This window comes from Streptomyces geranii (assembly GCF_002954775.1).
Taxonomy (GTDB): Bacteria; Actinomycetota; Actinomycetes; order Streptomycetales; family Streptomycetaceae; genus Streptomyces; species Streptomyces geranii.
This window is the reverse complement of sequence record NZ_PJME01000026.1, coordinates 1-56,448: the sequence shown is the minus strand read 5'-3', so window position 1 is coordinate 56,448 and position 56,448 is coordinate 1. Positions and strand designations below refer to the sequence as shown.

Here is a 56,448-nt window from a genome sequence, read left to right as displayed (position 1 = left end):
TTGCGCCTGGAGCCGTACCGCGACGAACCGGTGGTCCGGGAGTTCGGGGCGCGGATGGACCTGCGGGCGGCGGCGTGACCGGGAGCGTGACGGGAGACACAGCGAACGGCTGAGGTGCTGGTGGGGGAGTGGTCTGGTCCTGTGCTGCGTGAAAGGGGATTCCGGGGACCCGGTAGCGTTAACCGACGATTCCGAAGGTCCCCCATCAGTAGGAGTCCCGGTGACGCAGAGTGGACAGGGCGAGGAGCCCTCGCAGCGCGTGGCGCGCGAAGGCATCGTGCTGCCCTCCGACGGCGGCGAACCGCTGCTGCCGGGCATGACGGGGAGCAGCGTCGGCCGCCCCGTCCCCGCCCAGACCCCGCCACCTCCACCCCCGAACCCGGCCGGCGGCCAGTCCTGGGGACAGCCGTGGGGCCCGGACACGAACCAGCCCCAGGGCCAGGAGCAGTACCAGGGCCAGCCCCAGGGCCAGTACGAAGGTCACCAGGGCCAGTACGAGGGCCACCCGCAGGGTCAGTACCAGCACCAGGCGCCGCCGCAGGCCCCGGCGGCCGACGACTGGCCCGCGGCCCCCGACACCCCGCAGCACCAGCAGCACCAGCAACAGTGGGGCGACCAGGGCCAGTTCCAGCCCCAGCCCCCGTCGCAGCCTCAGCCGCAGCAACAGCCCGAGCAGCAGGCGCAGTCGGCACCGGCGTGGCACAACGACCCCAGGGCAACGGGCGGTTGGCCCGAGCAGCCCGGCTACGGCGCCCAGCCGACCCCGGGCGCCCAACTCCCCGTACCGCCGCAGGCCCCGCAAGGCGCCGCGCCGCTGCCGCCCGCGACCGGCGGCACCCCCATGCCCCAGCACCAGCAGCAGCCGTACGGCCACGAGCCGCACGCCGGTGCGTACGGGCCGTACGCCGCCGCGCCCGGTGCCCCGCTGCCGGCGCCCGTCGACGAGGGCGTCACCCAGTACATACCGCCCGTGCCCGGCAACCCCGGCCCGGTCGTCGACCCGGCCACCCAGTACCTCCCGCCGGTCGCCCCGCACGTGAACGAGGCGGCGACGCAGTTCCTGCCGCCCGTCGGGCCCGGCGCGCTGCCGCCCGAGGCGAACGCCGAGTCGACCACCTACCTGGGGCGCGTCCCGCAGGCGGCCCCCGCCCACCCCGACGCCCAGGCCACGCAGTACATCCCGCCGGTGCCCGCGGGGCCGTACGGCGGCCCCGACGACCGGCAGCCGCCGTCCGACTTCGACAACCTCTTCCGCAGCGGTCCCGGCAGCCGGAGCGCCCCGGCCCCGGCCACCCAGCACCTGCCCCGCATCCAGGCCCAGCAGCATCAGCAGCACCAGCAGTCCGCGCCGTACGCCCCCCAGCAGTCGTCGTACGGCTTCCAGGGCGCCGCGCCCCACGACCTGGACGACCGGGACGGTGGGCGCCGGCGTTCGCGGGTGCCCGTCATCGCGGCCGTCGGGGTCGGTATCGCCGTGCTCGGGATCGGCGCCGGCGCACTGCTGAGCGGCGGCGGGGACAGCGACGACGACGCGGCCAACAAGACGGTCGCGGCGACGTCCTCGGCCTCGCCGGAGGAGTCCGCGGCCCCGGCCGCCGACCCGGCGAAGGCGCAGGCCGTCGAGCTGGACAAGCTGCTCGCCACCAGCAACAACAGCCGCGACGCGGTGATCAGCGCCGTGGCGGACGTCAAGTCCTGCGACAACCTCGGCCAGGCGGCCACCGACCTGCGCTCGGCCGGACAGCAGCGCGGCGAACTGGTCACCCGGCTGTCGTCGCTGGCCGTCGACAAGCTGCCGAACCACGCCGAGCTGACCACCGCCCTCACCAAGGCGTGGCAGGCGTCCCAGTCGGCCGACAACCACTACGCGGCCTGGGCCGACCAGGCGGCAGGCAAGAACGGCTGCCGGAAGGGCCAGGCCCGCAGCACGGGCCAGACCCAGAAGGGCAACCAGCAGAGCGGCATCGCGACCACGCAGAAGGCCAGGGCGGCCGAGCTGTGGAACGCGATCGCGAAGACGTACGGCCTGACCGAACGCCAGTCCACCCAGCTCTGACCTGCCCTGACCTGAACTGACCTGCCTTGAACCGACCGGCCCCGCCCGGGGCTCAGTCCCGGGCGCTCTCCAGCAGCTTCGACGTGTTGACGAAGCCGTCGCGGGCGGCGACGAGCCGGCCGTCGCGGACGATCTGGAGGATCACCCGCGCGTTGACCAGGCGCTGGAAGCCGACCACCGCGAGCGGGTCCTGGAAGCGCCAGCGCAGGGTCGGGGTGAGGCCACCGGTGGTGATCTCCAGGCCGTCGTCGAGGGCCCGCCGGACGGTGGTCGAGGACACCTCGCGGCCGTCCAGCGACTCGACGACCGCCTTCAGGACGGTGTACGCGATCCAGGTCGTCTGCACGCCCGCGTCCTGCGGGTCGATGCGGTTGTCGCCGAAGGCCTCTTCGCTGATGACCTTCTTCATCTGCGCCCAGCGGGCGTCGCTGGCCACCGGGTACCAGCCGGTGATGTACGAGCCCTCGTACGCGCCCGACTTGCCGCCGTTCGCGTTGATCACGGTCTGGTCGACGCTGCCGAGGACGGTGGCGGTGCTGACGGCGGGGTAGTTCTCGCGGTCGCGCCGGAAGGAGTCCATGAAGGTGTTGACCCGGTCCCCCAGGGCCGGCACCACACAGCCCTTCTTCCCGTCCGTGGTCTCGCCCTCGCCCTCGTCCTCGCCGTCGGTCGTCCGTTCGAGGGCGAGCTTCGCCTGTGCCGAGTACTCGGTGGCGTCCTCGGCGGCCAGCTGGTCCAGCGCCGGGGCGTGCCCGCCCGCCTTCAGACCGGCGTCGAGCAGTTCGGGCAGCTGGTCGCCGGCGATGGAGTCGGGGCGGATCAGGGCGACCGGGCCGCAGACGGCGGCGAGTTCCTGGCCGAGGCCGGCGAGGAGGGCGGGGGAGCCGCCGTTGACCGGGTAGGACATCGGGTTGGTGAACTCGTCGTTGGTGACGCCGTACCCGCCTATGTACGGGATTCCGGCGGAGGCCAGCGGGCCGAGGAAGTCGTCGCCGAACTGGCTGTAGGAGCCGACGACCGCGACGACGTCCTCGTCGGCCGCGCGCCGGGCGCACTTCGCGGCGGTCACCCGGTCGTTGCGGTCGTTGCAGGTCAGGACCTTGAGCTTACGTCCGTTCAGCCCGCCCTGGGCGTTGATCCAGCGGGCGTACGCCTGTGCCATGGCCGGCATGCCGGGTTTGTTGGTCGCGTCGGTGTCCTCGGGGGCCCAGGTCATCACGGTGATGTCACCGCTCCCCGAGCCGTCCGAGGAGCCGGGGATGGCCCCGCAGCCCGCGGTGAGCGCGGCGCACAGGGCGAGCGCGCTCATTCTGGAGGTGCCTGCTCTGAAGGCGCTTGTGCCGAAGGTGCTTGTGCGGGAGGAGGTGCGGAAGGTGCTGCGGGTGCGTCGCCTGCCGGTCATGGACAAGCACGATTCCGTCACACAGCCAACCCGGGTGTCACCCTTGGTCAATATCCGGTGACGCGGAGGTGAATTACGGGGGCTGTTGTTCTCGTTTTCACAGGGAACGTACGATCGATGACCGTGCAAGGTTCGGAAGACTCTTCCCGTCGCGGCCGTCGCTCCCCCACCATGGGCGGCATGCCACTCAACGACATGCCGTGGTGGCGCTGGCGCAGCAATGTGCGCTCCGCGCTGCACATGCTCTCCGACCCGGTGTTCCAGCGAGACGTCTGGCTGGCCGGCGTCGACGGATACGGGGACGTCACCGACGCCGTGTACCGCCTGGTCGAGGACACCTGGCTGGACAGCTGGTCCGCCGAGAAATACGTCGGCACGATCTTCCGGGACTCCCAGGAGGCCGCGCTCGTCGACACCGCCGTACTCCGTGTCCTGCGGATCATGCACCAGGTCGGCCCGGACGCGCCCGTCTCGGCCTACCTCGACCACGCGGGCTGGCCCGAGGCGGTCCGCGCGGCCCGGGACGCCCACGTACGCCTGGCGGCGAGCGACGGCGAGGAGCCGGACACACCGCCGCGCACGCTGGAGGTACTGCGGATCCTGACGCGCTCGGCGTAGGGGCTGAGGGCTCCGTCGGGTTGTTCCGGGTGGCGGACGGAAGTCGGCCGTTCGGGACGGATATGGGACCCTGTCCGGCATGAACGAGCAGTCCAGCCAGGCAACGGCCCCCGCGGAGACGTACTCCGAGCAGTACGTCCTCACCCTCTCCTGCCCCGACAAGCAGGGCATCGTGCACGCCGTGTCGAGCTATCTCTTCATGACCGGCTGCAACATCGAGGACAGCCAGCAGTTCGGCGACCACGACACGGGACTGTTCTTCATGCGCGTCCACTTCTCGGCGGAGGCGCCGGTGACGGTGGAGAAGCTGCGGGCGAGCTTCGCGGCGATCGGTGACGCGTTCCACATGGAGTGGCAGATCCACCGGGCCGAGGACCGGATGCGGGTCGTCCTGATGGTCAGCAAGTTCGGCCACTGCCTGAACGACCTGCTCTTCCGCGCCCGTATCGGCGCGCTGCCGGTCGACATCGCGGCGGTCGTCTCCAACCACACGGACTTCGCCGAGCTGGTCGCCTCGTACGACGTGCCGTTCGTCCACATCCCGGTGACGAAGGACACGAAGGCGGAGGCGGAGGCACGCCTGCTGGAGCTGGTCCGGGCGGAGAACGTGGAGCTGGTGGTCCTGGCCCGCTACATGCAGGTGCTGTCGGACGACCTGTGCAAGGCGCTGAGCGGCCGGATCATCAACATCCACCACTCCTTCCTGCCGAGCTTCAAGGGCGCGAAGCCGTACCACCAGGCGCACGCGCGGGGCGTGAAACTGATCGGCGCGACGGCGCACTACGTCACGGCCGACCTCGACGAGGGCCCGATCATCGAGCAGGAGGTCGAGCGCGTCGCCCACGACGTCACGCCCGACCAACTGGTGGCCATCGGCCGCGATGTGGAGTGCCAGGCGCTGGCGCGGGCGGTGAAGTGGCACGCGGAGCGGAGGATCCTGCTGAACGGCCGGCGAACGGTGGTGTTCGCGTAGCGGTGGTGGTGCGGCGGTCGCGCCGGGGACAGGACGCGAAGGGCAGGACGCGGTGGACCCGCGGACGCGTCCTGGCGTCGTCGGCCGCCCTGACCGCGGCAGTACTGGCCTTCCCCCGTGCGGTGCCGAACACGTTCGGCAACCTGGGCAGCTTGCTGGAGGCGTTCCTCCCGTGGCTGGGACTGGCGGTCCCCGCACTCCTGCTCGCGGCCGTCCTGCGCCGCTCGGCCACGGCGCTGGTGGCCCTGCTGCTCCCGGTGACGGTCTGGACGTACCTCTTCGGCGGCAGGCTCCTCCCCGGGGACGCCGAGCGGGCGGACATCACGGTGGCGCAGCACAACGTCAGCGACGAGAACGGCGACCCGGAGGGCACGGCGAAGGCGCTGCTGGACGCGGCCCCGGACCTGATCGCCCTGGAGGAGCTGACCCCCTCCGAACTACCGCGCTACGAGCGGACGCTGGCCGCCGCCTACCCCCACCACGCGGTCGAGGGCACGGTCGGCCTGTGGTCGAGGTACCCGCTGACGGACGTACGACTGCTGGACATCAGGCCCAGGGGGATCGGCGAGGGCTGGGACCGGGGGCTGAGAGCCGGGGCACGCACGCCGTGGGGCGAGATCGCCGTGTACGTGGCCCACCTGCCGTCGGTGCGGATGGGCCCGGCGGGCTTCGCGTCCGAGAACCGGGACGAGAGCGCGGGGCTGCTGGGCGAGGCCGTCGAGGGGGAGCGGGCGGAGAGGGTGCTCCTGCTGGGCGACCTCAACGGCACGCTGGACGACCGGGGACTGTCCCCGGTGACCTCGCGACTGGAGTCGTCGACAGGGCGCTTCGCCTTCAGCTGGCCGACGGGCTTTCCGGTTTCGCGGATCGACCACGTGCTGGCGCGCGGGGCGGACGTGACCGGCCTGCGCACTCTGCCCGCCACGGGCAGCGATCATCTTCCGGTGGTCGCGGGGATCAGGTTCGGGGACGGGTGAACACCGCCGGGGGACGGCCGCCTCACTCCTGCGCGGGCCGCTGTGCCAGCCATCCCACGGCGTACGTCACCGCCTGGCCCAGGTCGAACAGCCGGCAGTCGGCGCGGCCGATCCGGCCGGAGCGTACCGTCCCGGTGCTCTCGTACCCGGCCCCCAATTCCGGGAACGGGGAGGAGTCCAGGAGCACATCGGTGTACTCGTGCCAGCGACGGCCCTCCGGGAGCGGCGCGGCCACGGCGCAGGAGTAGGTGCGCCGGGAGCGGCCCGGGATGCGGTACTCCGCCAGGTGGAAGGCGGTGCACGAGCCGAAGCCGACGCCGAGCAGCAGCACCCGGGCGCCGAGCTTCTCCAGCCTGGCCAGCGGCGAGTCCTCACCCAGATGGCAGTCGAGGGCGTGGTCGGAGGTGATGTATCCGGCCTGTGCGCCGAGTGCCGCGAAGGAGCTCTGCGGATGCGCGCTGCGCAGGGCGCCGGGACGGGTGCGCACCGCCTCGGAGAGAACGCCGACGCCGAAGCTCGGGGTGGTGAGCGGATCGAACGCGGGCATCCGGTCCCGCTCCTCCTCCCACCGCTCCTCGGGCACCGAGTAACCCCGGGTGAGACCCCAGCGGGACGGGTGGGAGTTGTCGGGTGTCTGGGTGTACGTCACGAGGGTCCCGCCGGGCCCGAGCACGTCGAGGAGCGCGTTCACCATGGTGTCGGCGCCGCCCGAGACGGGCCCGACGGCGTGCAGGGCGGAGTGCACGAGGACGGTGTCCCCGGCACGGAGCCCCAGCCCGCGCAGCTCGGCGGCCAGGTCCGCCCGGCCGCGGAGCGATCCGGTGACCACGGGTCCGCGGCGTACGGCGTCGCGTACCCCGCGCACGAACCGTTCGCCCGCGGGCAGGAGTTCACCGCTGTCGAGCAGGGTGCCCGCGGCGGTGTCGGTGTGCCCGCGCCAGGTGTCGTACTCGCGCCGGGCCCGCGCGCCTCCCGTGCCGGCGGCGAACTCGGTGCGCCAGAAGTCCGTCACGCCCAGGTGCGCGTACGTCCCCTGCAGCAGCGCTCCGGCGGGCCGTGGATCGGGGCGCCACGGGGCGTGGTAGCGGGCGTCCGTCCGAGGTCCGTGCAGGGGCAACAGGTCGAGCAGAGCGCCGAGTTGGACGTGCAGGAACTCGTGGACGAGGGTCAGTGCGAGGAGCACCGGATCGTCCGGGAGCGAGGCGCCGACGGCCCCGAAGGCTCTCCTGGCCGCCGAACTCACCTCCGTGCCGTCGGAGTTGGGCAACAGGGGGACAACCGCGGTCAGTCCGGCGGCGATCGCCTCCGCGTGCCAGGGGTGCCGTCGCACCAGCACCGGCCACGCGGCGCGCAGTGCCCGTGTCCAGTCCTCCGCCTGGCCGGCGGTGAGCGGTCCGGCGAGCGTGTGACCGTGGACCTCGCGGAAGGGACCGCTGTCGGCGAGCCGCAGTTCGAGAACCCGCCCGTCACAGACGGCGCGAACGCGGCGCCAGGGCTCGTGCCCGGGGTCCGACGCCGACCGCTCCAGCCAGCCCAGCTCGACGGGCTCACCGTGTTCCAGCGCCGTGACCGCCCGGGCCAGCCCCTCGTCCACATACGGCCGCAGCATGATCCCGCGCAGGGCGGCGCGATCCCGCCGCGACAACTCCACCAGCTCGCGGTACAGCCCCTCGACGGTGCTTTCCTCCGGCCGCCCCTGTGCCGCGAGCCGCAGCGCCCGCAGCATCAGCAGCCGTTTGCTGAACTGTCCGCGCCGGAGCAGTTCCACGGCGCCGGCTCCGCCCCGGGCCCGGGACAGGGCGGTGAAGTCGGTGACGGAGACGGTGTGCCGGCCGGGCGGCCGGGCGGTGGCGGGAGCCCCCGCTCTCATAGGGCCACCTTCCGTCGGGGCGCGGTCAGTTCGGCCACGTCCTGACGCAGCCGGGCGCCGATGTGGTCGACGAGGACCGCCAGGTCGTCGCAGTACACCGAGGGCGCCGAGAAGAGGTCGCCCGCCGGGGCGTAGCGGTGGGCGTACAGGCCGCCGCCGCAGACGTGGGAGCGGACGCAGGAGCGGCAGACCGGGCCGAGCCCGGCGAACCCGCGCTGTCTGGCGCGGAAGGCGGGATGCGCGGCGGCTTCGGCGAAGGAGTTCCGGGACACGTGCAACCCGGTCCCGGGCGCCCCGGGGTAGCTCACCTTGAGCGAGTCGGCCTGCTCGATCGCCCCGTCGGTCTCCACGACGACCAGGTCGACGGGCGTCAGCCCGACCGACTCGCTGCGGGCGCCGCCGCCGAGCAGCAACGCCATGATCTCCTCGAACAGCCGGACCCCGGTCTCCCGCCGGGGGGCGCCGTACCAGCGGTCGAAGACCGTGCGCAGCCAGGCGGCGTACGGGGCGGGACCGGCTTGCGCGCCCGGTGGGGGAGGTGCGGCGGGCGGCGAGGTGCGGGCGGCGAGCCCGGGCGGCGGGGCCTGCCAGGTGGCGTGCGGGAGCAGCAGGTCCAGCCGGGGCGGCGCGAACCGCAGGAGCGCCTCGTACGTCTCCAGCGGATCGGCGGCGGTGTCGATCACGCACAACAGCCCGGCGTACAGGTGCCGGTGGGCCGGATCGTTCAGCAGTTCCAGCGCACGCGCGGTGGCCTCGTGGCTGCCCCGCCCGTCGGGCCGCCGGCGGTGCCGGTCGTGGTCGGCGGGGGTGCCGTCCAGGCTCACCCCGATCCGTACGCCGTAGCGGTCGAGCACGGGAAGCAGCCGGGGGTCCTCGGCGAGCCGGATCCCGTTGGTCTGCATGGTGAACCGGGGTGTCGCGCTCCCGGCCAGAACCTCCGTGACCGTTCCGAGCAGTTCCTCCAGGCGCTCCGCCCCGACCAGCAGGGGCTCACCGCCGTGCAGGACCACGTGCACCTCGGCGAGCCCGTGCTCCCGGGCGTGCTCGGCGATCGATCGCGCCGCCCCGCGCACGATCGCCGGCGCCATGCTCCTGGGCCGCTGCCGCCAGCTCTGGTCGGCCGCCTCGTACATGTAGCAGTACGTGCAGGCGAGGTTGCACCGGCTGTGGATCTTCAGCAGGAACTGCCGGAAGGGCACGCTCTCCGTTTCGCCGGCCGGTGCGGCGGGCGGGGCGCTGGTGGCGGACATCGGCATCGATCGATCGCTCTTGTGGGCAGCTGGGGACGGCCCAGTGTAGGGATCCGGCGGGAGTGATGAGGCCGTGGGGACGGATGAGGTCTTCTGATCAGGTCGTAGGCGGTTCGATGTCGGAATCTATTCGTTTGCCCGACAGCACTGTCCGGGTGGTGGGGTGATCCTCGCCCAGGGCGTCCTGGGCCCGCCGCGCCGCCTCGGCCGCCAGTGGCTCCGCCTCCTCGGTGTGGCCGGTGGCGCGCAGACTGAGCGCCAGGTTGGAGGTGATGCCGATGGTGTCGTAGTGGTCGGGGCCCAGGATGTCGAGGAAGTACCGCTGGGCCCGCCGGTCCAGGTCGGCCGCCTCCTCGGCGAGGCCGGCCAGGGCGAGGTCGTTGGCGTGGTTGACCATGCAGCTGAGGGCGTAGGGGTGGCTCTCCCCGAGGATCCGGGACATCTGGCGCAGCGCCTCGCGGGACAGCTCGCGTGCGGAGTCCGTGTCGCCCGTCAGCCGACGGTAGACCGAGAGGTTGTTGACGCAGGCCAGCGTGACGGGGTGTTCCGCGCCCAGGTAGGCGGCGTAGCGGTCCATCGCCCGCTCGGCCAGTTCGCGTGCCCGCTGCGGTTTGCCGAGCGCGGCCAGATCGCAGGCGAGACCGCAGGCCGCGGCGAGCGTGTCCGCGTGCTCCGGGCCGTGTGCCTCGACGTACCGGGCGTGGATGTCCTCGTCGATCTTGCTGGCCTGCTCGTAGTCCCCGGAACGGCGCAGGGCCACGGCGAGGTTGCGGCGGATCCTGAGCGTCTCCATGTGGCCGTCCCCGAGGGTCTGCTCGTGCCACCGGACGGTGGTCCGCAGCAGTTCCAGCGCCTCCCGCAGGCTTCCCGTCTCGCGCAGGTCACGGGCGTAGTTGCCGGCGAACTGCAGGGAGTAGAAGTTGTCCCGGCCGCGCGCCTCGCTCTGCTGCCGGTAGGCGCGTTCGTGGAAGGCCATGGCGGCCCGGCGATCGCCCGCCAGATACTCCGACACCCCGAGGTTGTTGGTGTACATCAGCGTGCGCGGATGGTCGTCCCCCAGGACCCGCAGCGCCCCGTCGAGGGTCTGCCGGTCCAGCTCCCGGGCCTCCAGGTAGCGGCCGAGGGCGCGCAGGTCGGCGGCGACGTTCCCGGCGGCGGCGAGGGTGTGCGCGTACTCCGGGCCCTTGGTGCGCCGGAACCGCTCGAAGGTGTCCTGGTCGGTCTCGTACGCCTCCGTCAGCCTCCCCTTCGAGCGCAGGACGTTGCCGAGCTGGACCCGCAGCATCAGGGTCTGCGGGTCGTCCGGGTGCCCGATGCCGGACGTCTCCCAGCGGGTCAGCGTGCGTTGCGCGAGGTTCCGTGCGTCGGTGTGCAGGCCGCGCTTCCACAGGTAGCGCACCGAGTCGGTGATCCACTTGCGTACCTCGGGGTCCGGGCTCTCGGCGGCGTGACTCGGGCTCAGATGGGGCAGCAGTTGCGCGTAGCGGTCCCAGTCCCCGGGGATGTCGGGGTCGCCCGGGTTGGCGTCCACCAGCGCGGCGTGCACGACACCGCGGGTCTGCGGCTTGCGCTCGTCGTCGACCTCGTCGCGGATGACGGCCTGCACCAGCCTGTGCACCGTGAGGGTCTCGTTGCTCTGGTCGCTCTTCGCGAGGCCGAACCGGTTGATGGCACGCATCAGTTGGGAGATGGCCATCTCGTCGCGCGGCTCCCCCGGCGGCAGGGTGAGCGCCTTGGTGACGGCCTTGCTGTAGAGCAGCCGCAACGGGATCGGGTCGGGTCCGAAGAAGCAGCAGATCTCCAGCATCTCGGCGGCTGCCAGGTTGACCCGGCGCAGTTCGTCCACCGCGAGGCGCCAGGTCGCCGCGGCCGACTGAGGGTAGTCCCGGGCCGGTAACCGGGTGGTCTGGAGGATGTTGGTGAGGCGGTCCTTGAGCAGGGTCAGGTAGGTGGCCACCGGCATGCTGCTCTCACTGAGCCAGACGGCGGCCTGCGCGACGGCCAGTGGCAGGTCGCCCAGTTCCCTGGCGATCTCCTCGGCGTCGGAGTCCGAGAGCCCCGCGTTGAGGCGGTGCAGCAGGTCGGTGCTCTCCTGCCGCTGGAACACCTCGACCTCGACCAGCCCCGCGTCGTTCACCCACGTCCGGTCGCGCGAGCTGAGCAGGACGTGCCCGCCGGCCGGGCCCGCCGGTATCAACTCGGTCAGCTGTTCGGGGCGCCCGGCGTTGTCGAAGACCAGCAGCCACCTGTCGAAGGGCTCGCCCCGGCGCAGCGCCCTCAGCACCGACTCCGCGGTGCTCGCCACGTCCTCGCCGGTCTCCAGCCCCAGCCGGGGCGCGAGATCGGCGAGGGCCGGGCGGATCAGGCCGGGCTGCGCGGCGGGGACCCACCAGATCACGTCGTACGCCGCCTTGAAGCGGTGCGCGTACTCCTGGGTGATCTGTGTCTTGCCCATTCCGCCCAGGCCGTAGAGGACCTGTGTGGTGCTGCCGGAGGTGAAACCGTTGCGCAGCTTCTCCAGGAGCACGCCCCGGCCGGTGAACGAGACGTTCCGGGACGGCATCCGCTGCACCGTGGGCGCCGTGTCGGGGAACGGCGGTGTGGGCCTGCCGGGGACCGGGACGCCGCTGTCCGGGGCCCGGACCCGGCGGGCCGGGCCGACGACCGAGAGCAGTTGTGCTTCCGCCTCCTCGGCGGTGCAGTGGGTGAGGTCGGCGGCGGGACGTCCGCCGAAGGGGCCCCGGGCCAGGACGTCGAGCTCCTGGACGCGCACCGTCAGCAGCGTCGACCCGTCGGTGCTCTCGTGTTCTCTCAGCTGGTTCCAGATGCCCTGGGCCCGCCGCTGCGCCGTGTACTCGGGGGAGAGCAGGACGAGCAGCCGACCCTGCCCCTTCAGCACCGCGGTGACCTCGGGCAGCAGCCTGGCGTGAGGTTCGGCGGTGCTGTGCAGGGAGACCTGGTATCCGGCGGTCTCCAGCCGGGCCGTGGCCCATTCGGCCCACATGCGGTCGGCCGGGGCGTAGCTGAGATGGATGCGCGGCCACGACGTCCTGGGGTCGAAGTAGGAGGCGCGCATCTCCTGGCGCTCCTCCTCCGGGTGCGGGACGAGGGACCGCACCCGGCCGTCGGTGATCCACGCGGTGAGCCGCTCGAAGGCCGCGAGCAGGTTGCCCGGCTGGGACGGCCGGTCCCGGACGGTGGCCGGGATCTCGGCGTAGGCGTAGTACTTCTTGTACGGGATCTCGACCTCTCCCCAGTACTCGTCGTGCCGGCCCTCCGCCAGCCAGGAGAGGAACGGCGCGAACTCCAGGCGGGCCAGATCCCGGCCCCATTCGAGCAGTTCCTGCTCCCCGTCCTCGACCCGCATGGGCACGGGGAGGATCCGCACGGGGTGCCGCACCTCCGAGGCCACCGACCTCGCCACGTCGAGACCGCCCTCGATGCTCTGGTGGTTCAGCACGAACCCGTCGACGAGGACGTCCGGCATGACGGTCGTACAGATGCCTGAGATGTCGCTGATGCCGGTCCGGCTGTCGATGAGGACGTAGTCGTACGAGGCCTTCATCTCCTCGCGCAGCACCTGGAGGAAGGAGCCACCGCCGAGACGTTCGTAGAAGGCGTGCCAGTTGAAGCTGGTGACATCCGCGGAGTACGAGGGGGAGATGCGGCCCGCGGGCAGGAAGTCGAGCCGGCCACCGGACGGGAGCCGCATGTCCAGGCCGGTCGTGAACGGGCCGAGCCGGGCGTGGGAGCGCAGTTCGGCCTCCCCCATCACGGTGGTCCGCGTGCCGGGATCCGCCGGGTCCCCGGGCCGCATCACCTGTCCGACGAAGGCGTTCATCATGTTGATCAGGCCGTCGGTGTCCCGCAGCTTGGGATCGAGGAGGAACGGACGCAGGTAGCGGTGCAGTCCCGGAGCCTCCAGGTCCCAGTCGACCAGCAGTACCCGCAGGCCGTTGCTGGCCATGATCCAGCCGACGTTGACCAGGGCCATCGTGCGCCCTGTGCCACCTTTGTACGAATAGAAGGTGACGATCCTGCCCGTGCTCCGAGCCTCGGCCTCAGTCGTCATCGTCCTGATCCTTCTGCGAGGGCGGGCGATCCGGCGGCTCGGCCGGGTCGTCGGGCCGTGGCGGAGGGGGCGGGGGCGGTTCCTTCCGTCCCGGCATGGGAGGTGCCGGCGGTCCGGCGGGCAACCGGCGCGGCACCGCGTTCTCCATCAGTCTGTGCTGGGCCACGACGACCATCCGGGCCAGCCGGTCCTCGAAACGGCTCTGCTCGATCTGGACCTGGAACAGCGGATCGTAGGGGTCGTTGCGCCGCATCCAGTTGCGCCGGAAGACCTGCCGGAGGTCGGCCCACAGCTTCTCGTCGCCGGACTCCTCATCCGTCTCGTGAGAGGGCACGAGCACTCCGGTGACCGGGTGGTTCTGCCGGTCGTAGTCGGACAGCGGGGCACTGTACTGCCCTTCCCTGGCGGCCCACGCGTCGACCAGCAGCACACTCGTCTGGTTGTCGTGCCTGGCGGAGTCGAGTTTCTCGGCGAGAGTGCGGTCGACGACTTCGAGGCTGGTCGTGCACCCCTGGTCGATGATCACTCGCTGGGCGAGGTGAGCCACCGTGGGATGGACGGGAGGGTGGTAGGGCGTCCAGTCGAGCGGCGAGGGCCCGTAGTACTCGCGCCGTAACCGGCCCGTCGGCATACGGCCGGTGACGCAGGCGGCGATGAACACCCGGACGTGCCCCGTCGTGCGCGCACCGTGCCCGGTGGGTTCCCACCCCTCGAAGGGGCTGCGCACGGTGCGCAGGTCGAGATCCGGCGCCCGGGGCAGCCGGAAGAGATCGGCGGCGTACCGCACCCGCTTCGCGACGAGCCGCAGGACGGTGCGGTAGACCCGGCCGCCCGGATCGGAGCGCAGCAGGCCCATCATTCCCTGCTCCAGGTACTCCTGGCCCATGGGCTCTTCGAAGTACTGGTACTGGCCCATCTCCGGCGGCATCGCACCGTGCGGGGGCGCCCAGAGGACCGGTATGAGCGCCGGTACGTCGATGTCGGTCTGTTCGCGGTACTTCACCAGGCGGGCTTCGAAGGCCGCCCACTCCTTGCCGCAGTAGAGGCTGTTGGCGTAGGCGGGTGAGCACAGGGCCACCAGGGCGCGGCAGTGCCCGACCTCACGGCTGAGTGTTCTCTCCCAGTCCATGCCCAGGGAGATCCGCTCGACGTCGCGGAACGGCTGCTGCCCGCTGCAGTCCGCGCCCAGCTCGTCCAGCTCCGCGACCAGGTCCTCGTAGAACCGTTTGACGAAGGCGTCACCACGGTCGTCCCGGCGTGCGTAACTGAGGAAGAAGTACGGTTCCCGTTCCAACGCCACCCCTCGCCCACGTATCCGGCGGTCGACGGGCTATCGCACCGGTGAGCCGGGAATACGTGCGTGGCAACGTGATACCCCGACGGGTTCGAGGCTCAACTCGCGGCGGGGGGACGGATTTTAGTTGGCCGAAAGACGGTGAGGGCGAGGGCGGGACCGGTCGGCGTGGTCAGAGGAGAGCGGACGTGAACGCGGCGAGGTGCTCGCCGGAGGGGGACCGCACATCCCGGAGCACCGATGCGAGGACGGTGTCCGGCAGGTCCTCCAGTACATCCATAGGGAGGTCCGTGATGTCCACCAGGTCCGAGATGTACCCAGGACCGTTCATCTCTGTCAGCACCCGCAGTGCCCTTCTACATGGCACGCTTCCGACGGTGGAGCGTGCTGTTGTCCGGTGCCCCTCCGGGGCACCGGAGGCAGAGCCTACCCAGTGCCGGAGTGTCCCTTTCGGTTGGGGCGGTGCCAAGAGATTTTCGTGTCATTCCTCGTCCCGGGACACTGTCCTCCTGCCGGACTTCTGGGCCCGCCCTACATCCGGCTGAGCGAGGCCGCCGCGAACAGCACGTCCCTGATCGCCTCCCGGTCGCCGTCCTGGCCCGCCGCTGCCTCCTCCGGGGAGACATGGCCCGCCGCCAGTTGGCAGAACTCCACGCCGTCCAGGGCCACATGGGCCACCTCGTGGGCCGCCGACGGGAGGGCGGCGGGGGAGTCCAGGGGGATCAGCCATTCGCCGCCGCCCGAGCCCTCGATCTCCAGGCGGAGGCTGCGGCCCGGTTCGCCCGCCGGGACCAGGTGGCGGGTCGTGCGGCTCGGGGCGGCCAGGCCCGCCCTGCGGCGGGCCGCCAAGGCCTCCGGGAGCATGCGGGCCGCCAGGTCGATCATGCCGTACAGGTGGCGTGGGGCCGGCGGGTCGTAGGGGTAGTCGACCGCCTCCGCGATGTCGCCCGCGTGCACCCAGCACTCGAAGGCGCGGTCCAGCATCGCGTCGTGCAACGGCAGTTCGAAGTCGCCGTACGGCACCGGCAGCCTGCCCGAGCCGTCGCCCGCGAAGGAGACCGTGCGGACGATGTTGTGGCTCTGCTCCCGCCAGGGGATCCGGACCGAGCGCGTCGGCGGGAAGTACGACGCCCGCCAGTACGCCTCCGTGCGGCCCGCCGGGGTCGTCGCCTGCGGTGTCCGCTGCTCGCCCGTGACCGGGTCGTCCAGGCCCAGCGCCACCGCGACCATGCCGTCCACGCTCAGCAGATGCGCGATGACACCGGCGACCGTCGTCCGGCGGCTCGTCTGCTCGTCGCCCTCGAACCAGCGCAGCCGCACGGGCGCGTGCCATTCCGCGTCGCCGAAGTCCTGGAGCAGGGCGTCCAGGCGGGCGGTCTCCGCGTCGTACGGAGTCGCCCACTCCGGCACCGGGATGCGCGGCGGGCGGCGCTCCAGGCAGCCCTCCAGGACGCGGGTGCGCAGGGTCGGGTCCAGGTCCAGGGGTTCCGGGCGCTGGAGCAGTTCCACCGCCTCCCGGAGGCGCCGTGCCTCGTCCGCGCACGACCCGCACTCCCCGAGGTGCTCCTCCACCGCCAGCGTCTCCTCCGGCGCGCACGCGGCCAGCGCCCACGCCCCGAGCAGCGACCTCAGCACGTCGTGTTCCAGGACCAGGGGCGCGGGGGGCGCGGGAGGTGCGGAGGCTACGGGGAGTACGTCGGGTGATTCGGGCAGGGGGCCTCCCGTGTCCTCCACCGACGAGCGCGGCATCGGTATGCGGGGCGGGCCCTCGCCGGGGCCCGGTGCCTTGCCGTCCCCGTTGTCCTGCCCGTTCCCGTTCCCGTTCCCGTTGTCGTTGCCGGGGTTCTGGGGGCCGTACCCCTCCCAGTCCCCGTCCTCGTGTCCCGCGCCGCTCACACCGCACCCCCGTATTCGGGAGGTGCTCCTGGCGCGCCGGTGTCGTGGGCCGTGGACAGGAGCTGGAGGCCCAGGCGGAGGCGGCGGCGGGCCTCGGCCTCGGTGACGCCCAGGTCGACGGCGGTCTGGCGGTAGTCGCGGCGGTCGAAGTACGCCAGCTCCAGGGCGGCGCGCAGCGGGGCCGGCATCGACGTGACGATGTAGTCCGCGCGGGCGGCGACCGAGGCACGGCGCACCCGGCGTTCCAGTTCCTCCAGGGCTCTCGGCGAGCCGGTGCCGCCGGTCGCCTCCGGGGCGTCCGCGTCCGTGCCGGCCAGTGCCGCCGTCTCCGTCTGGCGCAGGCGCTGTACCGCGAGGCGGTGGGTCAGGGCGGCCAGCCAGGAGCGCAGGGGGCCCTGCTTGGGGTCGTAGGCGTCGGGGTGCTGCCAGACATGGGCGAAGACCTCGCGGGTGATCCGGTCGGCGGCCTCCTCGTCGTCCAGGACGCGGTGGGCGAGGCCGTGGACCAGCGAGGCGAACCGGTCGTACAGCTCACCGAGCGCCGCCGCCTCCCCGCGCGCGAGCCGCTGCTGCATCTTGCGGTCCCAGCGGGGCGGTGTGTCCCTCTTCGCCATGCGGTCCCTTCACCCCTTCCCGTACAGCCGTCCAGGTCCGGCGGTTGCCCGCCCTCTTCTCGAATGTAGTCGGCCCCTCTGACAGCCCACTCCGCTTTGGGGCATTGTGCGCTCGCCGAGACGCCCTGGATGGTAGAGAAGCAGCGCAGATCGACCGAGTTTGAGCTAATAAGCGTCATCTTCGATCGAACAGGATCACGGGTGACCGAAACAAGTCCCCTGCAAACCGCTTGCAAGTCTCTTGCGATCCAGGGCGAGTAGATGTGCGGTGTTTCATGGCACGGCTACTGGGCAGCCGCGTCGACAGGAAGCGTAGGAGAGGCTTCCGTTTCCGTCGGACGAGTCGGAGTCGGACGAGTCGAACGAGAGGCGTGATGGTGGCGTTCAAGGTGACCGACGGCGAGCGCGGCGGCTGGACCGTGCTTCAGGTGTCCGGCGAGATGGACCTGGTCACCTCACCCGAGCTGCGCCAGCGGGTGCACGGCGCGGTGGCCGAGGGGCGCCACCGCATCGTCCTCGACCTCTCCGAGGTCGTCTTCTGCGACTCCAGCGGCGTCGGCGTCCTCATCGCCACCCGCCGCCTGCTGCGCTCCTGCCAGGGTCGGCTTCGGCTGATCCTGCCCGCGCAGGGCATCGCGGACAACGCCCACGCGCACCACGTCAACCGGGTCCTCGGCGCCCTCGGCGTACGCCGCCTCTTCGACGTCTACGCGGACCTCGCCACCGCCGCCGACGAGGCCGCCGTCCCGCTCACGGCGCCCACCCACGTGTGACCGCGCCCGTCGTCACCCCCTTACCGGCCTCCCCGCGCGCGTGACGCCGTTGTCCCGGAATTTCCCCGGTCTTGGTACAGGCGCCGCCTTCCCGACCCGTTCCCGCCCCGGTTGTCACCCGCGCGTCGTACGCTCCGTGCGAGAAACACCCCGGAACACCCCGACGCAGACGCAAGACGCAGACGCGAGACGCAGACCTAAGGCAGGCCCGAAAGACATGCCCACCTCCGAGTACGGGCGGAAGATCGCAGCCCGGTTCGCCACCTTCGACCAGGACGGCAACGGCTACATCGACCGCGAGGACTTCAACGTCGCGGCGAAGGCGCTGCTCGCCGAGTTCGGCACCCCCGCCCGGTCCGACAAGGGCCAGGCCCTCTACGGCGGCGCCGAGGCCTTCTGGCAGGGCATGGCGGGGATAGCGGACCGGGACGGCGACCAGCGGATCACCCGCGACGAGTTCGTCAACGGCGCCGTCAAGCGGCTGCGCGACAACCCCGCCCGGTTCGCCGAGATCGCCCGTCCCTTCCTGCACGCGGCCCTCGCCGTCGCGGACCCGGACAGCGACGGCGCCGCCACCGTCGGGGACACCGTGCGCGTCCTCAGGGCGCTCGGCGTGCCCGAGGAGATCGCCGCCACGGCCGCCGCGACCCTCGACACCGACGCGGACGGCCGGGTCGGCGAGACGGAGATCGTCGACGCCTTCGCCCGCTACTTCACCGTCCCCGACTCGGAGACGGACACGGGCTCCGCCGCCGAATAGCGCTCGCGCAGCTTGTACTTGAGCACCTTGCGCAGGGTCTCCCCCCGAGGAAGGGCGTCCACCACCTCGAGCCGCTCCGGCAGCTTGTGGACCGACAGCCCTTCCGAGCGCAGGTACGAGGTCAGCGCGCCCAGCGTCAACTCCCCGGCCCCGTCGGGCTGTTCCACCACCGCGCAGACCAACTCCCCGCGCTCCGTGTCCGGCAGCCCGACCACGGCGACGTCCTGGACGCCGGGGTGCGTGTGCAGCAGGTCCTCGATCTCCTTGGCGGAGATGTTCTCGCCCTTGCGGATGATCACGTCCTTCAGCCGCCCGGTGAGGATCAGATGGCCGCTCGCCGTCACCTCACCGAGGTCACCGGTGCGCAGGAACCCGTCCGCGTCGAACGCCTCCGCGCTCTGCGCCGGGTCGAGATAGCCCTGGCAGACCGCCTCGCCGCGCAGCCGCACCTCCCCGTCGACGATCCGGATCTCCATGCCCGCCGGGGGCCTGCCCTCGGTCGTCGCGAGATTGTCGACCGTGTCGTCCGGCGACCCCATGGTGATCATCGGCACCTCGGTCATGCCGTACCCGTGCGTGAGCTGCACCCCCATCTCCCGTACGACGGAGTGGTACACCTCCGGCGGCTTCGGCGCCCCGCCGCCCGCGAGCAGCCGCAGCGACGGGATCACCGGCACGCCCGGCTGCTTGCGCTGCTCGGCGAGGAACATGGAGTAGAAGGCCGTCGACCCGCCCGCCACCGTCACCCCGTGTGCGCGGTACTCCGCCAGCGCGTCCGGCAGCGCGAACTGCTCGAACAGCACCGCGGGGAAGCCGTACAGCAGCAGCATCACCGTGTAGTCGGGGCCCGCGATGTGCGCGTACGGGAAGGCCATCGACCCCACGTCGTCGGCCGTGAGGTGCAGCGCGTGGGCCAGGCAGGAGCCGCCCGCGATCAGCGAACGGTCCGTGTGGAGCACGCCCTTGGGGTCCGAGGTGGTGCCCGAGGTCCAGTAGATCCAGCGTACGGACGTGCCCTCGGCCGGCGGCGCGGGCAGCACCGCCGGGTCTCCCTCGGGCAGTTCCCCGTACGCCTCGAAGACGCCCTTCGCGCCGAGCCGTCCGGCCATCTCCGTGTGGTCGAAGCCGCGCCAGGCGCCCGGGACCGCGAAGTACTCCGCCTTCGACTCCCGCAGGGCGAAGCCGACTTCGCGGTCCCGGTAGAAGGGGATCACCGGCGACTGGACGGCGCCGAGCCGGGCCAGCGCGAAGGAGAACACGGCCGTCTCGATCCGGGTGGGCAGCTGCCAGGCGACGACCGTGCCGGGGCGTACGCCCATGCCGTACAGGCCCGCCGCCACCCGCTCGGCGCTGTCGTGCAGCCCGCCGAAGGTCAGGGTGCGGTCCTCCTGGAGGAACACGGGCCGGTCCGGGGTGAGTTCGGCGCGGCGGGCGACCAGCTCCCAGAGGGTACGGGCCGAACCCAGGGCGTGTGCGGTGTCGACGTCGGTCACGTGGCTGCCCCCTGCTGGCTGACGAAGCGCGTTAGCTGACGAACAGTCAGATCGTGCGGGGAGCGTAGGGCTTGACGCCTTGTCGGTCCATAGGCGCGGGACTAACCTTCTAGGGGCGGCCAGAACTGACGGTCCGTCAGATAATCAAGTCAGTCACCCATCGGCCAGGCGGAGGGGACCCATGACCGAACTGCCCCGCATCATCAGCGTCGACGACCACGTGATCGAACCCGCGCACCTCTTCGAGACCTGGCTCCCGGCCAAGTACCGCGACCGGGGCCCCAAGCCCTTCACCGCCGGAATCGGCGAACTGGCCTACGTGGGCGGCAAGTACCGGATCACGACCGACCCCGAAGGACCGGTCACCGACTGGTGGCAGTACGAGGACCTGCAGTTCCCGTACAAGCGGATCATCGCGGCCGTCGGCTTCTCCCGGGACGAGATGACTCTCGACGGCATCACCCGCGAGCAGATGCGGCGCGGCTGCTGGGACCCCAAGGCCCGCCTCGCCGATATGGACCTCAACCATGTCGAGGGCTCCCTCTGCTTCCCCACCTTCCCGCGCTTCTGCGGGCAGACCTTCGCCGAGGCGCGGGACAAGGAGGTCGCCCTCGCCTGCGTCCGCGCCTACAACGACTGGATGGTCGAGGAGTGGTGCGGCGACAGCGGTGGCCGGCTCATTCCGCTGTGCCTGATCCCGCTGTGGGACGTCGAGTTGGCGGTCGCGGAGATCCGGCGCAACGCCGCACGCGGGGTCCGCGCGGTGACGTTCTCCGAGATCCCGACGCACCTCGGACTGCCCTCGATCCACTCCGGTTACTGGGACCCCTTCTTCGCGGTGTGCGAGGAGACCGGCACGGTCGTCAACATGCACATCGGCAGCAGCAGCCAGATGCCCGCCGCCTCCCCGGACGCCCCGCCCGCCGTCCAGGCCTCGCTGAGCTTCAACAACGCGATGGCGTCGATGATGGACTTCCTTTTCAGCGGGGTGCTGGTGAAGTTCCCGGCGCTCAAACTCGCCTACAGCGAAGGGCAGATGGGCTGGATTCCGTACGCCCTGGAGCGCGCCGACGACGTGTGGGAGGAGCACCGCGCCTGGGGCGGCGTGCGGGACCTCATCCCCGAACCCCCCTCCACGTACTACTACCGGCAGATCTTCTGCTGCTTCTTCCGCGACAAGCACGGCGTCGCCTCGATCGACGTCGTCGGCCGGGACAACGCCACCTTCGAGACCGACTACCCGCACGTCGACTCGACTTTCCCGCACACCAAGGAGGTTGCCCTCGACCATGTGAAGGGCCTCGACGACGAGACCGTCTACAAGCTGATGCGCGGCAACGCCATCCGCATGCTCGGCCTCGACCTGGACAAGTAGTGGACCTCACGGACACGCCCCAAGAGGCGGAATTCCGGGCCAGGTTGCGGGAGTGGCTGGCCAAGGCGCTCCCCTCCCTCCCGGACAGACCTTCTCCGGACGACTGGCCCGGGCGGCGCGCGTACGACCTCGGCTGGCAGCGGACGCTCTACGACGCCGGGTACGGCGAGGTGCACTGGGGCGCCGAACCCGCCGTACGGATGATCTTCCTGGAGGAGACCGAGAAGGCCGGTGCGCCCTATGTGGGCGCCAACTTCGTCGGGTTGCTGCACGCCGGGCCGACCATCGCCGCCGAGGGGACCGAGGAGCAGAAGGCGCGCTGGCTGCCGCCGGTGCTGCGCGGCGAGGAGGTCTGGTGCCAGGGCTTCAGCGAGCCGGACGCCGGTTCGGACCTCGCCGCACTGCGCACCCGCGCCCGGCGCGACGGCGACGACTATGTGGTGAGCGGCTCGAAGATCTGGACCTCGCACGCCGAAGTCGCCGACTGGTGCGAGCTGTTGGTCCGCACCGACCCCGACGCGCCCAAGCACCGGGGGATCACCTGGCTCGCCATGCCGATGGACGCGCCGGGCATCACCGTACGGCCGCTGCGCACGCTCGCCGGGTCCAACGAGTTCGCCGAGGTCTTCCTCGACGAGGTCCGGGTGCCGGTGGCCAACCGGGTCGGCGCGGAGAACGACGGCTGGCGCGTGACCATGGTGACGCTCTCCTTCGAACGCGGCACGGCGTTCGTCGGCGAGGTGGTCGCCTGCCGTCGCGTGCTCGGCGAACTCGCCCTGGCCGCACGGGAGAACGGCCGCTGGGACGACCCCGTGCTCCGCCGCAGGCTCGGACGCCTCAACGCCGAGTTCCGGGCGCTGTGGCGGCTCACGCAGTGGAACGTGAGCGACTCGGTTCCCGGGGTCGGCGGCTCGGTCTTCAAGCTGCGCTACTCGCACGCCCGGCAGGAGCTGTACGAGGCGGCGGCCGAGGTGCTGGGCGACCCGGCGGCGCTCGACCTCGAACAGCCCTGGGTGCTCGACCGGTTGTCCTCCCTCTCCTACACGATCGCCGCCGGCACCTCCCAGATCCAGCACAACATCGTGGCCGAGCGGGTTCTCGGCCTGCCGAAGGGGCGGTGATCTCGCACATGCGCTTCCAACTCACCGAGGACCAGCGGGCGTTGAGGACGGGCGTACGGGAGTTGCTGACCGCCCGCTTCGGGCGCGAGCGGCTGCGGGCGGCCATGGCGGACGCACCCGCCCTCGACCGGGACCTGTGGCGGGAGTTGGGGGACGCCGGGTTCTTCGCGCTGCGGCTGCCGGAGGCGGCGGGCGGGGTCGGACTCGGGCTGCCCGAGGCGGTGTTGGCCTTCGAGGAGGCCGGGCGCGTACTGCTGCCCGGGCCGCTGATCGCCACCCAGCTCGCGGCGGGCACCGTACCGGGCGCGGCGACCGGGGAGACGGTGGTGACCGACGTCGACACGGGCGGGACGGTGGAGTGGCTGGCCGCCGCCGACGTCGTCCGAGGGGACGCCGAAGGGGCCGTATCCGTACGGTCCGTGGACCCGCTCACGCCGCTGCACCGGGTGCCCGTCCAGGACTCCGGCGCCGCAGTCGACGTACCGCTGAAGTCGCTTCTCACCGCCGCCGAGCAGCTCGGGACCGGCGCACGGGTGGTCGAGCTGGCCGTGGAACACGCGCGGACCCGGGAGCAGTTCGGGCGGCCGATCGGGGCGTTCCAGGCGGTGCAGCAGTTGTGTGCCGGGATGCTGGTGCGGGTCGAGGTGGCGCGGGCGGTGGTGTACGCGGCGGCCGTCACCGGTGATCCGGCGGACATCGCGGCGGCCCGGCTGCTCGCCGACGAGGCGGCCGTGCACGGCGCCCGGGACTGCCTCCAGGTGCACGGAGGGATGGGCTTCACCTGGGAGTCGGACGTCCATCTGTATCTGAAACGGGCCTGGGTACGGGCCCGGCGCCCCGGTTCCGTCACGGAGTGTGAGGAGCTGCTCGCCGCCGGGTTACTGGCCGAGGCGGGGTGAGCGGGGGCCGGAGCTGGGCGGGTGGCGGGAGCTGGCCGAGGGTGGCCGGATTCATGTCGCGGATCGTGGCGTGATGGAAGTGTGATCGAGTCGATTCGCGGTCACGGAGAGTCGATACCGGGTTGTGTCCTTCGGACGACTCGTCACGGCCCGGAGTCGCGTGTTCGCTCCGGTACCTTTTGTGGGATGCGAGTGGTTCCGAGGTCGAGCCGTCCCGGTGTTGCCCCTGAGGCGGCCCCGGATCCGGCGGTGCGCGCCGCTCGTGGGGCGGGCCGGAGCTCCTTACCCGCCTGTTCGACTTCGCGCGGCGAGCGTCGCACAGTATCCCGCAGGCGTACTCCTTCGCGTTGGAATATGCCCGAAGCGCTTGTTGGGGTGACTGTACGTCAACCATGCTTTCTCGTAAGGGACTCACGTTCCGTGATCCCTGATCTGGCCGTTGGCCCAGCCGTTGTTCTGGGCATGCAGAAAATGGCTACGATCGTGGCCCTCGTGCGGCGCGAGGCGATGTGTCCGCCGGTTCGGATGGTGTGAGCGGTGCAGGTGCTTCAAGTGCAGCTGGAGATCCGGCCCGACCCCGCGGAGGTGGGGCGGGCCCGGAGATGGGCGCGGTCACGGCTTGCCGGGTCCGGGGTGGCGGACGACGAGCCGCTGTCCGAGACGCTGATCCTCCTGGTCTCCGAGCTGGTCACCAACGCGGTGGTGCACACCGGGTGTCCGGCCGTGCTGCGGCTGTCCTTCCAGGGCCCCCCGGGCCCCCCGGGCGCACCGGCCGCGCCGGGCGGCCCCGGCGCGCAGGAGACGCCCGGTGGGTTCGTCCGCCTTGAGGTCGCCGACCTGAGCCCCTGCGCGCCCGAGCCCCGGCATGCCGACGGCGACGACACCAACGGTCGCGGCCTGGAGCTGGTCGACGGCCTCGCCGACCGGTGGGGCTGGAGCCCCGAGGGCCTCGGCAAGCGCATCTGGTGCGAGCTGGACCGATGTCCGGCGCCGCCCGTGCCGTACGGAGGCGGCGACGGGGCCGGGGCCGCGGCCACCACCACGGCGGCCACCGCTTCCGCGTACGGGGGCATGGCGGCGTACGAAGCCGTGTGAGGCCGCGTGAGGCCGTGTGGGACGAGGGCCTGTTGGCGTCCTGTTGATCCGGCGCTCAGTGGGGCACCGGCGCAGAAACGCCGGTTTTCCGGGCCGGGTGTGGTGCGGTGCGCCGGGGTGTGCCCCTGTGCGCGGCCCCGGCGAAACGGGCTTAAGTGATAAATCTCCGAACGGGTGTTGACGTGACGTGACCAGGTGAACACGCTTGTGTCCAGCGCGATCCGCCGGAGGGGACGGCGAGGGCTTGGTGACGGGAGCCCTCGGCGAGTGCGGATCGTGGTTCGGCGTCGACCGCCTCGGGGCCACCGGGGGGTGGGGCGGGAACGCCGACGGCGGGTGGCGGCGCGCGATGTGCCGTACTTGGGGTGGGCGATGGCGTGCCGCCGGCCGGCCGAGGAGAAGGGCTGGAAGGGCCTGGGGGAGGGCCCGGACGGCCTAGAGGATTGCCACGGGTGCCACGGGACTGCCCGTGGCACCCGTGAACGGTTCCGGGGTCGCCGACAGCAGGAACGCGTACCGCTCCTCTTGTCCACAGGCTGTGGACAACTCTTCGAGATTCCAGTTCTGGCCCTGCGGCATCCCCATCTCCACCAGGTCGAGCGCGTGCACGGGCAGCCAGAGATCCTCCGACTCCGGCGGAAATATCTCGAAGGTCAGCGTGTCGTTCGCGACCGCCGCGACGTCCCGCGCGTGGAACCACTCCGGCGTACGGATCGACAGCCCGGGCGACGGATACATGTACGCCTGCTTGTCCCCGGCCAGATAGGTCTGGATCTGCCCGGTCCGTACGAGCACGATGTCACCGGCACGCACGCGCGTGCCCGCCAGTTCCTCCGCCGCCTCCAGGTCCTCCGGGGTGACCGCGTGCCCCCCGCCGAGCCGGTCGACGCCCCGCGCGCGGGCCACGTCCAGCAGCACCCCGCGCGAGACGACGTGCCGCGCCTTGTCGATCCCGACGAACTCGGCACCGGAGTGCGCGGTGATGCTGCTCGCCGGACGGCCGTTGTAGAGCTTCCCGGAGTGCGAGGCGTGCGCGAGCGCGTCCCAGTGGGTCGCGGCCTGGAGGCCGAGGGTCACCAGGTCGTCGCTGGTCGCGACGGCGTCGCCCGGCGGCCCGAACAGCTCCTGGTTGATCTGCACCATCGCGTGCACGGGGTTCAGCCGGCCCGGGATCGCCCCGGTCTGCACCCCGTCCTGCTGCAGGGGCAGCGCGAGCGGGACCCGGCGGCCGGTACGGACGGTCGCGGCGGCCTCGCGGACGACCTGGTCGGTGATGAGGTTGAGGGTGCCGATCTCGTCGGCGGCCCCCCAACGCCCCCAGTTGTTCACGCGTTTGGCGATGGCCTGGAACTCGGCCGGCAATGACATGAGTCCGGTTCCTTCCTGGAGACCGGTTCCTCCCTGGGGACCGGGCCCTTTCTGGAGTCCGGTCCCTCCCGGGGCTTGCCTCCGGATATCTGACGGGTCATAAAATCTAACGGTCCGTCAGAAACCGCGGGAAGGGGCCGGACATGGGGAACTTCTTGGCAGGCAAGGTGATCGCCGTGACGGGCGCGGGCCGGGGCATCGGCCGGGCGGTCGCGCTGGGCGCGGCGGCGCAGGGAGCGCGGGTCGTCGTCAACGACTACGGGGTGTCGATGGACGGCGCCTCCCCGACCAGCGAGATCGCCGAGGGCGTCGTCAAGGAGATCGAGGCGGCGGGCGGGGACGCGGTCGCGGTGGCCGACGACGTCTCGACCATGGCGGGCGGTCAGCGGGTGGTCGACGTGGCGGTCTCGTCGTACGGACGGCTCGACGGTGTCGTGTGCGTGGCCGGGATTCTGCGTGAGCGGATGCTGTTCAACATGTCCGAGGACGAGTGGGATCCGGTCGTCGCCACGCATCTGAAGGGCACGTTCACCGTGTTCCGGGCGGCTTCGGCGGTGATGCGGAAACAGCGGGCGGGCACGCTGATCGGGTTCACCAGCGGGAACCACCAGGGGTCGGTCTCGCAGGCCAACTACAGCGCGGCAAAGGGCGGGATCATCTCGCTGGTGCGGAGCGCTGCGCTGGGCCTGCACAAGTACGGGGTGAGTGCGAACGCGGTCGCGCCGGTGGCTCGTACGCGGATGTCGGCCAACGTGCCCATGGAGTTGGCGGAGATCGGCGAGCCGGAGGATGTGGCGGCCCTGGTGGTGTACCTGCTGTCCGAGCGGGCTCGGGAGCAGGGGGTCACCGGGCAGGTGTACACGGTTGCCGGGCCGAAGATCGCGGTGTGGGCGCAGCCGAGGGAGTTGCGTGCGATGTACGCGGGTGCCTCCGGCGGTTGGACGCCGGAGGGGATCGCGGAGTTCTTGCCGGGGTCTGTGGGGGTGGATCCGATGCCGATGCTTGTGCGGTTGGAGGAGATGGAGAGGGCTGCGCGGGAGGGGGCTCGGCCCAACGCCCAGTAGGTGGGGGGTGGTTGTGGTTTGTGGCGGGTGCGGGTGCGTTGTGGCTGGTCGCGCCCACGCGGCGGTAGCCGCATATCGATACAGCCCCGCGCCCCTGGGTGGGTGTCGGCATCCGGCGTTTGGAGGGGAGCCCCCTGTGGATTTTGGATTCAGCTCCGGCGATGAGGAGTTCCGTCGGGAAGCGCGGGCCTGGCTTGCCGGGCACGTCGACGGGACGCTCGACCGGCCTACCTGGGAGCGCACCCTCGGGAAAGCGGGGTGGATCGGGCTCTCCTGGGGGGCGGAGGGGTACGGGAATCGTAGGCTCTGTCTGACTCAGCAGGTTGTCTGGGCCGAGGAGTACGCGCGGTCGGGGGCGCCTGCCCGGTCCGGGCACATCGGGGAGAACCTGCTGGCTCCCACGCTGCTCGCGCACGGCACCGAGGAGCAACGGGGGCGGTTTCTGCCGCCCGTTGCCGCCGGTGAGGAGCTGTGGTGCCAGGGGTACAGCGAACCCGGGGCGGGGTCCGATCTCGCCGGGGTGACCACCAGGGCCGAGCGGGACGGTGACGGGACGTACCGGATCACCGGGCAGAAGATCTGGACCTCGCTCGCCCATGAGGCCGACTGGTGCTTCGTGTTGGCCCGTACGGAGGCGGGGTCTCGGCGGCATCACGGGCTGACGTTCCTGCTCGTGCCCATGGACCAGCCGGGGCGGATCGAGGTGCGGCCCATTCGGCAGCTGACCGGGACCAGCGAGTTCAACGAGGTCTTCTTCGACGGGGCTTGTGCGCGGGCCGAGCATGTGGTGGGCGGCGAGGGCGCCGGCTGGGGCGTCGCGATGAGCCTGCTCGGGTTCGAGCGCGGGGTGTCCACGCTCGCCCAACAGATCGGATTCGCCGGGGAGTTGGGGCGGGTCCTACGGGCGGCCGTCGACAGTGGCGCCGTCGAGGATCCCGTCGTACGGGAGCGACTCGTGCGCCAGTGGGCCGAGTTGCGAGTGATGCGCTGGAACGCCCTGCGGACGTTGGGGGGTTCGGCGGAGGCCGGCGGCGCGGCGAACGTGGCCAAGCTGCTGTGGGGCGGATGGCACCAGCGGCTGGGGGAGCTGGCGGTGCTGGTGCGGGGGGCGGCTGCGGGGGTCGGGCCGGTGGACTGGTCGGCCGGGGCGCCGTACGAACTCGACGCGGCGCAGCACCTGTTCATGTTCTCCCGGGCCGACACGATCTACGGCGGCTCCGACCAGATCCAGCGCACGATCATCGCCGAGCGCGTGCTCGGTCTGCCCAGGGAGTCCAAGGGAATCAAGGGGGTTGGCTGATGCGCGGTGTGCTGTTCGACGGGAAGCAGGTCCAGGTCGTCGATGATCTGGAGGTGCGGGGGCCCGGGGCCGGGGAGGTGCTGGTCGCCGTCTCGGCCGCCGGGTTGTGCCACAGCGATCTGTCCGTCGTCGACGGGACCATTCCCTTTCCCGTTCCCGTCGTGCTCGGGCACGAGGGCGCGGGCGTGGTGGAGGCCGTCGGGGACGGGGTCACGCATGTCGTGCCCGGGGACCACGTGGCCCTGTCGACGCTCGCCAACTGCGGGGCGTGCGCGGAGTGCGACCGGGGGCGGCCGACCATGTGCCGGAAGGCGATCGGTCGCCCGGGGCGGCCGTTCACGCGGGACGGGCGGCCGGTGTTCCAGTTCGCGTCCAACTCGGCCTTCGCGGAACGGACGGTGGTGAAGGCCGTCCAGGCGGTACGGATACCGAAGGACATCCCGATGACGTCGGCCGCGCTCATCGGCTGCGGGGTGCTGACCGGGGTGGGGGCCGTGCTCAACCGGGCCAAGGTGGACCGCGGGGACACGGTCGTGGTGATCGGTACCGGCGGGGTCGGGCTGAACGTCCTCCAGGGGGCGCGGATCGCGGGGGCGCTGCGGATCGTCGCCGTGGACGCGAATCCGGCGAAGGAGGAGGTGGCACGGCGGTTCGGCGCCACCCACTTCCTGACGTCCACGGAGGGGGTACGGGACGTGCTGCCACCCGGCGCCGACCACGTGTTCGAGTGTGTGGGGCGCGTGGAACTCGTACGGCAGGCCATCGACCTGCTGGACCGGCACGGGCAGGCGGTGCTGCTGGGCGTGCCGCCCGCGGGCGCCGAGGCGTCCTTCCTCGTCTCCTCGATGTACCTGGACAAGTCGATCCTGGGCTGCCGGTACGGGTCCTCACGACCGCAGCGGGACATCGCGCTGTACGCCGAGCTGTACCGCGAAGGGCGGCTGCTGCTCGACGAGTTGGTGACGGAGACGTATCCGGTCGAGGACTTCGAGAAGGCGGTGGGGGACGCGGAGGCGGGGCGGGTGGCCCGGGGGGTGCTGACGTTCTGAGGCGCCTTTGAGGCGTCCTCCGGGGTCCTTCGGGGTGTTCTCGGTCGCGGTGGCTTCGGCGCGGGCATGCCAGGAGTTGTCCACAGGCGCCGGAAATCGGCTGGGGCATTGTCGGTCCCGGCCTCTACCTTCGGGCCATGAGCTATCGCGACGTCGCCTCGAAGCAGGTCCTGATCTGGGCCTGCACCTCCGTGGGCGCCCGCATGCCCGTGGCCATGGCGCCGCTGGCCCTGGTGTTCCTGGTGCGCGAACGGCCGGGCGGCTATGCGCTGGGGGCCGCGCTCGCCGCCGCGTTCGTGGTCGGGGAGATGATCGGCGCCCCGCTCATCGGGCTGCGGCTGCGTCCCGACCGGGCGCGACCGCAGCTGGCGGCGGCGCTCACGGCCGGGGCCGCCGGATTCGTGGGGCTCGGGGCGCTGCCGGGCGCGCATCCCGTGGTCCTCGCCGCGTTCGCGTTCCTCGCCGGTGGCCCGCCGGCCGCGGTCGCGGGCGGACTGCGCGCGATGCTCACCGCACTGGTGCCCGCACGCGCGGTGACACAGGCGCTGTCCGCCGAGTCCATGCTGACCTCGGGCGTGTGGGCGGTCTCCCCGGCCGCTGTCACGGGCCTGGCGCTGGGCGTGGCACCGAGGGTCCCGCTGCTCCTCGCCGTCGCCCTGATGCTGACGTCGGTCGTCGGCCTGTGGCTGCTCCCGGCGGGCTGGGCGGCCCACGACGAGCCCCGCACGGCGGGAGGACGGAAGGGACCTTCGCTGCTCGGGCTGCTGGCCGTCGCCTGGCCGGTGTACGTCACGGGCGCCGCCGGGCTCACCCTGCTGGGCCTGGCCGAACTCGTCCTGCCGGCCCTGCTGGAACAGCGCGGGATAGGCGTCGGCTGGTCGGGCCCGATCCTGGCGGGCCTGGCGGTGGGCGCGGGCCTGGGCGCCTTCCTCTACGGCGTACGGTCCTGGCCCGGGCGGCTGCGCACCCGCAGCGCGGTGCTGATCGGCGGTATGTCGGTCTGCGTGACCGCCGCCGCGCTGACCCCGAACACGGCAGGGATCGCCGCCGCGCTGGCGGTGGGCGGCATGCTCCAGTCGGGCGCGCTGGTCACCCGCAACCTGTCCCTGCGGGAGACGCTTCCGGCGGACGCTTTGGCCGCGGGTTACTCGGTCATGTACGCGGCGGCCAGCGCCGGTTACGCGGCGGCGGGGTCGCTCGCGGGCGCCCTCCTCCAGGTGGCGGCGCCGTCGACGGCCGTACTGGCGGGCGTGGCTCTGACGCTGGTGCTGACGGGGGTCGGGTGGTGGGGCGAGGTTCGCTTGGGTGGGGGTGCGGGGCGGGGTTCAGGACGGGGCTCAGTGCGGGGTGCCGATCCGGTCGCTCCCGGCCACCTCCAAGTCCCCGGGCTGGAAGGGGCCGTTGGGCCGGAGGGTCTCCCCGGACCGGAAGGCACCCCCGGACCGGAAGGTACGGCGATACGCGGTAGGAGTGACGCCGAGGGTTGCCTGTAGATGCTGGCGCATCGACTGGGCCGTGCCGAAGCCCGCGTCCCGGGCGACCTGGTCGACGGAGAGGTCGGTGGACTCCAGGAGATGCCGGGCCCGTTCCACGCGCTGCCGGGTGAGCCACTGGCCCGGGCTGACGCCGACCTCCTCCCGGAAACGGCGCGTGAAGGTCCGTACCGACATGGACTCCTGCTCGGCCAGGTCGCGTAGCTGGAGGGGTTCGTGGAGGCGGCCGAGTGCCCAGGCGCGGGCAGTGGTCGTGGTCGCCAACTGGGGTTCCGGCACCGGGCGTTGGATGTACTGCGCCTGCCCGCCGTCCCGGTGCGGCGGGACGACCGTACGCCGGGCGACCTCGTTGGCGACGGCGGCGCCGTGGTCGCGGCGGACCATGTGCAGGCACAGGTCGAGCCCGGCGGCGACGCCGGCCGAGGTGAGCACGTCGCCGTCGTCGATGAACAGGACGTCCGCGTCGACCTTGATCTTCGGGAAGGTCCGCTGGAAGTGCTCGGCGTCGGCCCAGTGCGTGGTCGCCGGGCGGCCGTCGAGGAGACCGGCGGCGGCGAGGACGTACACGCCGGTGCAGATGGAGGCGAGGCGGGTGCCGGGCCGGATGTGGGTGAGGGCGGCGGCCAGTTCGTCGGTCAGCACGCCCTGCTCGAAGACCGGGCCGAGTTCGTACGACGCCGGGACGACGACCGTGTCGGCGGTGGCCAGGGCCTCGGGGCCGTGGCCGACCTGGATGGCGAAGTCGGCGTCGGTCTCGACGAGGCCCGGCGGACGGATCGAGCAGGTCACGACCTCGTAAAGGTGCCGGCCCCGGGCGTCCTTGGGGCGGCCGAAGATGCGGTGCGGGATGCCCAGCTCGAAGGGGAGGAGACCGTCGAGGGCGAGGACGACGACGCGGTGCGGGCGGAAGTCCGGGTCGGAGTGGGAGTGGGAGTGGGCCATGGCCCGATCGTAGCGAATGCTGTCCTTCCGGCCACTCGTTCGGGGAGTTCGCAGGTCGGAAGCTTGAGGAGTGACGACGACTTCGAGACAGACACCCGATGCCGCCGGCGATCTCCGGAAGCCCGGCCGGGCGCCGCGACTCCCGCGCGTGCACCGGGCGTGGTTCGTCGCCGCCGTCGCCTTCGTGACGATCATCGGCGCCGCGGCCTTCCGCTCCCTGCCGGGCCTGCTCATCGACCCGCTCCACCAGGAGTTCGACTGGTCGCGCGGCACGATCGGCGCCGCCGTCTCCATCAACCTGGCGCTGTACGGGCTGACCGCGCCCTTCGCCGCCGCGCTGATGGACCGCTTCGGCATCCGGCGGGTCGTCGCGGTCGCCCTCGCGGTCATCGCGCTGGGATCGGGCCTGACGGTCTGGATGACGGCGGCCTGGCAACTGATGCTGTGCTGGGGCCTGTTGGTGGGCCTGGGCACCGGCTCGATGGCGCTGGCCTTCGCGGCGACGGTCACCAACCGCTGGTTCACCGAGCGGCGCGGCCTCGTGACGGGCATCCTGACGGCGGCCTCGGCCTCCGGCCAGCTGATCTTCCTGCCGCTGCTGTCGTGGATCATCGAGACGTACGACTGGCGCCCGGCGGCGGTGACGGTGTCCCTGGCGGCCCTGACGGTCGTCCCCTTCGTCTGGCTCCTCCTGCGCGACCACCCGGCGGACGTGGGCCTGAAGCCGTACGGGGCGCAGGAGTTCGTACCGAAGCCGCCCCCTGTGCAGGGCGCGGCCCGCCGCACGGTGAGCGTGCTGCTGTCGGCGATACGCACGGGCCCGTTCTGGCTCCTCGCCGGCACCTTCGCGATCTGCGGAGCCTCGACGAACGGCCTGATCCAGACCCACTTCGTACCGGCGGCCCACGACCACGGCATGCCCATCACAGCCGCCGCTTCCCTGCTGGCGGTGATCGGGGTCTTCGACGTCGTCGGCACGATAGCCTCCGGCTGGTTCACCGACCGCTACGAGCCGCGCCGCCTCCTGGCGGTGTACTACGCGCTGCGCGGAGTCTCGCTGCTGTTCCTGCCCATGCTGCTGGCGCCGTCGATCCACCCCCCGATGATCTTCTTCATCGTCTTCTACGGCCTCGACTGGGTCGCCACGGTCCCACCGACGATCGCCCTGTGCCGCGAGCACTACGGCGACGACAGCGCGATCGTCTTCGGCTGGGTGCTGGCTTCGCACCAGGTGGGGGCGGCGCTTGTGGCGTTCCTGGGGGGTATGGCTCGGGATGTCTTCGGGTCGTACGACGTGGTCTGGTACGCGTCGGGGGCGTTGTGTGCGGCGGCGGCGCTGATGGCGTTGGTGATTCGACGGCGGCCGGTGGGCGGGGTGGCCGCGGGTACGGCTACGGCCGCGGCCTCGGCCTGAGGGGTGGAGGGGCGGCAACTCGGCGGTCGCTCAGCGCGGCTTGCCGTACGCTCCCGGCATGATTGAACGCGTCGGCTGTGCGGGATGCGGCCCAGGCGCCCCGGACGCCCAGGGGGACCGGATCCATCCGGACCATCGGCTGACCGGAACCGACCGCGACCGTGACCTCGACCGGCCCGGTCTGGCACAGGCACTCGCGGCCGTGTGCGCCGGTGACACCCTCGTCGTCGCGGAGCCCGGCTGGCTTGCCCGCTCACCGTCCGACGCCCGTGACATCGTCGACTCGCTCACCGGCCGTGGTGGCAAGGTCTCACCCGCCGGCGGGCGGTGACGTGCTTCCCTACGTCTACCGGGTCACCAGTACGACCCCGCCGACCGCGATCCGAACGGCCACTACACCGGCGCCGAGCCCGCGACCAGCGACCGCGGGCCGGTCGAGGCCGCCTATCTGCAGGCCGTCGCCGCCTTCGCCGAGGAGACCGGTGTCGGGCAACTGGCCGTCCGTGAGCCGCAGATCGGGGGCTTCGGTCACTTCGGCCCGGAGGCACCGGTCGACGGCTACGGTCTGGTCCCCGCCGACTTCGCCGGGTTCCACGACGGTGCGCCGGTGTCGATCGCGGTCGCCCTGGAACTCGTACGGGCCATGCTCCGCGACAGTGGTGCCTGGTGCCGTCTGGAGGCGGAGGGGTCGTTCGCGGTGCACGTCGGCTGGGACCAGTACCTCTACGTGGGCAGCAGCCGGCCGTGCGAAGCGGCGCTGGCCCGCACGCGCTCGCTCGGGCTGTTCCCGGAACGCCTGGACGCATCGCCCTACGACTTCGCCCCCGACGATCCACAGCACGTACAGCGCCCGGCCGACGCCGACTTCTGGGCTCGCCTGCAGTGGACGGTCAGCGCCCACCGCGCGGTGTTCCTGGAGGAGATCTTCGCCGGCAACGCCTCCCGGTGGCATCGCCTGACCCGCGACAACATCGAGACCGTGCGCTTCCAGCTGGCCCCACGCGCACAGTTGGCGATTTGGCCGGACCTGCTCACCGACGTCGACAAGGCCGTGGCCGCGCTGCCCGACGAAGGCCTGGTGGAGATCGTCCGGGAGGACGAGGACGGGCAGATCACGAGCACGGTCGTGGACGAGACCCAGTTCGAGGCAGTGACCTCCCACCTCGCCGGCGCGCGTGCTGCCGGTGTCGTATCCATGTATGCCGGTGAAGATCTCCCGCTGTTCACCGCTGTGCTGCCCGACAGCGACGGCGTTCTCCGCGCACGCTGGCAGACCGAACCGACGCCCGGCGACCGTGACTGGGCCTTCCTGAAGACCCTGCGGCGCGGCCAGGTCGTCACCGGCACGGTGCAGACCATCGCCGGCTTCGGCGTCACCTTCGTGGACATCGGCGGCTTCACCGCGATGATCAATGTTCCGGAGCTGTCCTGGCGTCCGTTCGGCCACCCGTCCGACGTCGTCAGCGTCGGCCAGGAGATCACGGCCGAGGTCCTCGACGTCGACATGATCCGGGAACGGGTACCGCTGTCGCTCCGAGCGGTGCGGGAAGACCCGTTGCCGGAGGTAGCGCGACGAACAGGGCAGGTGGTCACCGGGCCGGTCACCAAGATCGTGCCGTTCGGCGTCTTCGTGCGCGTCGAAGACCGACCGGACGGCTTCGAGGGGCTGGTGCACACCAGCGAGCTGGGCGATTCACCCGAGGACACCATCGAGGTCGGCGACACCCTCACCGTAAAGATCGCCGAGGTCGATCTCGTACGCCGTCGTATTGTCCTGTCCCTTGTCCAGACCTTTGCCTCCGGTGCGGAGGACCAGGGGCATGCTTGACGACGGCCGGGTTGGGTCGTGGCGCGGTCGCCGCGATGGGGGACGCCAGTAGCCGGTGTCCGAGGCCAAGGTGGTCGTCAAGGAGAGGCTGGGCTGGAAAGCCATGGAGAAGCCGGAGAGGCCGGAGAAGGCCGATGGGCCGGACGGGCGGGAGCGAGGGTTCTCGCTGCCGCGGTTCGCTCTCGTGCTCGTGGCCGTCGCGATCGCCCACTTCACGACGGCCGTCGGCTTCGGCCACTCCGTCCCGAACGCGCTGGGGGCCTTGGCCGAAGACATGGTCGTGCTCGTCGTGGTGATCTCGGCGGCCGTCTACGTCCGGTCGAGGATGCGCCGGAGCGCACCGGGCCGGTGAGGTGACGGGAATGGACACTGTGAAGGACGCGCGGGGCGAGGACGGAGGGCGACCGGAGAAACCTGCCCACCGGGTTCCGCTGGGGCTGGTGTCCCTCGTCCTCTACACGGAAATCCTGCTGCGCTTCGTGGGTGCCGTTCTTTTCGACCCCACGGCCGACGGCCTGGTCGGCGCCCTGATACGCATGGTCGTCGGAGTAGGCATGACCACCGCGTTCGTCAAGTGCGTGCTCCTGTACCGACGCAGGCGGGAGCGGCGGGGCGGGTAGGTTCAAGCTGTCGCCCTTGGTTGTTCCGTCCCGATCGGTTCCTGTGCTGGAGCCGCGTGGCAGACGGCTTCGGTCTGCATCGAGGCGGACCGACTTCGGGGCGGGGTCAGAGGAAACGGCCCCGATGGAAAAGCAGCGGTGGCTCGTCCCCGTCGGCCGCCCCCAGCGCCTCCACCCGCCCCACCACGATCAGATGATCCCCACCCGTGTGCACCGCCTGGATCGTGCAGTCGATCCAGGCGGCGGCGCCCGCCAGGCGCGGGGAGCCGGAGACGGGCGTCGGCTCGTGGTCGACGCCCGCGAACTTGTCCGCCCCGCTCACCGCGAAGGAGCGGCACAACTCGCCCTGGTCGGCGCCCAGTACGTTGACGCAGAAGACGCCCGCGCGGGCGATCAGCGGCCAGGTCCTGGACGTACGGCCGACCATGAAGACGACGAGGGGCGGGTCGAGGGAGAGGGCCGAGAAGGACTGGCAGGCGAAGCCGGCCGGGGTGGCCTCGCCTTCGGCGGGCGGGGCGGTGATGACGGTGACGCCGGTCGCGAAGTTGCCCAGGACACGCCGGAATTCGGCCGGGGGGACCGGCGCCCGCTCGTCGTCGGCGACCGCCCGTAAGTCAGGGCGGGGCAACGCCTCGACGGACTCCGCGACGGTCGGCGAGCCGGCCGATCTGAGATAACGGACGGCAGCCGCCGCCATTCCCGCTTGTCCCAACATGGGTTCCATTGGAGCTGACGGATCGTCAGAAGTGAAGCCCTGTACGGTACATAACCGTCCGATCGGAGCGTACGCACATGGATCACGACCACGACCACGATCGCGATCACGGCAGCAGCACCGGCATCGGCACCGGCATCCACTCGTTCGTCGCGGAATTCCACGCCTGCCACGCGGAGTTCGACGAGTTCACGACGCAACTCCTCATGGACTACGACTTCGGTGAGCGTCCCCGGTCGTTCAGCCAGGCGGTGCTGGCGCGCCGGGGCGATCTGTACGAGCTGCGCTCCACGCACCGGTTCGGCCGAGTCGACGAACCGGGTCTGGACGACCCCGGCGTGGTGGACCTCTACGCGGCGCTCTCGATCGGGCCGCGGCTGTGCGTGGTGGAAGTCGGTGTCGAGGTCGATCTGGATCTGGACCTGGGCGCGGTGCGGGCCGGAACCCGGACGCCGTACCACTGGAAGCGGGAGGGTATTCCCTTCGGCGAGGCGCTCACCGTCCTCCGTGAGCGGACGCGAGCGCTCATGAAGGTGAAGGACCCCTTCGGTGACACGTCCTGACGGGCCGTCAATTCCCGTCGTAGCGCGGGCTTCGCCGCTCCACGAAGCTCGCCACCCCTTCCCTCGCGTCCGCCGTCCCCATGTTGATCTCCTGGGCGGTCGCCTCGGCGGCGAAGGCCGTGGCCCGGTCGGAGTCCAGGGAGGCGTTGATCAGCTGCTTCGTGAGGGCGAGGGTGCGGGTCGGGCCGGTGGCCAGGCGTTCCGCCCATTCCCGGGCCGTCTTGTGGAGGTCCTCGGGCGGTACGACGCGGTTGACCAGGCCCAGGCGTTCCGCCTCCGGGGCCGTCAGCGCGTCGCCGAAGAACATCAGTTCCTTCGCGCGCTGCGGGCCGATCAGACGGGGGAGGAGGTAGGCGCCGCCGCCGTCCGGGACCAGGGCCCGGCGGACGAACACCTCGATGAACCTTGCCTGTTCGGCCGCCAGGACCAGGTCGCAGGCCAGGGCCAGATGCGCGCCGAGGCCGGCCGCCGTGCCGTTCACCGCCGCTATCACCGGCTTCTCGCAGTCGAGGACCGCTGAGATCAGGCGCTGGGCGCCCAGGCGGATGACCCGCGCGACGTCGCCCGCGATCCGTTCGCCGCCCTTCGGCTGCCCGCCGCCTCGCAGGTCCGCGCCCGTGCAGAAGCCCTTGCCCGTCGCGGTGAGGACCACGGCCCGTACGGCCGGGTCCGCCGAGGCCTCCGAGAAAAGTTGGATCAGGCGTTCTCGCTGGTCAGGGGTGATGGCGTTGAGGGTTTCGGGGCGGTTGAGGGTGATCCACGAGACCTGATTGTCAGTGGCGTGCAGTACCAATGACTCAACCGCATCAGCGGATTTTTCGGGCGTAACGGATTCTTCGGGGGAGGAAGTCATGGGGGTGCTGCTCCGTTTCCTGCGGTGGCCGGTGCGGTGGCTAGGGCAGCTGCTGGAGTGGTGGCTGGTCGGTGTCCTCGTCCGGTCCAGGCCCGCACACCGCCAGCGCGTCCAGCGCCACCGCGCCCTGCCCCCTGGGCAGCACCATCAGCGGATTGATGTCCAGCTCCGCCAGCTCGTCCCCGAGTTCCAGCGCCATCCGCTGCACCCGCATCACGACCTCGACGAGCGCGTCCAGGTCGGCCGGGGGGCGCCCCCTGACCCCGTCCAGCAGGGCCCGCCCGCGCAGTTCGGACAGCATGTCCCGCGCCTGGACCTCGCCGAAGGGCGGCACACGTACGGCGGTGTCCTGGAGGACCTCGACCAGTACGCCGCCGAGTCCGACCGTCACCGTCGGCCCGAACAGGTCGTCGTGCGTGACGCCGACGACCATCTCGACGCCCCGCTCGACCATCTGGCACACGAGTACGCCGTCCAGGTCCACGCCCTCGTAGCGGGCGATGTCGGTCAGCTCGCGGTAGGCGTCGCGGACCTGGCTGGCCGAGGTCAGCCCGATCTTCACCAGCCCGAGTTCCGTCTTGTGCGCGATCTGGCCGCCCGACGCCTTCATCACCACCGGGTAGCCCACCAGCCCCGCCGCCCGCACGGCCGCCGCCGCGCTGGTCACCAGCTGCTCACGCGGTACGCGGATGCCGTACGCCCGAAGCAGCAGCTTGGCGGCGTGCTCGCTCAGCGCCTGCCCCGGGCGCATCAGTGCCCGCGCCTTGCGGAAGCTGGGCGAGGGGGTGCGCGGTGCCTCGTCGAAGGGGGAGCGGTAGGCGGCGGTGAAGCGGGCGTGGTCGAGGTGGGCGCGGACCGCGGTCACGCAGTTCGCGAAGGTGCGGAAGGTCGCCACGCGGGAGGAGCCGAGGAGCGTCTCGCGGTACGCCGGCTCCGTGCCGACCGGCGACCCCCAGATCACGCACACCAGTTTGTCGGTCTGCTCGGCCGCGTCCACGAGGTCCTGCGCGAGCTTGTCGCTCATCGGGGGGAAGGGGCCGGTGATGGGGCAGACCAGGACGCCCACCTCGGGGTCGGCGAGGATCGCGTCGATGATCTTCCGGCCGCGCCAGTCGCCGACCGGGTGCCCGCCGCTGTCGATGGGGTTGGCCACGTTCAGGTAGCCGGGTATCCACTCGTGCAGTTCGGCCTGCTTGGCGGTGGACAGCTGCGGCAGCCGCAGTCCAGCCTCCGTCGCCAGGTCCGCGAAGTGCGCGCCCGTGCCGCCCGAGATCGAATAGACGGCGACCCCGTCGGCGAGCGGGCGCCGGGCGCGGGCCAACAGGGCTGAGGTGTCCTGCAGTTGGTCGAGTCCGTCGACGCGGATCACGCCGTACTGCCGCATCGCCGCGTCCACCACCTTGTCGGCGCCGGTCAGTTTGCCGGTGTGGGAGGCGGCGGTGCGGGCGCCGGTCTCGGTGCGGCCGACCTTGACCGCGACGACGGGTACCCCGCGCCGGGCGGCCCGGTCGGCGGCCAGGAGAAAGGAGCGGCCGTCCTTGAGGCCCTCGACGTAGCAGGCGATGGCGCCCACCTCGGGCTGCTCGGAGAAGTAGGAGATGAAGTCGGCGGTCTCCAGATCGGCCTCGTTGCCGGTGGGGGCCCAGTGGGAGAGGCGGATGCCGAGTTCCTGGAGCGCGAAGACCGGGCGGCCCTGGTGGCCGGACTGGGTGATCAGGGCGATCGCCGGGCCGTCGAGGTCGTCGCGGAAGTTCTCGAAGGCGTTGAGGTTGGTGTTGGGGCCGAGGAGACGGATGCCGCCGCGTCGGACGGCGGCCGTCAGCCGGGCCTGGGCCGCCGCGCCCGCCTCACCGGTCTCCGCGAACCCGGAGGCGAAGGCGACGGCGAACTTCACCTTGGCCTCGGCGAGTTGCTCGACCACGGGGAGCGGGTCGGCGACCAGCAGCACAGCCAGATCGACCTGCTCGGGCAGGTCCGCGACAGAGGGGAAGCAGGGTATGCCGAAGACGGCCTCGCGGGTCGGGTGCACCGGGTGCAGCCGGGCACCGACCCGCTCGGCCCACGCCAGCAACTGCCGGGTGATACCGGTGTTCGGCCGCCCCTCGGCGTCCGAGGCACCGACCACCGCCAGGGACTCGGGCCGGAAGAAGCGGTCGAGATCGGGCACGCCGGCGTACAGCGGCCGGCCGCCGACGTCGAGATCGTCGACATCGGCCGGCCTGCCGTGCACGACCGGCGAAGGCTGCTCGCCGCAGGCGATGACCCGGGCCCGGCGGGAGTCGGTGGTGAGGGTGCCGTGGGTTGATCCAAGCATCGGTCCGCCCGCTCCTGTGTGACAGCACAATTAACTGACGCAGTGTCAGGTTACTGAACTGACACTGCGTCAGGAACTGCTGTGCACACAGAAGCTGTGACGTTCTCGGCGTCTCCGGCGGAGTCGGTGCGTGATGGTGGGCGCCGTTGCCGCCCTCGGTCGCCCTCAGTCGCCCCCGGTCGTCCTCCGCCGGTTACCGTCGGGCGGCGGTCTGGCGGGCGATCACCTTCGCGATCTTCGCCGCGTCGATCGCCATCTCACGGAACATCCCGCTGATGGGGTTGGTGTAACCGGTGAAGTAGAGGCCGGGGGCGTTCTTCGGGGAGTGCGGCCCGTGTACGACCGGCTTGCCGCGGGGGTCCAGGACGTCGAGGTGGCCCACCAGGCCCTCCAGGCCGCGGAGGTAGCCCGTCGCGGCGATCACCGCGTCCGGTTCGATGTGGGTGCCGTCGGCGAGGGTGATCTTGCCGTCCTCGAAGGAGTCCACCGCCGCCACGATCTCGACCCGGCCCTTGCGTACGGCGTCGATGAGGCCGACGTCCTGGACGGGGATCGAGCCGGCGGTGACGCGGGAGTACAGGCCCGTGTCGGGGCGGGGCAGGCCGTGGGCGGACAGGTCGGGGACGCTCACCTTGGCCATCGGCCCGGCGAGCTTGTCGACCAGGCGTACCGGCAGGCGGCGTACGAGGATGCCCGTGAACTGGGCCGCCCAGCCGGCCGTGGACCGGCGGACGATGTGCGGGGCGGTGCGGACCGACAGGCGTACGCGCGAGGCGCCGCCCTCCACCAGGTCGACGGCGATCTCGGCGCCGGTGTTGCCGATGCCGACGACGAGGACGTCGCGGCCGGCGTAGGGGGTGGCGTTGCGGTACTGGGCGGCGTGCAGCAGTTCGCCGCGGTAGGCGTCGCGGCCGGGCCAGTCGGGGATACGGGGGGTGTGGTTGGTGCCGGTGGCGACGACGACCGCGCTGCCGGTCAGCTCGCGTCCGCCGGTGGCGTGCAGCAGCCAGCCGGTGCCGTCGGCGGTCCGCTCGACCCGGGACACCTCGACACCGGTGACGACCTCCAGCTCGTGGTGCTCGGCGTACTTGTCGAGGTAGCGGACCACGTCGTCGCGGGCCACCCACCGCCCGAAGGAGCGCGGCATCGCCAGTCCGGGCAGCGAGGAGAGGCGGCGGGTGGTGTGCAGGTGCAGCCGGTCGTAGTGGCGGCGCCAGGAGGTGCCGACCCGCTCGCCCCGCTCCAGCACGACGGCCCGTACGCCCTGGGCCCGCAGCGCGTACGCCACGGCGAGCCCGCCGGGTCCGCCGCCGATGACGTACACGGGAGCCGTCGAGGTCGTGGTCGAGGGCGCTGTCGAGGAGTCGGTCATGTGCCCGAGGGTATGCGCGTCGTTACTTGATAGGTATCGGTCAAGCTCGGAATCGGTTGCGGATTGATCACGACCGTGGGAAGGGTGGGCGGGTCGGGTGGCGCAGGGGGCCTGGTTATGAAGGTCCGGTGAGGCCATACTGAGCTGACGTACCGTCAGATCCAGGTGGTTGTCAGGGGGGCGTGGACATGCGCGAGGACCGGTTCGACCTGCCCGACGTCGACGCCTTCACCCGCCCCTACTGGGATGCGGCGGCCGACGGGCGGCTGCTCGTGCGGCGGTGCGCGGCGTGCGGGCTGGCGCATCACTACCCCCGGGAGTTCTGCCCGCACTGTTGGGGCGAGGACGTGGCGTGGGAGGGGGCGAGCGGGCTGGCCACGCTCTACACCTGGTCCGTCGTCCACCGCAACGACCTGCCGCCCTTCGGGGAGCGGACGCCGTACGTCGCCGCCGTCGTCGATCTCGACGAGGGGCCGCGGATGATGACCGAGGTGGTCGACTGCACGGAAGGCGAGTTGGGGGTCGGGATGGGGCTGGAGGTCGCCTTTCGGGACGGTGTGCCCGTGTTCCGTCCCCGGGGTGGGAGTCGTACAGCCGTACGGGCTTCAATGGGGTGATGGCCCCAATTCATGAGCGGTCCCTCGCCCATCCCGTCCCCGAGTTTCCCGAGCTGCTCGGTAACGGACTCCGGCTGCGGCAGTGGCGCGCGGACTCCGACACCGACGTCGACGCGTGGCTGCGCGGGCTGACCGACCCCGACTTCCGGCGCTGGAACACCCCGATGAAGCCGGTCACCGACCTCGACAGCGCCCGCGACTCCCTCGGCACCCGCTCCGGAACCGCCGCCGACGGCACCCGGGTCTCCTTCTGCGTCACCGACTCCGCCAGCGGCGCGATACTCGGCCACCTCGGCGTCAACGACATCGACCCCTTCATCCGCGTCGCCCGCGTCGGCTACTGGGTCCTCCCCGAGGCCCGCGGCGGACGCGTCGCCACCCGCGCTCTCGCCCTCGGCACCCGCTGGGTCTTCGACGTCCTCGGCCTCAACCGCCTGGAACTCGGCCACGCCGTCGGCCACGGCGCCTCCTGCCGCGTCGCCGAGCACTGCGGATTCCGCTACGAGGGGACCCTGCGGGGCGCGATGTTCGAGGAGGGCCGCCAGGACGTGTTCCGGGACGTGCACCTGCACGGGCGGATCGCCCAGGACAAGGACCCGGAACCCGACTTCCCTACGGCCACAGCAGCTCCCTGAGCCAACCCGTGGTCGTATCCGCGCGGTAGTACCTGAGTCGTACGTGGCGGCGCTGGGCGTCTCCCTGGAAGAACTCGGCCTCCTCCGGGCGCAGTCGGTACAGCGTCCAGGTCGGCGCGGGGGCGTCCGGCTCACGCTGCGCCCGCTCCCAGGCGGCCCGCGACCCGTCCGCCAACTCCTCCAGCGAGCCCAGCACTTCACTCTGCCGGCCGGTCAGCGCGGCGGCCAGCGCACCTGTCGAGCGTGCGTGCAGATCGGCCTGTGCTTCGGAGGAAGGGGCCGACTCCACCGGGCCGCGCAGCCGGATCTGGCGGCCCAGCGCCGGCCAGTAGAAGTGCAGTGCCGCGTACGGCCGTTGCGCCAGCTGCCGTCCCTTCGCGCTGCCGGAGTGCGAGGCGAAGGACCAGCCGTCGTCGTCCGCGCCGTGCAGCATCACCGTGCGTACGTCGGGCAGGCCGGCCGTGTCCGAGGTCGCGAGGGACATGGTGTGCGGCTCGGGCTGGCCTGCCGTCACCGCCTCCGCGAACCAGGCGGTGAAGAGGGGGAGGGGGTCGGCGGGGGCGGACTCCGGGTCGAAGGCGGGCAGTTCCGTGACCTCGGGGGACCAGACCCGCAGGGTTCGCAGCAGGTCGTGCAGGTCGGGTTGCGGTGACATGGGGACGAGTATCTGCCATCCACGAAAAACGTCCGGGCCGACCCGTGAGGGCCGACCCGGACGTCAGTGCTCGGCTGTGCTGTGGATCAGACGAGGTCGAAGCGGTCCGCGTTCGACACCTTGACCCACGCCTTGACGAAGTCCTTGACGAACTTCTCCTTGGCGTCGTCGCTCGCGTAGACCTCGGCGACCGCGCGCAGCTCCGAGTTGGAGCCGAAGACCAGGTCGGCGCGGGTGCCGGTCCACTTGACCTGGCCGGACTCGTCGCGGCCCTCGAAGGTGTTCTTGTCCTCGGAGGTGGCCGTCCACTCCGTGCCCAGCTCCAGCAGGTTGACGAAGAAGTCGTTCGTCAGCACGCCCGGGGTGTCGGTGAAGACGCCGTGCGAGGAGCCCTGGTGGTTCGCGCCGAGGACGCGCAGGCCGCCGACGAGGACGGTCAGCTCGGGGGCGCTCAGGTTGAGCAGGTTGGCCTTGTCGAGCAGCAGGTACTCGGCGGGGAGGCGGTTGCCCTTGCCGAGGTAGTTGCGGAACCCGTCGGCGGTCGGCTCGAGAGCGGCGAAGGACTCGACGTCCGTCTGCTCCTGCGTCGCGTCGGCGCGGCCCGGGGTGAACGGGACCTCGATGTCGTAGCCCGCGTCCTTGGCCGCCTTCTCGACGCCCGCCGCACCGGCGAGGACGATCACGTCGGCGATCGAGATCTGCTTGCCGCCGGACTGCGCGGAGTTGAAGGCATCCTGGACGCCTTCCAGGGTGCGCAGCACCTGGGCCAGCTCGTCGGGCTGGTTGACCTCCCAGCCGGCCTGCGGCTGGAGACGGATCCGGGCGCCGTTGGCACCGCCGCGCTTGTCGCTGCCGCGGAAGGAGGACGTGGCCGCCCAGGTGGTGGAGACCAGCTGGGAGACGGTGAGGCCGGTGCTGAGGATCTGCGCCTTGAGGGCGGAGACGTCGGCGGCGTCGACCAGCTCGTGCGTCACCTCGGGCAGCGGGTCCTGCCAGAGCAGCACCTCGGAGGGGACCTCGGGGCCGAGGTAGCGGACGACCGGGCCCAGGTCACGGTGGGTCAGCTTGTACCAGGCGCGGGCGAAGGCGTCCGCGAACTGGTCCGGGTTCTCGTAGAAGCGGCGCGAGATCTCCGCGTAGGCCGGGTCGAAGCGCAGCGACAGGTCGGTCGTGAGCATCGTCGGGAGCTTCGTCTTCGACGGGTCGTGCGCGTCCGGGATGATCGCCTCGGCGTTCTTCGCCACCCACTGGTTGGCGCCGGCCGGGCTCTGCGTCAGCTCGTACTCGTACTCGAAGAGGTTCGTGAAGAAGCCGTTGCTCCACTGGGCCGGCGTGCTCGTCCAGGTGACCTCAAGGCCACTGGTGATCGCGTCGCCGCCCTTGCCGGAGCCGTACGAGCTCTTCCAGCCGAAGCCCTGCTGCTCGATCGGCGCGGCCTCGGGGTCGGGGCCGACGGCGTCCGCCGGGCCGGCGCCGTGGGTCTTGCCGAAGGTGTGGCCGCCGGCGATGAGGGCGACGGTCTCCTCGTCGTTCATCGCCATACGGCGGAAGGTCTCGCGGATGTCGCGGGCCGCGGCGATCGGGTCCGGGTTGCCGTTGGGGCCCTCCGGGTTGACGTAGATGAGGCCCATCTGGACGGCGCCGAGGGGCTCCTCCAGCTCACGGTCGCCGGTGTAGCGCTCGTCGTCGAGCCAGACCTTCTCGGGACCCCAGTACACGTCCTCGTCGGGCTCCCACACGTCCGCGCGTCCGCCGCCGAAGCCGAAGGTCTCGAAGCCCATCGTCTCCAGCGCGACGTTGCCCGCGAGGATCATCAGGTCGGCCCAGGAGAGGTTCTGGCCGTACTTCTTCTTGACCGGCCACAGCAGACGGCGGGCCTTGTCGAGGTTGCCGTTGTCCGGCCAGCTGTTCAGGGGGGCGAAGCGCTGCTGACCGGCGCCGCCGCCACCGCGGCCGTCGCTGATGCGGTAGGTGCCCGCGCTGTGCCAGGCCATACGGATCATGAACGGGCCGTAGTGCCCGAAGTCGGCCGGCCACCAGTCCTTGGAGTCCGTCAGCACCGCCGCGATGTCCTGCTTGACGGCGGGGAGGTCGAGGGTCTGGAAGGCGGCGGCGTAGTCGAACTCCTCGCCCAGCGGGTTCGACACGGCCGGGTTCTTCGCGAGGATCTTCAGGTTGAGCGACTCGGGCCACCACTGGCGGTTGCCGCCGCCCTGGGTCGGGTGCGGGGCACGCGTGTGCGCGACCGGGCAGCCACCCGTGCCCTCGGTTTTCGCGTCGGTGACGATCGCGTCATGGTTCTCAGACATGGGAAATCCTTACTGCGGGGGTGGGGCGACTACCGTTGAAACCGACCCTACAATAGACAGAGTCCAAGTCAAGAAGTACGTCAATTCCGTACCCTATCGGAACCCGGACACCCACTGGTAAAATCCGTGTATTCCGCCGAACCTGAATAGGTGAACGATATGAGCGACCTGCTGGAGCGACTGCGTGGACGCGGCTGGCGGATGACTTCCCAGCGGCGTGTCGTCGCGGAGGTCCTCGACGGCGAACACGTCCATCTGACGGCTGACGAGGTGCACGCGCGTGCGGCTCAGCGGCTGCCGGAGATCTCTCGGGCGACCGTTTACAACACCCTGGGTGAGCTGGTGTCCCTGGGTGAGGTCATAGAGGTGGCGACGGATGGTCGGGCCAAGCGGTACGACCCGAACGCGCACCATCCCCACCAGCATCTGATCTGCTCCAACTGCGGGACGATCAGGGATGTGCATCCTGCGGGGGACCCGCTGGCGGACCTTCCCGTGGAGGAACGCTTCGGCTTCACTGTGTCCCAGGTCGAGGTGACCTATCGGGGGCTTTGTGGGGTTTGTGCGTAGGGGTTTTGTTTGATTCCGGGTGCGGCGCCGTTGGGGCTGGTCGCGCAGTTCCCCGCGCCCCTATCGGGCGCTTCGCGCCCTCAATCCGTCGCACAGCACCGTCAGTGCCAACCTTGGATCCGCCCCCGCGTTCGCTCTGTGCCGTAGCGCCAGTAGCAGGCCCGACAGCAGGGCCATCAGGTCCGTGATGCCGACATCGGCACGAACCGTGCCCGCCGACTGGGCCCGCGTCAGCAAGTGGCCGATCGTGCGGTGGAGGTCGGCTGAGGTCGCGTCGGCCGTTGCCTGGATCTCGGGGCCCGCGTGGGCGATCGCGTCGATCAGGTCCGCCTTCGTCACTGCGTCCGTCACCAGGCGGTCCAGGATCGTGAACAGGGCCGCGCCCGGGTCCTCCGCGTCGTAGAGCGCGCGCGCCTCGGCGAGGAGCGGGTCGAGTCGCTCGTGGACCACCGCCTCGAACAGGCCCTCCTTGGTCGGGAAGTGGCGGTACAGGGTGCCCGGGCCCACGCCCGCCCTGCGCGCGATCTCGTCCAGGGACACCGACAGCCCCTCCGCCGCGAACGCCTCCCTCGCCACCTCCAGCAGCCGGTCCCGGTTGCGGCGGGCGTCGGCGCGCAGGGGGCGGTTCGGGTTCTCCGGCGGCATCTGTGGGTCTCCCTCGTCGTGAATCTCGTACGCCGATCTCGTACGCCGCTTTAAGCGGGGCGCGGTCTCCGGTACGGTGTGGACAGCTAACCGGGGCGTGCTCTCCGATTTTAGCCCCGTTCCTCCCCGCAGCAAGGAGAACCCCGTGGCCACCCCCACTCCCACCCCCGGCACCGCCTTCCTCGCCCTCGACTACGTCACCTACATTGTCGACAACTTCAGTCACGACCCCTCCGTCGCCGAGCGCGCCGCGCGTGCCCTCGGTGCCGCCCGTACGGCCGGGCTGCCCGTCTTCCACGTCGTCCCGCAGGGCATGAGCGAGCAGATCCACCCCCTCCTCGCCCCCGCCGAGGGCGAGACCGTGCTCACCAAGACCAGCTTCAGCGCCTTCGCCAGCACCGATCTGCGGGAGCGGCTGGAGGCCGCCGGGGTCGGGCGGATCCTCGTCGCGGGAGTTGCCACGTCCGGGACCGTGCTGTCCACCACCCGGTGGGCCGTCGACACCGGCCTCAAGGTCACCGTCGTCGCCGACGCCTGCGACGACCCCGACCCCCAGGTCAACGCCGTGCTTCTCGACGAGTCGGTCGCGCCGAAGAGCTGGATCGGGCTGTGGCGTGTCGCCGATGTCCTGCCTGCGGACGAGATTCCCGAACTGCGCCCGTGAGCACGCCTGTTGCGGGGAGCGGGTGACTGGCCGGAACGTCGCCTGCTGTTGGGGCGGCCGTCACCGGGTGTCCCTACCGTGCGGGCCATGAGAAGACTTCTGATCATGCTGAGCGCCGCCGCGCTGACCGCCGGTTTCGCGGCGCCCGCCTCCGCCGAGGGCGCGGCCCATGGCGGGAGAACGCCCGCGACGTACGGCCGGGCCACCCTCACCGGCTTCGCCGCCCTCCCCGCCGAGACCTTCGTCCCGAACAGCGAGCCCTCCGGGGCCGCCATCGGCACCGGTCCCTTCAACGGCATCGCCGCCCCCTTCGCCGGCCAGCCCGTCCAGGGCTTCAGCGGCATCGTCAACCGGCACGACGGCACGTACGACGTGCTGTCCGACAACGGCTACGGCGGAAAGGCGAACAGCGCCGACTTCCTGCTGCGCGTCCACCACGTCAAGCCGGACACCCGCACCGGGAAGGTCACCGTCCTCGGCGGCTTCAACCTCAGCGACCCGTACCACCGCGTCCCCTTCGCCCTCACCCGCGCCGACCGGGTCCTCACCGGCGCCGACTTCGACGTCGAGTCGATCGTGAAGGCGTACGACGGGACCTACTGGCTCGGCGACGAGTTCGGGCCGTTCCTGCTGCACTTCGACAAGAAGGGGCGGCTCCTCGACGCACCCATCTCGCTCGCGGGCGTCAAGGCTCCCGAGAACCCCTACCTGAACGGCGAGACGCCCACCCTCGGCGGCAGCAAGGGCTTCGAGGGGCTGGTCCGGGGCGTCGACGGACGGCACCTCTACCCGCTCCTCGAAGGCACCGTCACCGGCGACACCCCCGGTGACCTGCGGCTCAACGAGTTCGACCTGCGGAAGCGGAAGTACACCGGCACGCACTGGACCTACCGCCTCGAATCGCCCGCCAACGCGATCGGCGACGCCATCGCCGTCGACCAGCACCGTTTCCTGATCATCGAGCGGGACGGCGGCCAGGGCGCCACCGCCAAGTTCAAGCGGATCTACCTCGCCGACAACCGGGACCGGAACGGCGACGGCCTGATGGACAAGACGCTCGTCGCCGACCTGCTGGACATCGCCAACCCGAAGAAGCTCGGCGGCTTCGGCGAGACCTTCACCTTCCCGTTCCAGACGATCGAGGACGTCGTCCTGCTCGACGACCGCACCCTCGCCGTCCTGAACGACAACAACTTCCCCTTCTCGTCCGGCCGTACGGCGGGCAAGGCGGACAACAACGAGTTCATCACCGTCCGCCTCTCCGACCGACTGCACGCCGACTGGCGCGCGTTCGTCTGACGGACGGCCACCAACTGGCCGGTCCGGTCCGTCTAGTCGGCTCCCAGCACCACCGTCCCGGACGAGCAGAACCATCCGCCTGTCCCCGACGCCACCGCGAGGCGCGGCAACCGCCCGTCCCCCGTACGTACCTGCCGCGCCTCGCCCACGTCCCCACGCAGCTGCCGTACGGCCTCCACCAGCAGGAACAGCCCCCGCATCCCGGGGTGTTGGGCCGACAGGCCGCCCCCGTCCGTGTTGACTGGCAGCTCACCGCCCGCCACCTTCAGCCGTCCCTTCGCCGCCTCCACGAAGGGGCCGCCCTCACCCTTCCCGCAGAAGCCGAGGTCCTCCAGCGTCACCAGCGTCATATAGGTGAATGCGTCGTAGATCTCCGCGAAGTCCATCTCCTCCGGCCGAACTCCCGCCCGCTCGAAGGCGATCCGCCCGCTCACCGCCGCCGGGGACACCGTGAAGTCGGCCCACTCCGACATGCTGACGTGCGAGACGTGCTCCCCGGTCCCGAGGACCCACACCGGCCGCGTACGGCAGTCCCGCACGTACTCCTCGGCCACCAGCAGCACCGCCGCGCCCCCGTCGGAGCGCAGACAGCAGTGCAGCTTGGTGAAGGGGTCCGCGATCATCGGACCGTCGAGCACCTCGTCGACCGTGATCGGCGTACGGAACATCGCCTCCGGGTTCAGCGCCGCGTTGGCCCTCGCCTGGACGGCCACCGACGCCAACTGCTCGATCGTCGTGCCGTATTGGTGCATATGGCGCCGGGCGGCCATCGCGTACTTGGCGATGAGCGTGTGGCCGTACGGGACCTCGAACTGCAGCGGCCCGCGCGCACCGAAGGAGAGATTGCCCGTCCGCCGGCCCGCCTTGACGTCCGCGCGGGCCGTGGAGCCGTAGACGAGGAGCACGGCGTTGGCGTGGCCGGCGGCTATCGCGTCCGCCGCGTGCGCCGCCATGACCTCCCAGGTCGAACCGCCGACGGAGGTGGAATCCACCCAAGTGGGGCGCAGGCCGAGGTATTCGGCGACCTCGGCGGGGGCCAGCGTGCCGAGCCCGGCGGACGCGAAACCGTCCACCACCTCCCGGCCGAGCCCCGAGTCCGCCAGCGCCCGGCGGGCCGCCTGGGCGTGCAGTGCGTAGGGGGTCACGTCGTCCACGCGCCCGCAGTCCGACAGGGCGACTCCGGCGACCGCCACTTTCCGGCTCACCATCGACCTCGCCATCGACGCATCATCGACTCACCATGAATCTGACGGTATATCAGCTCAGGCTCTGTGCGGCAGAGGGCGTCCGCCCTAATATGACGAACCGTCAGATCCCGCTGAGCGGGCGCCGCGGACGCCCAGGAGGGGCAGGTCATGGACACCCGCTTCACCCCTGAACAGGACCACATCCGCCGTACCCTCCGCGAGCTGCTCCGCAAGCGCTGCTCGCCCGGTGACGTACGGGCCGCCGTCGACACCCCGGCCGGGCACGACCCCGCCCTCTGGACGGCCCTCGCCGAACAACTGGGCCTCCCCGCCCTGGCCCTCCCCGAGTCGTACGGCGGTGTCGACGGCGCCACGATCACGGAACTCGCTCTGGCCGCAGAGGAGTTGGGCCGAGCCCTGGCCCCTTCCCCGCTCCTGGCGACAGCCGTCCTCACGGCCCCCCTGATCACCGCCCTCGGCACCGAGGCCCAACGCGCGGACCTCCTCCCACGCATCGCCGACGGCACCCTGACCGCCACCCTCGCGGTCCCCGGCACCGCCCTGGCCACCGTCCTCTCCCTGACCGGCGAACCGAGCCGGGACTGGGCCGGGGGAGGCCGCGCCGGAGGCGTCCAGGCGACCCAACGGGCGGACGGCTGGCGCCTGTTCGGCCAGGTGAGCCAGGTCCTGGACGCCCACAGCGCCCAACTCCTCCTGATCCCGGCCCACACAGGCGGCTACGCCCGCTCCCACACCCGCTTCTACTTGGTCCAGGGCAACCCCACAGGCCTGACCCGCACCCGCCAAACGACCCTGGACCCGACAAGACCCCAAGGCCGCCTGCAACTACGGAACGTAAAAGCGGAGTTGCTGGGAGACGCCGTCAAGGGGCGCGAGGAACTGCGCGACCAGCCCCCACCCACGGAAAGCCAAACCACTGCCCACCTGCCCCGACTAGGAGACACGGCCGCCACATTCCTCGCCGCGGAAGCAGTCGGCGCAGCCACCCGAATCCTGGAACTGACCGTAGAACACGCCATGCAGCGCGAGCAGTTCGGCAGACCGATCGGCTCCTTCCAGGCCGTGAAACACCACCTCGCCGACGTCTACGTACAAGTCCAAGCAGCCCGCTCAGCCGCCTACTACGCGGCCTGGGCAACCGCCCGCGAGGGAGAGCGAGCAGGCGGCCTCGCTCTCGCCCAGGCCCTCGAATCCCTCCGCACCGCCGCCGCCGAGGGCATCCAACTCCACGGCGGCATCGGCTTCACCTGGGAACACGAAGCCCAGCTGTACTTCAAGCGCGCCGCAGGCGACGAGCTGCTGTTCGGGCCCGTGCACCGGCTCCGCGCGCACGCGGCCGACGCCGCGAGGCTCTTCGACGAGTTCGACGCGGGAGAGGTGACCGTCTGATGCCAGTGACTGCGGCCAGAGTCGTGAAGGCGGTGCAGAGGGTCTCCTCGGCCCCCGCCTTCGCCCGGATCGCCCCGCACGTGATCCCCGCCCTCGACCGTGCCGTACACCGACTGACCAGGGGAAAGGTGCTGCTCAGCGCCCAGCTGCTGCCCGGCGTCGTACTCACCGCGCGCGGCGCGAAGAGCGGGCTGCCGCGACGTACCCCGCTCGCCTGCATGCCCGAAGGCGGTGGCGGTGAGAGCTGGCTGCTGATCGGGTCCAACTTCGGCCGTACCGGTCACCCTGCCTGGACCGCCAACCTCCTCGCCCATCCGGACGCCGAGGTCAGCTGGAAAGGGGAGGACATCCCGGTCACCGCCCGGCTGCTGGCCGGTGAGGAACGCGCCGCCGCCTGGAAGGCGCTGCTCGCGTTCTGGCCGCCGTACGCCACCTATCAGGCGCGGATCGAGCGGGAGATACGGATCTTCCGGATCGTACGGCAGTGAATCAGTGAATCAGTGAGTCGGCGAGTCAGCGAGTCAGAGAGTCAGTGAACAGCTGAGCCGCTGAACGCCTTTGTCCGGCAGGGGAGATGCGCGACAGGCGGTGGCCCTCCGGCCGGGACCGGAGTGAACCACCGCCTGCGTGACAGGACTTGAGCCCGACCGGGCTGCCGAACCTGGAGTAAGTGGGCGTGCGCTATTTCGTCGGCTTCTTGCCGGTCACGCCCAGGTGGACCAACAGGGCCAGGTTCGGCTTCAGTTCGGCCTGTTTCACGCCCCAGGTCTGGAAGCCGCGCTGGTGCGAGGCCACCGCCGCGAGCATCGCGACGAGGGAGCCGGCCATGGCGGCGGGGTTGACGTCCTTGTCGACCTTGCCCTTGGCCTGCAGCTCGGTGACCGTGTCCGTAAGGGAGTTGTTCACGGAGTTGAGGATCTTCATGCGGATCTTGTAGAACCGCTTGTCGCCCTCGGCGGCGCCCAGATCGACGACCCTGAGGATCGCGTCGTTCCTGCGCCAGAACTCCAGGAACCCGTCCACGAGTTCCTGGGCGGTCTGCCACCCGGCCTTGCCGACCCATGACCGCCCGGCGAGCAGCTCGGTCAACCCGGCGCCCTCCGTGGCCATTTGCTCGGCGATCTCCAGGACGGCGCCTTCGACGTCCGGGAAGTACTGGTAGAAGGTCGCGGGTGAAGTCCCCGCCTTCCGGGCGACATCGATGACTTTGACGTCCCGGTAAGGGGAGGAGCTGAGCATCTCGCTGAGGCAGTCGAGCAGCTTCTGCCGGGTCGCCTGCCCACGCCGGCCGGCCACACGGCCGTCGACGGTACGCACTTGTCCTGTCATGCCGTCAGCTTACCGAGGGGTGATCGGAGCGCGATTCGGCCGACTGCAAATGGGGTGCAATGGTGATCTGTGAGCGGTGAGAGACCATCTGAGGGGCCCCTGGGAGACGGCTGTGCCTGGTCCGGCCCCTGATCCTCCCGCGGCCCCCGCCGCTGCCCTGCGGGATGCGTGAAGGACCGTTAACTTGACGGTATGGCCGAAAACAGGGCATCCGCCCGCACAGAGGGCGTCCCGTGCTGGCTGGACGCCCAGCTGCCCGACGTAGAGGCGGGCAAGCGCTTCTACGGTGAGCTTTTCGGGTGGACCTTCCAGGAGAAGGAGGGTCTGGTGCGGGCCCTGCGCGACGACGAGCCCGTCGCGTCCCTCGCCCACAAGGCCGACGGCCGCATGCCCACCGTCTGGACGGTGTACTTCGCCACCCCGGACGCCCACGCCCTCGTCGCCCGTATCCACGCGGCCGGCGGACAGGTGATCACCGCGCCGGTTCCCTTGGGGGAGCTGGGCACCACCGCCCTGGCGACCGACCCCGAGGGGGCCGTCTTCGGGCTGTGGCAGGCCGGTACGCACGCCGGTTTCGGGCGCCGGCACGAGCCCGGCACCTTCGCCTGGGCCGAGCTGTACGCCCGGGACACCGCCGTCGCCAACACCTTCTACGGCAACCTCTTCCACGAGGCACTGTTCGGCCCGGACGCGGCCCCCGACTTCGGCCGGGCCGACGTCTCCGAGGTGTTCCCGGCCGAGATGCCGCCGCATTTCCTGGTCCATTTCGCCGTCGAGGACATGGACGAGGCCCTCGGGGCGGTCGCCAGGCTCGGCGGCCGGGTCCAGGCGACGCCCTTCGACACTTCGTACGGGAATGTGGCGGTCGTCACGGACAACCAGGGGGCGTCGTTCGCACTGCTCCGGAAATGAGCCGCTGGGAGCGGGTACGGGCGGTGTACGGGCGGGGTAGGAGCACCTGTGGAAGCCCCCTCGGAAGGGTGTTTTGAGCCGACTTGTGTGGAGACACCCCGTTCCGGACCCGAGTTCGCAACCTGTGCCCCGGCCAGGAAGAATCGGGGTGCGTGCCGCCAAGGCGGTGGCGGTGGTGAGACGCTGCACGGGGTCGCGTACATATGTGTAGGTGACGCGGCTCGTACGGGGAGGTGGCAGGCAAGTGGTGGATCAGCTGACGCAGCACGATCCGCGGCGGATCGGGCCGTTCGAGGTGCTGGGACGGCTGGGTGCCGGCGGCATGGGGCTGGTCTATCTCGCGCGCTCGGCCTCCGGCCGCCGTGTGGCGATCAAGACGGTCCGGACGGAGCTGGCCGAGGACCAGCTGTTCCGGGTGCGCTTCACGCGTGAGGTGGAGGCGGCGCGGGCCGTCTCCGGCTTCTACACGGCCGCCGTCGTCGACGCCGATCCGCGGGCCGCCGTGCCCTGGCTGGCCACCGCGTACGTGCCCGCGCCCTCGCTCGAAGAGATAGTGAACGAGTGCGGGCCGATGCCGGCCCAGGCGGTGCGCTGGCTCGCGGCGGGCGTCGCGGAGGCGCTGCAGTCCATCCACGGCGCCGGGCTCGTCCACCGCGACCTGAAGCCGTCCAACGTGCTCGTCGTCGAGGACGGGCCCCGGGTCATCGACTTCGGTATCGCGTCAGGTGTGTCGAACACGCGTTTGACCATGACGAACGTCGCCGTCGGTACGCCCGCCTACATGTCCCCCGAGCAGGCGAAGGACTCGCGCAGCGTCACCGGCGCCAGTGACGTGTTCTCGCTCGGCTCGATGCTGGTCTTCGCGGCCACCGGGCACGCCCCCTTCCACGGCGCCAACCCGGTCGAGACGGTCTTCATGCTGCTCCGGGAGGGCCCGGACCTCGAAGGCCTGCCCGACGAACTCCGGCCGCTCATCGAATCCTGTATGCAGATGGAGGCGACGGGCCGCCCCAACCCCGCCGACCTCCAGGCCCAGCTGGCCCCTCACCTCTTCGGCTCCGGCTCCGACGACAGCGGTACGGCGTCCGCGTGGCTGCCCGAGCGCGCGGTGACCCTCATCGAGACGCGGCGCGGCGGCCGTCCGGCGCCGAAGCCGCAGGCGTCCGGTGGCCGCAGCGGAGGCGGTGGTGGAGGTGGCGGTGGCAGGTTGGCGATCCCGCCGCCCCCGTCCCACGACCCGCCGCCCTTCGGCGCCGGTCCGGGACAGGGTCTGGGTCCGGGACCGGGGCTCGTACCCGGCCCCATGCCCGCCCCCGTACCCACCGGAGCGCCCGACACCGGCCCCGTACGCCTCGCCGGTGCCCCCGTGCCCATCGGCCCCGGCCCGCGCGTCGCCGACGTGCGCGCCACCGCCGTACAGGCACCGCCGCCGGAGGCGGGCCTGGTGGCCTCCTGGTCGCGCCCGCGACCCGGCGTCAACGGCGCCGACCCGAACCCGCTGCCGGTCGCGCCGCCGCTGCCCCCGGAGTCCCCGGCGGGCTGGCGCCCCTGGCGTTTCCGCATGTCGAACGACGTCTGGGGCACCCCGTCGGTCGCCGGTGACCTCGTCTACGTCACCTCCTTCGAGGTGCACGCCCTCGATGTGATGACGGGCCGCCGGCGCTTCAAGACGAGGGACGTCGCCTGGTCGATGGCGGTCGCGGACGGCCGTATCCACGCCTCCGACGGACCCACCCTGTTCGCGCTCGACGCGCGTGAGGGCATGGACCTGTGGCGGCTCTCGACGGACGCCTGGGTCTACTCCCTCAAGGCCGACCGGGGCACGGTCGTCACCGGTACGCGCGGTGGCGGCGTCCAGGGCTGGGACGCGGCGACCGGCCAGAAACTGTGGGAGCACGGCGGCGCCCAGACTGACTTCGAGTCCCCGGAGGCCGGACCCCAGGTCCACGAGGGCACGGTCTTCGTCTGGCAGGACGCCAGACTGCGCGCCCTGGAGGCCCGTACGGGTGACGAGCGCTGGTCCTACCCGATCGGCGACGCCACCTCCTGCGGCGGGGTCCCGGTCCGGCTGACCCCGGGACCGGACGGCCAGGTGTACGTCTCCGCAGGCACCCGCGTCCTCGCGATCGACGTCGCCGGCGGCCATGTCCGCTGGCACTTCGAGGCCCCGGCGGTCTTCCTCTCCCCGCCCACCTTCGCCCCGGGCCCGGCGGTCACCGGCGGCGGCGTGTACCTCGCCGACTACCTCGGTACGGTGTACGCCCTCGACGCGGCGGACGGGCGGGACCGGTGGCGGATCGCGACGGAGTCGCGGGCGTCGATCGAGCCGGTGCTGGTCGCGGCGGGGCATGTGCACGTCGGCAGCGGCAAGGGTCTATACACCTTGGACGCGGTCACCGGTACCCCCAAATGGCGCTTCCAGGCGGGCGGCGACATCGTCGGCGCCCCGGCGGTGGCGGAGGGGCGCATCCACTTCGGCTCGACCGACCATCTGCTGTACACCCTGAAGGCGGACGACGGCCGGTTGCGGTGGAAGCTGGCGACCGGTGGTGAGATCACCGGGGCGCCGGTGGTCAAGGACGGTGTCGTGTACGCGTGCAGCAAGGACCGGTGTGTGTACGCGCTGGACGCGGAGAAGGGGACGGGGACGGCTCGTACGGGGTGAGTTTCTTCGCCCCCGCCGCCCCTACCCGTCCCATCCCTGGGGGCTGCCGCCCCCGGACCCCCGCTTTGTCCTCAAGCGCCGGACGGGCTGGAGGGTGGGACGGGCCTGGGGTGGGTGG

The 56,448-nt window shown here is 71.4% G+C and carries 50 protein-coding genes and 1 pseudogene (1 of these 51 only partly in view); 30 read left to right on the top strand and 21 right to left on the bottom strand.

Features of this window, described 5'->3' with window-relative positions; all coding sequences use genetic code 11:
- Both CW359_RS27850 and CW359_RS27845 read left to right on the top strand, forming a co-directional pair.
- Positions 1–78: the final stretch of an NsdA family TPR-like regulatory protein gene (locus tag CW359_RS27850; RefSeq protein ID WP_105972906.1), read on the top strand. 1,308 nt of this gene lie to the left of the window's left edge; 78 of the gene's 1,386 nt are visible here — the last part of the coding sequence; its start codon lies off the left edge, out of view; the stop codon is at positions 76–78.
- Between the two features lie 142 nt (positions 79–220).
- Positions 221–2,056 carry a hypothetical protein gene (locus tag CW359_RS27845; RefSeq protein ID WP_105972905.1) on the top strand — a complete coding sequence of 612 codons (1,836 nt, stop codon included), beginning with the start codon at positions 221–223 and terminating at the stop codon, positions 2,054–2,056.
- Positions 2,057–2,108: 52 nt separating this feature from the next.
- Here the strand turns inward: CW359_RS27845 and CW359_RS27840 are convergent, their stop codons facing one another.
- The gene (locus CW359_RS27840; protein WP_105972904.1) at positions 2,109–3,458 is read right to left on the bottom strand and encodes an ABC transporter substrate-binding protein; all 1,350 of its coding nucleotides are present in this window, start codon (positions 3,456–3,458) and stop codon (positions 2,109–2,111) included.
- Positions 3,459–3,575: 117 nt separating this feature from the next.
- Between CW359_RS27840 and CW359_RS27835 the strand changes: the two genes are divergently transcribed.
- The 3 genes from CW359_RS27835 to CW359_RS27825 all read left to right on the top strand — a co-directional run bounded on the left by CW359_RS27835 (position 3,576) and on the right by CW359_RS27825 (position 6,026).
- On the top strand, positions 3,576–4,076 hold the full coding sequence (locus CW359_RS27835) for an SCO4402 family protein (protein WP_105972903.1): 501 nt from the start codon (positions 3,576–3,578) through the stop codon (positions 4,074–4,076).
- Between the two features lie 79 nt (positions 4,077–4,155).
- Positions 4,156–5,049 (top strand): formyltetrahydrofolate deformylase, encoded by an 894-nt coding sequence (gene purU / locus CW359_RS27830; RefSeq protein ID WP_105972902.1) that lies wholly within the window; start codon positions 4,156–4,158, stop codon positions 5,047–5,049.
- 2 nt (positions 5,050–5,051) lie between these two features.
- Positions 5,052–6,026 carry an endonuclease/exonuclease/phosphatase family protein gene (locus CW359_RS27825; RefSeq protein WP_105972901.1) on the top strand — a complete coding sequence of 325 codons (975 nt, stop codon included), beginning with the start codon at positions 5,052–5,054 and terminating at the stop codon, positions 6,024–6,026.
- Positions 6,027–6,048: 22 nt separating this feature from the next.
- Here CW359_RS27825 and CW359_RS47410 read toward each other — a convergent pair whose 3' ends face one another.
- From CW359_RS47410 to CW359_RS27790, 7 genes are all read right to left on the bottom strand, one after another.
- The gene (locus CW359_RS47410) at positions 6,049–7,896 is read right to left on the bottom strand and encodes an AAC(3) family N-acetyltransferase (protein WP_105972900.1); all 1,848 of its coding nucleotides are present in this window, start codon (positions 7,894–7,896) and stop codon (positions 6,049–6,051) included.
- Positions 7,893–9,146, bottom strand: a complete 1,254-nt coding sequence (locus CW359_RS27815) for an FxsB family cyclophane-forming radical SAM/SPASM peptide maturase (RefSeq protein WP_232838628.1) — start codon at positions 9,144–9,146, stop codon at positions 7,893–7,895. Before CW359_RS27815 ends, CW359_RS47410 begins: the two co-directional genes overlap by 4 nt.
- 97 nt (positions 9,147–9,243) lie before the next feature.
- Positions 9,244–13,218, bottom strand: coding sequence for an FxSxx-COOH system tetratricopeptide repeat protein (fxsT, locus tag CW359_RS27810; RefSeq protein ID WP_105972898.1), 3,975 nt, complete (start codon positions 13,216–13,218; stop codon positions 9,244–9,246).
- Positions 13,208–14,518 carry a TIR-like protein FxsC gene (locus tag CW359_RS27805; RefSeq protein WP_232838627.1) on the bottom strand — a complete coding sequence of 437 codons (1,311 nt, stop codon included), beginning with the start codon at positions 14,516–14,518 and terminating at the stop codon, positions 13,208–13,210. The genes fxsT and CW359_RS27805 overlap by 11 nt, the downstream gene beginning before the upstream one ends.
- 166 nt (positions 14,519–14,684) lie before the next feature.
- Positions 14,685–14,843, bottom strand: a complete 159-nt coding sequence (gene fxsA / locus CW359_RS27800) for an FxSxx-COOH cyclophane-containing RiPP peptide (protein WP_105972970.1) — start codon at positions 14,841–14,843, stop codon at positions 14,685–14,687.
- A gap of 200 nt (positions 14,844–15,043) precedes the next feature.
- The gene (locus CW359_RS27795; protein WP_408647527.1) at positions 15,044–16,423 is read right to left on the bottom strand and encodes a maleylpyruvate isomerase N-terminal domain-containing protein; all 1,380 of its coding nucleotides are present in this window, start codon (positions 16,421–16,423) and stop codon (positions 15,044–15,046) included.
- Positions 16,405–17,022 carry a sigma-70 family RNA polymerase sigma factor gene (locus CW359_RS27790; protein ID WP_105972896.1) on the bottom strand — a complete coding sequence of 206 codons (618 nt, stop codon included), beginning with the start codon at positions 17,020–17,022 and terminating at the stop codon, positions 16,405–16,407. Before CW359_RS27790 ends, CW359_RS27795 begins: the two co-directional genes overlap by 19 nt.
- A gap of 371 nt (positions 17,023–17,393) precedes the next feature.
- On the opposite strand from CW359_RS27790, the gene CW359_RS27785 reads away from it, so the two are divergent.
- Together CW359_RS27785 and CW359_RS27780 are read left to right on the top strand one after the other, a co-directional pair.
- Complete coding sequence (locus CW359_RS27785; protein ID WP_105972895.1) at positions 17,394–17,795, top strand: STAS domain-containing protein; 402 nt, start codon at positions 17,394–17,396, stop codon at positions 17,793–17,795.
- Positions 17,796–18,012: 217 nt separating this feature from the next.
- Positions 18,013–18,555, top strand: coding sequence for an EF-hand domain-containing protein (locus CW359_RS27780; RefSeq protein WP_105972894.1), 543 nt, complete (start codon positions 18,013–18,015; stop codon positions 18,553–18,555).
- On the opposite strand, the gene CW359_RS27775 is transcribed toward CW359_RS27780, so the two are convergent.
- The gene (locus tag CW359_RS27775; RefSeq protein WP_105972893.1) at positions 18,504–20,048 is read right to left on the bottom strand and encodes a class I adenylate-forming enzyme family protein; all 1,545 of its coding nucleotides are present in this window, start codon (positions 20,046–20,048) and stop codon (positions 18,504–18,506) included. The genes CW359_RS27780 and CW359_RS27775 overlap by 52 nt on opposite strands.
- A 181-nt stretch (positions 20,049–20,229) precedes the next feature.
- On the opposite strand from CW359_RS27775, the gene CW359_RS27770 reads away from it, so the two are divergent.
- From CW359_RS27770 to CW359_RS27750, 4 genes are all read left to right on the top strand, one after another.
- Positions 20,230–21,423, top strand: a complete 1,194-nt coding sequence (locus CW359_RS27770) for an amidohydrolase family protein (RefSeq protein ID WP_105972892.1) — start codon at positions 20,230–20,232, stop codon at positions 21,421–21,423.
- Complete coding sequence (locus tag CW359_RS27765) at positions 21,423–22,544, top strand: acyl-CoA dehydrogenase (RefSeq protein WP_105972891.1); 1,122 nt, start codon at positions 21,423–21,425, stop codon at positions 22,542–22,544. Before CW359_RS27770 ends, CW359_RS27765 begins: the two co-directional genes overlap by 1 nt.
- 8 nt (positions 22,545–22,552) lie before the next feature.
- On the top strand, positions 22,553–23,443 hold the full coding sequence (locus tag CW359_RS27760) for an acyl-CoA dehydrogenase family protein (protein ID WP_105972969.1): 891 nt from the start codon (positions 22,553–22,555) through the stop codon (positions 23,441–23,443).
- Between the two features lie 537 nt (positions 23,444–23,980).
- Positions 23,981–24,538, top strand: a complete 558-nt coding sequence (locus tag CW359_RS27750; RefSeq protein ID WP_105972889.1) for an ATP-binding protein — start codon at positions 23,981–23,983, stop codon at positions 24,536–24,538.
- Positions 24,539–24,973: 435 nt separating this feature from the next.
- Here CW359_RS27750 and CW359_RS27745 read toward each other — a convergent pair whose 3' ends face one another.
- Positions 24,974–25,906 (bottom strand): cyclase family protein, encoded by a 933-nt coding sequence (locus CW359_RS27745; protein ID WP_105972888.1) that lies wholly within the window; start codon positions 25,904–25,906, stop codon positions 24,974–24,976.
- A gap of 143 nt (positions 25,907–26,049) precedes the next feature.
- Between CW359_RS27745 and CW359_RS27740 the strand changes: the two genes are divergently transcribed.
- The 4 genes and pseudogenes from CW359_RS27740 to CW359_RS27725 all read left to right on the top strand — a co-directional run.
- Positions 26,050–26,970: an SDR family NAD(P)-dependent oxidoreductase gene (locus CW359_RS27740; RefSeq protein WP_105972887.1), complete on the top strand. Its 921-nt coding sequence runs from the start codon at positions 26,050–26,052 to the stop codon at positions 26,968–26,970.
- Between the two features lie 136 nt (positions 26,971–27,106).
- Positions 27,107–28,270 (top strand): acyl-CoA dehydrogenase family protein, encoded by a 1,164-nt coding sequence (locus CW359_RS27735; protein WP_105972886.1) that lies wholly within the window; start codon positions 27,107–27,109, stop codon positions 28,268–28,270.
- A complete protein-coding gene (locus tag CW359_RS27730) occupies positions 28,270–29,319 on the top strand; it encodes a Zn-dependent alcohol dehydrogenase (RefSeq protein ID WP_105972885.1) in 1,050 nt (349 codons plus the stop codon). The genes CW359_RS27735 and CW359_RS27730 overlap by 1 nt, the downstream gene beginning before the upstream one ends.
- A gap of 137 nt (positions 29,320–29,456) precedes the next feature.
- A pseudogene (locus CW359_RS27725) lies at positions 29,457–30,624 on the top strand (MFS transporter); the annotation flags it as partial.
- 32 nt (positions 30,625–30,656) lie between these two features.
- On the opposite strand, the gene CW359_RS27720 reads toward CW359_RS27725, so the two are convergent.
- Positions 30,657–31,754, bottom strand: coding sequence for a GlxA family transcriptional regulator (locus CW359_RS27720; RefSeq protein WP_232838626.1), 1,098 nt, complete (start codon positions 31,752–31,754; stop codon positions 30,657–30,659).
- 70 nt (positions 31,755–31,824) lie between these two features.
- Between CW359_RS27720 and CW359_RS27715 the strand changes: the two genes are divergently transcribed.
- Together CW359_RS27715 and CW359_RS27710 are read left to right on the top strand one after the other, a co-directional pair.
- Positions 31,825–33,168 (top strand): MFS transporter, encoded by a 1,344-nt coding sequence (locus tag CW359_RS27715; protein ID WP_105972883.1) that lies wholly within the window; start codon positions 31,825–31,827, stop codon positions 33,166–33,168.
- A 58-nt stretch (positions 33,169–33,226) separates the two neighbouring features.
- A complete protein-coding gene (locus tag CW359_RS27710) occupies positions 33,227–33,499 on the top strand; it encodes a recombinase family protein (RefSeq protein WP_105972968.1) in 273 nt (90 codons plus the stop codon).
- Between the two features lie 15 nt (positions 33,500–33,514).
- Here the strand turns inward: CW359_RS27710 and CW359_RS46700 are convergent, their stop codons facing one another.
- A complete protein-coding gene (locus CW359_RS46700; protein ID WP_232838625.1) occupies positions 33,515–33,763 on the bottom strand; it encodes a hypothetical protein in 249 nt (82 codons plus the stop codon).
- Positions 33,764–33,775: 12 nt separating this feature from the next.
- On the opposite strand from CW359_RS46700, the gene CW359_RS27705 reads away from it, so the two are divergent.
- Genes CW359_RS27705 through CW359_RS27695 form a run of 3 tightly spaced genes read left to right on the top strand, consistent with a single transcriptional unit; the run spans position 33,776 to position 35,616 of the window.
- Positions 33,776–34,996, top strand: a complete 1,221-nt coding sequence (locus tag CW359_RS27705; protein ID WP_232838624.1) for a S1 RNA-binding domain-containing protein — start codon at positions 33,776–33,778, stop codon at positions 34,994–34,996.
- 55 nt (positions 34,997–35,051) lie between these two features.
- A complete protein-coding gene (locus CW359_RS27700) occupies positions 35,052–35,348 on the top strand; it encodes a hypothetical protein (protein WP_105972881.1) in 297 nt (98 codons plus the stop codon).
- Between the two features lie 10 nt (positions 35,349–35,358).
- Entirely contained in the window at positions 35,359–35,616 is a 258-nt protein-coding gene (locus CW359_RS27695; protein WP_105972880.1) for a hypothetical protein, read from the top strand.
- Between the two features lie 106 nt (positions 35,617–35,722).
- Here CW359_RS27695 and CW359_RS27690 read toward each other — a convergent pair whose 3' ends face one another.
- Positions 35,723–36,331, bottom strand: coding sequence for a flavin reductase family protein (locus CW359_RS27690; protein WP_232838623.1), 609 nt, complete (start codon positions 36,329–36,331; stop codon positions 35,723–35,725).
- 77 nt (positions 36,332–36,408) lie between these two features.
- On the opposite strand from CW359_RS27690, the gene CW359_RS27685 reads away from it, so the two are divergent.
- Positions 36,409–36,894 carry a hypothetical protein gene (locus CW359_RS27685; RefSeq protein WP_105972878.1) on the top strand — a complete coding sequence of 162 codons (486 nt, stop codon included), beginning with the start codon at positions 36,409–36,411 and terminating at the stop codon, positions 36,892–36,894.
- A 7-nt stretch (positions 36,895–36,901) separates the two neighbouring features.
- Here the strand turns inward: CW359_RS27685 and CW359_RS27680 are convergent, their stop codons facing one another.
- The 3 genes from CW359_RS27680 to CW359_RS27670 form a co-directional block, all read right to left on the bottom strand.
- Positions 36,902–37,747, bottom strand: coding sequence for an enoyl-CoA hydratase/isomerase family protein (locus CW359_RS27680; RefSeq protein WP_105972877.1), 846 nt, complete (start codon positions 37,745–37,747; stop codon positions 36,902–36,904).
- A gap of 40 nt (positions 37,748–37,787) precedes the next feature.
- Positions 37,788–40,061 (bottom strand): acetate--CoA ligase family protein, encoded by a 2,274-nt coding sequence (locus tag CW359_RS27675; protein WP_105972876.1) that lies wholly within the window; start codon positions 40,059–40,061, stop codon positions 37,788–37,790.
- A gap of 193 nt (positions 40,062–40,254) precedes the next feature.
- Positions 40,255–41,433, bottom strand: a complete 1,179-nt coding sequence (locus CW359_RS27670) for a flavin-containing monooxygenase (protein WP_105972875.1) — start codon at positions 41,431–41,433, stop codon at positions 40,255–40,257.
- Positions 41,434–41,621: 188 nt separating this feature from the next.
- Between CW359_RS27670 and CW359_RS27665 the strand changes: the two genes are divergently transcribed.
- On the top strand, positions 41,622–42,050 hold the full coding sequence (locus tag CW359_RS27665) for a Zn-ribbon domain-containing OB-fold protein (RefSeq protein WP_105972967.1): 429 nt from the start codon (positions 41,622–41,624) through the stop codon (positions 42,048–42,050).
- The gene (locus tag CW359_RS27660) at positions 42,050–42,685 is read left to right on the top strand and encodes a GNAT family N-acetyltransferase (RefSeq protein WP_105972874.1); all 636 of its coding nucleotides are present in this window, start codon (positions 42,050–42,052) and stop codon (positions 42,683–42,685) included. The genes CW359_RS27665 and CW359_RS27660 overlap by 1 nt, the downstream gene beginning before the upstream one ends.
- Here CW359_RS27660 and CW359_RS27655 read toward each other — a convergent pair.
- Complete coding sequence (locus CW359_RS27655; protein WP_105972873.1) at positions 42,663–43,340, bottom strand: pyridoxine/pyridoxamine 5'-phosphate oxidase; 678 nt, start codon at positions 43,338–43,340, stop codon at positions 42,663–42,665. The genes CW359_RS27660 and CW359_RS27655 overlap by 23 nt on opposite strands.
- Positions 43,341–43,426: 86 nt before the next feature.
- On the bottom strand, positions 43,427–45,649 hold the full coding sequence (katG, locus tag CW359_RS27650; protein WP_105972872.1) for a catalase/peroxidase HPI: 2,223 nt from the start codon (positions 45,647–45,649) through the stop codon (positions 43,427–43,429).
- A 159-nt stretch (positions 45,650–45,808) separates the two neighbouring features.
- On the opposite strand from katG, the gene CW359_RS27645 reads away from it, so the two are divergent.
- Positions 45,809–46,219, top strand: coding sequence for a Fur family transcriptional regulator (locus tag CW359_RS27645; RefSeq protein WP_105972871.1), 411 nt, complete (start codon positions 45,809–45,811; stop codon positions 46,217–46,219).
- A gap of 60 nt (positions 46,220–46,279) precedes the next feature.
- Here CW359_RS27645 and CW359_RS27640 read toward each other — a convergent pair whose 3' ends face one another.
- Entirely contained in the window at positions 46,280–46,864 is a 585-nt protein-coding gene (locus CW359_RS27640) for a TetR/AcrR family transcriptional regulator (RefSeq protein ID WP_105972870.1), read from the bottom strand.
- Positions 46,865–47,009: 145 nt separating this feature from the next.
- Between CW359_RS27640 and CW359_RS27635 the strand changes: the two genes are divergently transcribed.
- Positions 47,010–47,528 carry a cysteine hydrolase family protein gene (locus CW359_RS27635; RefSeq protein ID WP_105972869.1) on the top strand — a complete coding sequence of 173 codons (519 nt, stop codon included), beginning with the start codon at positions 47,010–47,012 and terminating at the stop codon, positions 47,526–47,528.
- Between the two features lie 87 nt (positions 47,529–47,615).
- The gene (locus CW359_RS27630; protein WP_269805611.1) at positions 47,616–48,827 is read left to right on the top strand and encodes an esterase-like activity of phytase family protein; all 1,212 of its coding nucleotides are present in this window, start codon (positions 47,616–47,618) and stop codon (positions 48,825–48,827) included.
- A gap of 32 nt (positions 48,828–48,859) precedes the next feature.
- Here the strand turns inward: CW359_RS27630 and CW359_RS27625 are convergent, their stop codons facing one another.
- Positions 48,860–50,047: a thiolase C-terminal domain-containing protein gene (locus tag CW359_RS27625; RefSeq protein ID WP_232838622.1), complete on the bottom strand. Its 1,188-nt coding sequence runs from the start codon at positions 50,045–50,047 to the stop codon at positions 48,860–48,862.
- A gap of 135 nt (positions 50,048–50,182) precedes the next feature.
- Between CW359_RS27625 and CW359_RS27620 the strand changes: the two genes are divergently transcribed.
- Together CW359_RS27620 and CW359_RS27615 are read left to right on the top strand one after the other, a co-directional pair.
- Positions 50,183–51,424 (top strand): acyl-CoA dehydrogenase family protein, encoded by a 1,242-nt coding sequence (locus CW359_RS27620; protein WP_105972867.1) that lies wholly within the window; start codon positions 50,183–50,185, stop codon positions 51,422–51,424.
- A complete protein-coding gene (locus tag CW359_RS27615; protein ID WP_105972866.1) occupies positions 51,424–51,912 on the top strand; it encodes a nitroreductase family deazaflavin-dependent oxidoreductase in 489 nt (162 codons plus the stop codon). The genes CW359_RS27620 and CW359_RS27615 overlap by 1 nt, the downstream gene beginning before the upstream one ends.
- Before the next feature lie 193 nt (positions 51,913–52,105).
- Here CW359_RS27615 and CW359_RS27610 read toward each other — a convergent pair whose 3' ends face one another.
- On the bottom strand, positions 52,106–52,753 hold the full coding sequence (locus CW359_RS27610; protein WP_105972865.1) for a TetR family transcriptional regulator: 648 nt from the start codon (positions 52,751–52,753) through the stop codon (positions 52,106–52,108).
- A 192-nt stretch (positions 52,754–52,945) separates the two neighbouring features.
- Between CW359_RS27610 and CW359_RS27605 the strand changes: the two genes are divergently transcribed.
- Positions 52,946–53,665, top strand: a complete 720-nt coding sequence (locus CW359_RS27605; RefSeq protein WP_105972864.1) for an AfsK-binding protein KbpA — start codon at positions 52,946–52,948, stop codon at positions 53,663–53,665.
- Between the two features lie 244 nt (positions 53,666–53,909).
- Positions 53,910–56,330 carry a protein serine/threonine kinase AfsK gene (locus CW359_RS27600; RefSeq protein WP_105972863.1) on the top strand — a complete coding sequence of 807 codons (2,421 nt, stop codon included), beginning with the start codon at positions 53,910–53,912 and terminating at the stop codon, positions 56,328–56,330.
- Positions 56,331–56,448: the final 118 nt, after the last annotated feature.

What these genes read in the sequence shown, in the direction of transcription:
- CW359_RS27840 (WP_105972904.1), bottom strand. Translation starts at nt 3,458, where the DNA reads ATGACCGGCAGGCGACGCACCCGCAGCACCTTCCGCACCTCCTCCCGC.
- CW359_RS27835 (WP_105972903.1), top strand. Translation starts at nt 3,576, where the DNA reads ATGACCGTGCAAGGTTCGGAAGACTCTTCCCGTCGCGGCCGTCGCTCC.
- purU (WP_105972902.1), top strand. Translation starts at nt 4,156, where the DNA reads ATGAACGAGCAGTCCAGCCAGGCAACGGCCCCCGCGGAGACGTACTCC.
- CW359_RS47410 (WP_105972900.1), bottom strand. Translation starts at nt 7,896, where the DNA reads ATGAGAGCGGGGGCTCCCGCCACCGCCCGGCCGCCCGGCCGGCACACC.
- CW359_RS27815 (WP_232838628.1), bottom strand. Translation starts at nt 9,146, where the DNA reads ATGTCCGCCACCAGCGCCCCGCCCGCCGCACCGGCCGGCGAAACGGAG.
- fxsT (WP_105972898.1), bottom strand. Translation starts at nt 13,218, where the DNA reads ATGACGACTGAGGCCGAGGCTCGGAGCACGGGCAGGATCGTCACCTTC.
- fxsA (WP_105972970.1), bottom strand. Translation starts at nt 14,843, where the DNA reads ATGAACGGTCCTGGGTACATCTCGGACCTGGTGGACATCACGGACCTC.
- CW359_RS27790 (WP_105972896.1), bottom strand. Translation starts at nt 17,022, where the DNA reads ATGGCGAAGAGGGACACACCGCCCCGCTGGGACCGCAAGATGCAGCAG.
- CW359_RS27780 (WP_105972894.1), top strand. Translation starts at nt 18,013, where the DNA reads ATGCCCACCTCCGAGTACGGGCGGAAGATCGCAGCCCGGTTCGCCACC.
- CW359_RS27770 (WP_105972892.1), top strand. Translation starts at nt 20,230, where the DNA reads ATGACCGAACTGCCCCGCATCATCAGCGTCGACGACCACGTGATCGAA.
- CW359_RS27760 (WP_105972969.1), top strand. Translation starts at nt 22,553, where the DNA reads ATGCGCTTCCAACTCACCGAGGACCAGCGGGCGTTGAGGACGGGCGTA.
- CW359_RS27745 (WP_105972888.1), bottom strand. Translation starts at nt 25,906, where the DNA reads ATGTCATTGCCGGCCGAGTTCCAGGCCATCGCCAAACGCGTGAACAAC.
- CW359_RS27740 (WP_105972887.1), top strand. Translation starts at nt 26,050, where the DNA reads ATGGGGAACTTCTTGGCAGGCAAGGTGATCGCCGTGACGGGCGCGGGC.
- CW359_RS27730 (WP_105972885.1), top strand. Translation starts at nt 28,270, where the DNA reads ATGCGCGGTGTGCTGTTCGACGGGAAGCAGGTCCAGGTCGTCGATGAT.
- CW359_RS27720 (WP_232838626.1), bottom strand. Translation starts at nt 31,754, where the DNA reads ATGGCCCACTCCCACTCCCACTCCGACCCGGACTTCCGCCCGCACCGC.
- CW359_RS27710 (WP_105972968.1), top strand. Translation starts at nt 33,227, where the DNA reads ATGATTGAACGCGTCGGCTGTGCGGGATGCGGCCCAGGCGCCCCGGAC.
- CW359_RS27695 (WP_105972880.1), top strand. Translation starts at nt 35,359, where the DNA reads ATGGACACTGTGAAGGACGCGCGGGGCGAGGACGGAGGGCGACCGGAG.
- CW359_RS27690 (WP_232838623.1), bottom strand. Translation starts at nt 36,331, where the DNA reads ATGTTGGGACAAGCGGGAATGGCGGCGGCTGCCGTCCGTTATCTCAGA.
- CW359_RS27685 (WP_105972878.1), top strand. Translation starts at nt 36,409, where the DNA reads ATGGATCACGACCACGACCACGATCGCGATCACGGCAGCAGCACCGGC.
- CW359_RS27680 (WP_105972877.1), bottom strand. Translation starts at nt 37,747, where the DNA reads ATGACTTCCTCCCCCGAAGAATCCGTTACGCCCGAAAAATCCGCTGAT.
- CW359_RS27675 (WP_105972876.1), bottom strand. Translation starts at nt 40,061, where the DNA reads ATGCTTGGATCAACCCACGGCACCCTCACCACCGACTCCCGCCGGGCC.
- CW359_RS27670 (WP_105972875.1), bottom strand. Translation starts at nt 41,433, where the DNA reads ATGACCGACTCCTCGACAGCGCCCTCGACCACGACCTCGACGGCTCCC.
- CW359_RS27665 (WP_105972967.1), top strand. Translation starts at nt 41,622, where the DNA reads ATGCGCGAGGACCGGTTCGACCTGCCCGACGTCGACGCCTTCACCCGC.
- CW359_RS27660 (WP_105972874.1), top strand. Translation starts at nt 42,050, where the DNA reads ATGGCCCCAATTCATGAGCGGTCCCTCGCCCATCCCGTCCCCGAGTTT.
- CW359_RS27655 (WP_105972873.1), bottom strand. Translation starts at nt 43,340, where the DNA reads ATGTCACCGCAACCCGACCTGCACGACCTGCTGCGAACCCTGCGGGTC.
- katG (WP_105972872.1), bottom strand. Translation starts at nt 45,649, where the DNA reads ATGTCTGAGAACCATGACGCGATCGTCACCGACGCGAAAACCGAGGGC.
- CW359_RS27645 (WP_105972871.1), top strand. Translation starts at nt 45,809, where the DNA reads ATGAGCGACCTGCTGGAGCGACTGCGTGGACGCGGCTGGCGGATGACT.
- CW359_RS27640 (WP_105972870.1), bottom strand. Translation starts at nt 46,864, where the DNA reads ATGCCGCCGGAGAACCCGAACCGCCCCCTGCGCGCCGACGCCCGCCGC.
- CW359_RS27630 (WP_269805611.1), top strand. Translation starts at nt 47,616, where the DNA reads ATGAGAAGACTTCTGATCATGCTGAGCGCCGCCGCGCTGACCGCCGGT.
- CW359_RS27625 (WP_232838622.1), bottom strand. Translation starts at nt 50,047, where the DNA reads ATGGCGAGGTCGATGGTGAGCCGGAAAGTGGCGGTCGCCGGAGTCGCC.
- CW359_RS27620 (WP_105972867.1), top strand. Translation starts at nt 50,183, where the DNA reads ATGGACACCCGCTTCACCCCTGAACAGGACCACATCCGCCGTACCCTC.
- CW359_RS27615 (WP_105972866.1), top strand. Translation starts at nt 51,424, where the DNA reads ATGCCAGTGACTGCGGCCAGAGTCGTGAAGGCGGTGCAGAGGGTCTCC.
- CW359_RS27610 (WP_105972865.1), bottom strand. Translation starts at nt 52,753, where the DNA reads ATGACAGGACAAGTGCGTACCGTCGACGGCCGTGTGGCCGGCCGGCGT.
- CW359_RS27605 (WP_105972864.1), top strand. Translation starts at nt 52,946, where the DNA reads ATGGCCGAAAACAGGGCATCCGCCCGCACAGAGGGCGTCCCGTGCTGG.